This is a genomic window from Streptomyces sp. NPDC090108, from assembly GCF_044747185.1.
Taxonomy (GTDB): domain Bacteria; phylum Actinomycetota; class Actinomycetes; order Streptomycetales; family Streptomycetaceae; genus Streptomyces.
Genome location: NZ_JBIVDQ010000002.1, coordinates 692,060 through 733,376 on the forward strand (window position 1 = coordinate 692,060; position 41,317 = coordinate 733,376).

Annotated in this window: 43 protein-coding genes and 2 pseudogenes (1 of these 45 only partly in view); 25 read left to right on the forward strand and 20 right to left on the reverse strand. The window is 70.1% G+C overall.

From position 1 onward, the window contains the following. The 3 genes in view from ACIPRD_RS08090 to ACIPRD_RS08100 are tightly spaced (each overlapping or abutting the next) and all read left to right on the forward strand, a layout consistent with a single transcriptional unit that may run on beyond the window. Positions 1 to 402, forward strand: the 3' portion of a protein-coding gene (locus ACIPRD_RS08090) for a roadblock/LC7 domain-containing protein (RefSeq protein ID WP_356408290.1). 45 nt of this gene lie to the left of the window's left edge; only the last 402 of its 447 coding nucleotides appear in the window; its start codon lies beyond the left edge, outside the window; its stop codon occupies positions 400 to 402. After that, entirely contained in the window at positions 402 to 767 is a 366-nt protein-coding gene (locus ACIPRD_RS08095; RefSeq protein WP_356408287.1) for a DUF742 domain-containing protein, read from the forward strand. The genes ACIPRD_RS08090 and ACIPRD_RS08095 overlap by 1 nt, the downstream gene beginning before the upstream one ends. Continuing rightward, complete coding sequence (locus tag ACIPRD_RS08100) at positions 748 to 1,377, forward strand: GTP-binding protein (RefSeq protein ID WP_401561089.1); 630 nt, start codon at positions 748 to 750, stop codon at positions 1,375 to 1,377. The genes ACIPRD_RS08095 and ACIPRD_RS08100 overlap by 20 nt, the downstream gene beginning before the upstream one ends. Positions 1,378 to 1,510: 133 nt before the next feature. On the opposite strand, the gene ACIPRD_RS08105 is transcribed toward ACIPRD_RS08100, so the two are convergent. The 7 genes from ACIPRD_RS08105 to ACIPRD_RS08135 form a co-directional block, all read right to left on the reverse strand. Continuing rightward, the gene (locus tag ACIPRD_RS08105; RefSeq protein ID WP_356408284.1) at positions 1,511 to 1,744 is read right to left on the reverse strand and encodes a hypothetical protein; all 234 of its coding nucleotides are present in this window, start codon (positions 1,742 to 1,744) and stop codon (positions 1,511 to 1,513) included. Positions 1,745 to 1,871: 127 nt separating this feature from the next. After that, the gene (locus ACIPRD_RS08110) at positions 1,872 to 2,624 is read right to left on the reverse strand and encodes a class II glutamine amidotransferase (RefSeq protein ID WP_401561091.1); all 753 of its coding nucleotides are present in this window, start codon (positions 2,622 to 2,624) and stop codon (positions 1,872 to 1,874) included. Between the two features lie 107 nt (positions 2,625 to 2,731). Further along, the gene (locus ACIPRD_RS08115; RefSeq protein WP_401561094.1) at positions 2,732 to 3,472 is read right to left on the reverse strand and encodes an amino acid ABC transporter permease; all 741 of its coding nucleotides are present in this window, start codon (positions 3,470 to 3,472) and stop codon (positions 2,732 to 2,734) included. 260 nt (positions 3,473 to 3,732) lie between these two features. Then, the gene (locus ACIPRD_RS08120) at positions 3,733 to 4,380 is read right to left on the reverse strand and encodes an amino acid ABC transporter permease (RefSeq protein ID WP_401561096.1); all 648 of its coding nucleotides are present in this window, start codon (positions 4,378 to 4,380) and stop codon (positions 3,733 to 3,735) included. Positions 4,381 to 4,385: 5 nt separating this feature from the next. After that, positions 4,386 to 5,363, reverse strand: a complete 978-nt coding sequence (locus ACIPRD_RS08125; protein WP_401561099.1) for a glutamate ABC transporter substrate-binding protein — start codon at positions 5,361 to 5,363, stop codon at positions 4,386 to 4,388. A gap of 326 nt (positions 5,364 to 5,689) precedes the next feature. Next, positions 5,690 to 6,646: a LysR family transcriptional regulator gene (locus ACIPRD_RS08130; RefSeq protein ID WP_356408600.1), complete on the reverse strand. Its 957-nt coding sequence runs from the start codon at positions 6,644 to 6,646 to the stop codon at positions 5,690 to 5,692. Positions 6,647 to 6,985: 339 nt separating this feature from the next. After that, a complete protein-coding gene (locus ACIPRD_RS08135) occupies positions 6,986 to 7,945 on the reverse strand; it encodes a GlxA family transcriptional regulator (RefSeq protein ID WP_401561102.1) in 960 nt (319 codons plus the stop codon). A gap of 104 nt (positions 7,946 to 8,049) precedes the next feature. Between ACIPRD_RS08135 and ACIPRD_RS08140 the strand changes: the two genes are divergently transcribed. Continuing rightward, positions 8,050 to 9,555 (forward strand): MFS transporter, encoded by a 1,506-nt coding sequence (locus ACIPRD_RS08140; RefSeq protein WP_401561104.1) that lies wholly within the window; start codon positions 8,050 to 8,052, stop codon positions 9,553 to 9,555. Between the two features lie 264 nt (positions 9,556 to 9,819). Here ACIPRD_RS08140 and ACIPRD_RS08145 read toward each other — a convergent pair whose 3' ends face one another. Continuing rightward, positions 9,820 to 10,425: a hypothetical protein gene (locus ACIPRD_RS08145; RefSeq protein ID WP_401561106.1), complete on the reverse strand. Its 606-nt coding sequence runs from the start codon at positions 10,423 to 10,425 to the stop codon at positions 9,820 to 9,822. A gap of 276 nt (positions 10,426 to 10,701) precedes the next feature. Between ACIPRD_RS08145 and ACIPRD_RS08150 the strand changes: the two genes are divergently transcribed. Together ACIPRD_RS08150 and ACIPRD_RS08155 are read left to right on the forward strand one after the other, a co-directional pair. Beyond that, positions 10,702 to 11,313 (forward strand): helix-turn-helix domain-containing protein, encoded by a 612-nt coding sequence (locus ACIPRD_RS08150; RefSeq protein ID WP_401561109.1) that lies wholly within the window; start codon positions 10,702 to 10,704, stop codon positions 11,311 to 11,313. A gap of 199 nt (positions 11,314 to 11,512) precedes the next feature. Then, positions 11,513 to 12,001, forward strand: coding sequence for a MarR family winged helix-turn-helix transcriptional regulator (locus ACIPRD_RS08155; RefSeq protein WP_401561112.1), 489 nt, complete (start codon positions 11,513 to 11,515; stop codon positions 11,999 to 12,001). Between the two features lie 66 nt (positions 12,002 to 12,067). On the opposite strand, the gene ACIPRD_RS08160 is transcribed toward ACIPRD_RS08155, so the two are convergent. Then, complete coding sequence (locus ACIPRD_RS08160) at positions 12,068 to 12,793, reverse strand: SMI1/KNR4 family protein (RefSeq protein ID WP_401561115.1); 726 nt, start codon at positions 12,791 to 12,793, stop codon at positions 12,068 to 12,070. Positions 12,794 to 13,038: 245 nt separating this feature from the next. Here ACIPRD_RS08160 and ACIPRD_RS08165 point away from each other — a divergent pair, with 245 nt between their 5' ends. Both ACIPRD_RS08165 and ACIPRD_RS08170 read left to right on the forward strand, forming a co-directional pair. Then, positions 13,039 to 14,631, forward strand: coding sequence for an APC family permease (locus ACIPRD_RS08165; protein WP_401561118.1), 1,593 nt, complete (start codon positions 13,039 to 13,041; stop codon positions 14,629 to 14,631). Positions 14,632 to 14,746: 115 nt separating this feature from the next. Further along, a complete protein-coding gene (locus ACIPRD_RS08170) occupies positions 14,747 to 16,096 on the forward strand; it encodes an NAD(P)-binding domain-containing protein (protein ID WP_401561120.1) in 1,350 nt (449 codons plus the stop codon). Positions 16,097 to 16,170: 74 nt separating this feature from the next. On the opposite strand, the gene ACIPRD_RS08175 is transcribed toward ACIPRD_RS08170, so the two are convergent. Beyond that, a complete protein-coding gene (locus ACIPRD_RS08175; protein WP_401561123.1) occupies positions 16,171 to 16,629 on the reverse strand; it encodes an SDR family NAD(P)-dependent oxidoreductase in 459 nt (152 codons plus the stop codon). Between ACIPRD_RS08175 and ACIPRD_RS08180 the strand changes: the two genes are divergently transcribed. Continuing rightward, a complete protein-coding gene (locus tag ACIPRD_RS08180) occupies positions 16,550 to 16,945 on the forward strand; it encodes a helix-turn-helix domain-containing protein (protein ID WP_401561125.1) in 396 nt (131 codons plus the stop codon). The genes ACIPRD_RS08175 and ACIPRD_RS08180 overlap by 80 nt on opposite strands. Positions 16,946 to 17,208: 263 nt before the next feature. Here the strand turns inward: ACIPRD_RS08180 and ACIPRD_RS08185 are convergent, their stop codons facing one another. After that, a complete protein-coding gene (locus tag ACIPRD_RS08185; protein ID WP_401561128.1) occupies positions 17,209 to 17,859 on the reverse strand; it encodes a superoxide dismutase in 651 nt (216 codons plus the stop codon). A 66-nt stretch (positions 17,860 to 17,925) separates the two neighbouring features. On the opposite strand from ACIPRD_RS08185, the gene ACIPRD_RS08190 reads away from it, so the two are divergent. From ACIPRD_RS08190 to ACIPRD_RS08210, 5 genes and pseudogenes are all read left to right on the forward strand, one after another. Continuing rightward, on the forward strand, positions 17,926 to 18,060 hold the full coding sequence (locus tag ACIPRD_RS08190) for a hypothetical protein (RefSeq protein ID WP_401561130.1): 135 nt from the start codon (positions 17,926 to 17,928) through the stop codon (positions 18,058 to 18,060). An 81-nt stretch (positions 18,061 to 18,141) separates the two neighbouring features. Next, positions 18,142 to 18,840, forward strand: coding sequence for a FadR/GntR family transcriptional regulator (locus tag ACIPRD_RS08195; RefSeq protein WP_401561133.1), 699 nt, complete (start codon positions 18,142 to 18,144; stop codon positions 18,838 to 18,840). After that, complete coding sequence (locus ACIPRD_RS08200) at positions 18,837 to 20,351, forward strand: hypothetical protein (RefSeq protein ID WP_401561136.1); 1,515 nt, start codon at positions 18,837 to 18,839, stop codon at positions 20,349 to 20,351. Before ACIPRD_RS08195 ends, ACIPRD_RS08200 begins: the two co-directional genes overlap by 4 nt. Next, positions 20,348 to 22,186: a GMC family oxidoreductase N-terminal domain-containing protein gene (locus tag ACIPRD_RS08205; RefSeq protein WP_401561139.1), complete on the forward strand. Its 1,839-nt coding sequence runs from the start codon at positions 20,348 to 20,350 to the stop codon at positions 22,184 to 22,186. Before ACIPRD_RS08200 ends, ACIPRD_RS08205 begins: the two co-directional genes overlap by 4 nt. Before the next feature lie 105 nt (positions 22,187 to 22,291). Next, a pseudogene (locus tag ACIPRD_RS08210) lies at positions 22,292 to 22,879 on the forward strand (site-specific integrase); the annotation flags it as partial. Between the two features lie 97 nt (positions 22,880 to 22,976). Here the strand turns inward: ACIPRD_RS08210 and ACIPRD_RS08215 are convergent. From ACIPRD_RS08215 to ACIPRD_RS08225, 3 genes are all read right to left on the reverse strand, one after another. Further along, the gene (locus ACIPRD_RS08215) at positions 22,977 to 23,372 is read right to left on the reverse strand and encodes a hypothetical protein (RefSeq protein WP_401561142.1); all 396 of its coding nucleotides are present in this window, start codon (positions 23,370 to 23,372) and stop codon (positions 22,977 to 22,979) included. Position 23,373: 1 nt separating this feature from the next. Further along, entirely contained in the window at positions 23,374 to 25,593 is a 2,220-nt protein-coding gene (locus ACIPRD_RS08220; RefSeq protein ID WP_401561145.1) for an RHS repeat-associated core domain-containing protein, read from the reverse strand. Between the two features lie 62 nt (positions 25,594 to 25,655). Beyond that, positions 25,656 to 26,786: a hypothetical protein gene (locus ACIPRD_RS08225; protein ID WP_401561147.1), complete on the reverse strand. Its 1,131-nt coding sequence runs from the start codon at positions 26,784 to 26,786 to the stop codon at positions 25,656 to 25,658. A gap of 552 nt (positions 26,787 to 27,338) precedes the next feature. On the opposite strand from ACIPRD_RS08225, the gene ACIPRD_RS08230 reads away from it, so the two are divergent. Further along, positions 27,339 to 28,151: a hypothetical protein gene (locus ACIPRD_RS08230; RefSeq protein ID WP_401561149.1), complete on the forward strand. Its 813-nt coding sequence runs from the start codon at positions 27,339 to 27,341 to the stop codon at positions 28,149 to 28,151. 284 nt (positions 28,152 to 28,435) lie between these two features. Continuing rightward, on the forward strand, positions 28,436 to 29,215 hold the full coding sequence (locus ACIPRD_RS08235) for a hypothetical protein (protein ID WP_401561151.1): 780 nt from the start codon (positions 28,436 to 28,438) through the stop codon (positions 29,213 to 29,215). Positions 29,216 to 29,415: 200 nt separating this feature from the next. Here the strand turns inward: ACIPRD_RS08235 and ACIPRD_RS08240 are convergent, their stop codons facing one another. The 3 genes from ACIPRD_RS08240 to ACIPRD_RS08250 all read right to left on the reverse strand — a co-directional run bounded on the left by ACIPRD_RS08240 (position 29,416) and on the right by ACIPRD_RS08250 (position 31,672). Then, a complete protein-coding gene (locus ACIPRD_RS08240; RefSeq protein WP_401561154.1) occupies positions 29,416 to 29,835 on the reverse strand; it encodes a CBS domain-containing protein in 420 nt (139 codons plus the stop codon). 229 nt (positions 29,836 to 30,064) lie between these two features. Then, positions 30,065 to 31,330, reverse strand: coding sequence for an RCC1 domain-containing protein (locus ACIPRD_RS08245; RefSeq protein WP_401561157.1), 1,266 nt, complete (start codon positions 31,328 to 31,330; stop codon positions 30,065 to 30,067). A 102-nt stretch (positions 31,331 to 31,432) separates the two neighbouring features. After that, entirely contained in the window at positions 31,433 to 31,672 is a 240-nt protein-coding gene (locus tag ACIPRD_RS08250; protein WP_401561159.1) for a hypothetical protein, read from the reverse strand. A gap of 26 nt (positions 31,673 to 31,698) precedes the next feature. Between ACIPRD_RS08250 and ACIPRD_RS08255 the strand changes: the two genes are divergently transcribed. The 4 genes from ACIPRD_RS08255 (at position 31,699) to ACIPRD_RS08270 (ending at position 35,142) form a co-directional block, all read left to right on the forward strand. Further along, positions 31,699 to 31,944 carry a DUF2283 domain-containing protein gene (locus ACIPRD_RS08255; protein ID WP_401561161.1) on the forward strand — a complete coding sequence of 82 codons (246 nt, stop codon included), beginning with the start codon at positions 31,699 to 31,701 and terminating at the stop codon, positions 31,942 to 31,944. 184 nt (positions 31,945 to 32,128) lie between these two features. After that, positions 32,129 to 32,914 (forward strand): alpha/beta fold hydrolase, encoded by a 786-nt coding sequence (locus ACIPRD_RS08260; protein WP_401561164.1) that lies wholly within the window; start codon positions 32,129 to 32,131, stop codon positions 32,912 to 32,914. Positions 32,915 to 33,049: 135 nt separating this feature from the next. Continuing rightward, entirely contained in the window at positions 33,050 to 33,502 is a 453-nt protein-coding gene (locus ACIPRD_RS08265) for an ASCH domain-containing protein (protein WP_401561166.1), read from the forward strand. Between the two features lie 575 nt (positions 33,503 to 34,077). Then, positions 34,078 to 35,142 (forward strand): cation diffusion facilitator family transporter, encoded by a 1,065-nt coding sequence (locus ACIPRD_RS08270; RefSeq protein WP_401561169.1) that lies wholly within the window; start codon positions 34,078 to 34,080, stop codon positions 35,140 to 35,142. A gap of 106 nt (positions 35,143 to 35,248) precedes the next feature. On the opposite strand, the gene ACIPRD_RS08275 is transcribed toward ACIPRD_RS08270, so the two are convergent. Further along, a complete protein-coding gene (locus ACIPRD_RS08275) occupies positions 35,249 to 36,793 on the reverse strand; it encodes a helix-turn-helix domain-containing protein (RefSeq protein ID WP_401561172.1) in 1,545 nt (514 codons plus the stop codon). A 6-nt stretch (positions 36,794 to 36,799) separates the two neighbouring features. Beyond that, on the reverse strand, positions 36,800 to 37,021 hold the full coding sequence (locus ACIPRD_RS08280; protein WP_356409185.1) for a hypothetical protein: 222 nt from the start codon (positions 37,019 to 37,021) through the stop codon (positions 36,800 to 36,802). A gap of 1,097 nt (positions 37,022 to 38,118) precedes the next feature. Here ACIPRD_RS08280 and ACIPRD_RS08285 point away from each other — a divergent pair. Beyond that, positions 38,119 to 38,277 (forward strand): hypothetical protein, encoded by a 159-nt coding sequence (locus ACIPRD_RS08285; protein ID WP_401561175.1) that lies wholly within the window; start codon positions 38,119 to 38,121, stop codon positions 38,275 to 38,277. Positions 38,278 to 38,463: 186 nt separating this feature from the next. On the opposite strand, the gene ACIPRD_RS08290 is transcribed toward ACIPRD_RS08285, so the two are convergent. Further along, positions 38,464 to 38,841 (reverse strand): DUF5958 family protein, encoded by a 378-nt coding sequence (locus ACIPRD_RS08290; protein ID WP_356409179.1) that lies wholly within the window; start codon positions 38,839 to 38,841, stop codon positions 38,464 to 38,466. Between the two features lie 87 nt (positions 38,842 to 38,928). Here ACIPRD_RS08290 and ACIPRD_RS08295 point away from each other — a divergent pair, with 87 nt between their 5' ends. From ACIPRD_RS08295 to ACIPRD_RS08310, 4 genes and pseudogenes are all read left to right on the forward strand, one after another. After that, entirely contained in the window at positions 38,929 to 39,093 is a 165-nt protein-coding gene (locus tag ACIPRD_RS08295) for a hypothetical protein (protein ID WP_401561178.1), read from the forward strand. A 201-nt stretch (positions 39,094 to 39,294) separates the two neighbouring features. After that, a pseudogene (locus ACIPRD_RS08300) lies at positions 39,295 to 39,366 on the forward strand (hypothetical protein); the annotation flags it as partial. A 44-nt stretch (positions 39,367 to 39,410) separates the two neighbouring features. Further along, positions 39,411 to 39,788, forward strand: a complete 378-nt coding sequence (locus ACIPRD_RS08305) for a SpoIIE family protein phosphatase (RefSeq protein WP_401561885.1) — start codon at positions 39,411 to 39,413, stop codon at positions 39,786 to 39,788. Between the two features lie 1,266 nt (positions 39,789 to 41,054). After that, positions 41,055 to 41,317: hypothetical protein (locus ACIPRD_RS08310; RefSeq protein ID WP_401561181.1), on the forward strand; the 263-nt coding region annotated here is incomplete at its 3' end.

Genomic DNA, 41,317 nt, shown 5'->3' on the forward strand with positions numbered 1-41,317 from the left:
CTGGGATGGCTCCTGAACGACATGGTCCGGCGGGTGCCGGAGATCGGTCACGCGGTCCTGCTGTCCACGGACGGCCTGTTGATGGGTGCCTCCGAGCGGCTGGAACGTGACGAGGCCGAGCGGCTGTCGGCCGTCGCGTCCGGACTCCACAGTCTGGCCAAGGGGGCCGGGCGGCACTTCGGCGGCGGCGTGGTGCGCCAGACCGTCGTCGAGATGGAGGCGGGTTTCATGTTCGTCGGCGCGGCGGGGAGCAACGCGTGTCTGACCGTGCTCACGCCCGAGCAGGCCGACATCGGCGTGGTGGCCTACGAGATGGCCATGCTCGTCAAGCGCCTCGGGCCGCATCTGTCGGTCGACTCCCGCTACGATCAGCCGCCCTCCGGGGCGCGTCCGATGGTGTGATGTACGAGGAATGGGTGGACGATGCCGCGGGACCCGTCGTGCGCCCCTACGCCATGGTGCGCGGGCGCACGGAGAGCCGGCAGGGGCGATTCGACCTCATCGCCTTCGTGGTCACCCTGGTCGACGCCCTGGACACCTGGATGCAGATGGAGCCGGAACACCACCGCATCCTCCAGTTGTGCCGCCGTCCCAGGACGGTGACGGAGGTGGCGGCCCGTCTGCGGCTGCCCGTCGGGGTCGTCCGGGTCATGCTGGGCGACCTGCTCGACGCGCGGGCGGTGCTGATCCATGAACCCGCCGATCCGGCGGCACGGCCGGGTATCGACGTCATCAGAGAGGTGCTTGATGGACTTCGCGCGCTTTGAGCAGAGCGCCGGCCGGGGCGAGGGAACGGCGGGTCCGGGCGGCGTCGTGCTGCCCGAGGCGGTGAAGATCCTCGTCGCCGGCGGGTTCGGGGCTGGCAAGACGACCCTGGTGGGCGCGGTGAGCGAGATCGTCCCCTTCCACACCGAGGAGAACATGACCCTGCCCGGTGCCGCGGTCGACGACGTCAGGGGGGTGGAGGAGAAGTCCACGACGACCGTCGCCATGGACTTCGGCAGGATCACTCTCAACGACCGCCTGGCGCTGTTCCTGTTCGGGACGCCGGGGCAGGACCGTTTCTGGTTCATGTGGGACGAGTTGGCGGCCGGCGCCCTGTGCGCGGTCGTGATCGCCGACACCCGCCGGCTGGCGGCCTGCTTCCCCGCGGTGGACTACTTCGAACGCCGGCAGCTCCCCTTCGCGGTGGCCGTCAACTGCTTCGACAGTGCCCGCGCCTACCCGGCCGAGACGGTCCGCACGGCTCTCAGCCTGTCCCCGCGGGTGCCCGTCCTGCTGTGCGACGCCCGCCGCGGCGACTCCGCCAGAGACGTGCTCATCACCGCGGTCGAACACGCCCTCGCCGTAGAACTCGAACGTACCGGCGCCCACTGACGGGACAGGGGCGACTGCCTCCGGAACACGGAACGGCCCCCGGGAACCCGGGGGCCGTTCCGTACGAGACGGCCGGCGAGGCCTCGCAACCGATCGTGGAGGCCTCGCCGACTCGTTCAGGCTCCTCGGGGCCTCACCGCTGCCGCCACAGCTCGTAGACGTTCCCGCCGGCGTTGTACCTGCACTGGTGCGGCAGGTCCACGCCGGGCCCGGTAGGACCTCCGACGAGCTGCTGATAGCCCGCCTCGCACGCCGCGGCGGTGGGGTACCAGTACCCCGTGTAGTACCAGCCGGCAGCCGAGGCGGACGTCGCGGTGGTCATGATGAGGGAGACCCCGAGGAGCGCACCGACCACGAACTTTTTCATGATGACTCTTTCCATGTCCGGGGAGCTTGCGGTGTGAGGGTTTCCTCGATCATGGGGCTCCTGGGCGACGCGTGGCCATGTCCAGGATTGCTCGGAGACCGGTCGAGGATTGTGGTCCGCCGAGGTGTCAGCCCTCGTGCACCGTGACGGACAGATCCCCGAGGGAGATCTCCAGTACGGCGCCCTCGGGGAGAGAGGACCAGGCCGGTGCTTTCTGCGGCCAGCCGGCGGAGGCGATGAGGACTTTGTCCGCGTCCTCGCGGTAGTTCAGGGAGAAGTAGCCCGGGCCGCGGCGGCCGATCACTTCGGAGTGCGGATCGTGTGCGACGTGGGCGTACACGGCCTCGGCCGTGAGCAGCATGCAGTTCAGACTGACGAAACCGGCGGCCCGCGCCCGGATGTCGGCCGCGGTGACCGCGATGGCCTTGGGCGGCGCGACCCCGTCGTCGATCCGGCGGCGGACCGCGAGGTAGTACCGCTCGCTGTCCGTACAGCCTTCGGCGCTGTCCAGCAGGGAGGCGCCGATCAGGCCGTCGACACAGCCGGCGGGCGAGAAGTCACCGTTGTGGACGAACGCCATCCGTGCGTCCCCGAACGGATGCGTGTTCTCCGGCACGACGGGGAACTGCCGACTGGCCATGCGCAGGTGCAGCAGGCCCGCGGTGGTGGTCCGGTCATCCAGCTCGGCCGGGAGGCCGGTGCTCCCGTCGGCCCGCTCGGGCCGCTTGACGGACGAGACGACGCCCTGCCGGGTGAGGGACGCGACCCCCCAGCCCTGGTCGTGCTCGCACGCCATCGCGAGGAAGGGGGCCAGATCGTCGGCGAACAGCTCCCGCAGAGGCCGGGGTTGCCGGGCGACGACGCCCATCATTCTGCACATACGCACACTCATCTCTGTGAACCGGGGCCCGTACAAGGGCATGTGGAACCGGCCCGCGACGTGCTCACGTCCGGGGGGCGGGTGGTGGCGCGGTGCCGGTGGACCGGCTACGACGGGGTGCGGGCCGTGCCGATGCGGCGTTCGAGCCGCCCGGCCGCGCCGGCCAGCAGGGAGTTGACGACGACGTAGACCACCGCGACGACCAGATAGCTCTGGACGACGGTGTGGTCGAACTCGCCCAGCACTTTGGCGGAGTTCAGCAGTTCGAGGAAGCTGACGGCGTAACCGAGCGTGCTGTCCTTCAGCAACCGGACCAGTTGCCCGACGAGTGCCGGTGAGACCTGGCGGACGGCCTGGGGCAGCAGCACCAGCCGCATGGCCGGCCAGCGTCCGAGTCCGAGGGCGAGGGCCGCCTCGTGCTGCCCGCGCGGCAGCGCACGGACTCCGGCCCGGAAGATCTCGGCGAACACCGCGGAGTTGGTGATCACGATCGGCCACACGAGCTGCCAGAACAGGGAGAGGTGGACGCCCGCCTCGGGCAGCCCGAGCAGGAACGCGTAGATCAGGAGGAGCAGGGGCACCGCCCGCATGGACTCGACGTAGATTCCCGACAGCCACTTCACCGGGCGGTTGCGGGCGAGCCGCCCCAGGGCCAGCGCGACGCCGAAGGGCAGTGCGAGCGCCCCGCTGACCGAGGTGACCCGGACGGTCGCCCACAACCCGGTGAGCAGGTAGCGCATCACCGCCGGATCGGCGAACAACGTCCACTTCGCGGCGTCGAGTTGGCCGTGGCGGGCGAACTGCCGTACCACCAGCCAGATCCCCGCGCACACCAGCAGCAGCGTCACCGCCGAGGCGACCGCGATCCGGGTCCGGCCCCGGGGGCCGGGCGGGTCGAAGAGCGGACCCTCGCCGTCACCGGGCAGGTCGGCCGGCTGTGCTCGCCACCGGCTCCGTGGCCGCGGCCCCGCGGGGCCGCCGGGAACCGCCGGTCCGCCCGGCGCCCGAGGGCCGCTGCGCCCGCGAGCGCGAGAGGGGGCGCCGGCGGCGGACACGCCCGCAGCCGGCGGCGCGCCCATGGAGGCGGACGACGAGGACGCGGTCCGCTTCATCGCGACACCGCCGACCTGCGCTCCGCGACCGCCGCGAGACGCCCGATCAGCAGGGTGAGGGCGATGTAGCACACCGATGCGGCCGTGAAGGTCACCAGCGGCTGCGCGTACTGCTGGTCCAGCAGCTGGGTCTGTCCGGTCAGCTCCTCGGTGACTCCGACGGACGAGGCCAGAGAGGAATTGAGGGTCACGGCGATGAGAAGCGAGGCCGCCGGCTGGATCATGGAGCGGATCGACTGCGGCAGCACGATCAGCCGCAGCACCTGGGCGCCGGACAGACCCAGCGCGCGGCCCGCCTCGAACTGTCCGACCGGCACCGACAGCACCCCCGACCTGACGACCTCGCAGAAGAACGCGGCCCAGTACAGACCCATCGCCGTCACCGCGGTCCAGAACAGCGGGAAGACCATCCCGATCTCCGGCAGGCCGAAGACGAACAGCGTCAGCAGGACCAGGAGCGGCACCCCGCGCAGGACGGTGACGTACGCCCGTCCCAGGACGCGCAGCGGCACCACGGGGCTGATCCGGAAGCACGCCAGGAGCACACCGAGCGATCCGGCCAGCACGAACGTGCTGCCGCTCAGTTCCAGGGACACCAGCAGACCGTGAACGAACAGACCCCGGTGGGAGATGACGACGGACATGGCTGTCAGTCGATCCGCGGGGGAGCGGGGGCGGCGCCCGGGACCTCGGTCCCGACGGTCGCCCGCCAGACCTTGGCCCAGGTGCCGTCGCTCTCGATCTTCCTCAGCCAGTCGTCGACGAAGTGCTTGAAGCCGGGATCACCGAGGGGAAGCCCGATGCCGTAGGGCTCGTGGCTGAAGGTGCGGCCCGACACCGTGACGTCGGGATTCCTGGCCGCGTTGCCCGCCAGGATGCCCTGGTCGAGAACGTAGGCGTCGGCCCTGCCCTGCTGAAGGGCCTGCAGGCATTCGGTGTTGGTGTCGAAGAGCTGTATCTTCGCGCCGGGGGCGGCCTTCTTCACGGCCGCGGCGGCGGTGGAGCCGGACTGCGTGACCACGGTCCGGCCCGCGAGGTCCTCCGGCGACGACAGGGCCTTCCCGGACTTCCTGACCTCGATGGCCAGGCCGTCCTCGTAGTAGGGGCCGGCGAAGGCGACGACTTCGGCGCGTTCGGGCGTGATGGTGTAGGTGGCGAACACCGTGTCCACCTGATGGCTCCTGAGCAGTGCCTCCCGCGTCGCCGACGTGACGTCGACCAGCTTCGTCGCGGGTCTGCCGATGATGTACTTCGCCAACAGCTGTGACATGGCTGCGTCGAAGCCGTCGACCCGGCCGGTGGTCGGGTCGAGCAAGGAGAAGAGCGCGGCGGTCCGGGTACCGCCGACCACCAGGGTGCCGCGCGACCTGATCTTCGCCGCGGTGGAGCCGCTCGGCATCAGGGCCGCACTCGCCGGCTGTTCCTCGGCGACGAGTCCGTCGACGGCTCCGGCGGCGGCCGTCGAGCGGGAGCCACCCCCGGACCCGGGCGCCCCCGGGACGCCGGTCGAGCTCGCGGAACCGCCGGAGCACCCGCCCAGGAGCAGGGCGGCCGCCGTCATCAGACCGGCGGTGAGACCGGCACCGGCTCGCGTGCCGCGAGAGAACGCTGTTCTACGGACGTTCATTACTCTCCTGCGCGGGGAGGCCGGTGACACGACGACCGAAGCCACCGGACGGACGAGAAGCGGAGCGGAGCGAGAAATCGGGGTGCCGGACAATTCGGCCGATGGTGCGGCCGGTACGGGTACCGGGTGGGCGGATTCGGCGCCCGTTCCGGTGCGTATTCCATTGCATCGGACTTCGGGTGACGGGTCCAATACGGATTCTTTCGGCGATTCATCAACGCGGTTTATCGTTCGCCGCCGCGCGAGTCTCCCTGCCGTGAGGGTCTCAGTGCTGTGAAGCTCTCGCCGCCGCGCGGGTTTCGCCGACGAGCGGTCACCGGTCGCACTCATTCCGGCGTGCGGGTCACCAGGTGCGCTCTTTGCGTGGCCGCGGTCAGCCACCGGTCGGTCCCCGTCGCCGTCAGCCGTTCGTCCACCGCCGCACGCAGGGCTCTGAGCAGAGCGGCGATCGCGGTGACCCGGAGCATGTCCGGCCACAGCAACGCGTAGACGCGTCGCCGGGGCCAGCCGTCGAGAGGGCGTATCGCCACGTTCGGATCGGGCTGCGGGTCCAGGCCGAGGCCGTCCATCATGGCGATCCCCACCCCGTTGGCCACCAGATGGTGGATGGTCGCCTGGTCGTCGGTGGTGGCGGTCACCTTCGGCTCGAAGCCGGCCTCGGCACACCGGGCGAGGAAACGGCTCCGGCCCGTCTCCAGGATCCACCGCTCGCGGGCCAGGTCCTCCAGAGCGAGGGCGGGACGGTCGGCCAGCGGATGACCGGCGGGGAGAAGGATGCACCTCTGATCGGTGAGCAGCGGCAGTCGCAGCAACTGGGCATCCGGTACGACGGTCTGCTGCCCCTCGTCCGGCACGTCGAGGTCGCACATCAGGGCGAGGTCGATCTCGCCCGAACGGAGCAGCCGGTACGACTCCGGGCAGGATGCCTGATGCAGGGTCACCTCGATGTCGGGCTGCTCCCGGCGGAGCCTGGCCATCGCCCCGGGGACCACGGCCACGCAGGCGCTCTGGATGGCCGACAGGCGGACGACCTCCATGCTGTGCGCGGCGAGCCGCTCGAACTCGTTCTCGACGGACCGGAGCGCCGCCAGTACCGAATCCGCGTGGACGGCGAGCTTGCGTCCGGCGGCCGTCAGCTGGACCGTCCGCCCCACCTTGACGGCGAGCGGCACGCCCACCGTGCGCTCGAGGCTGCGCATCTGGTAGCTGACGGCGGGTTGCGTGTAGCCGAGGGACTTGGCGGCGGCGGTGTACGAGCCGGTGCGGGCCACCTCCGCGAGCACACGCAACGGATGAACGTTAAGCATGAATCCCACCACGAGGCTGTCTATCGGATCTCGGCGCACGCTGATCGGGCGCACGGCCGGACAAACGGAAGGTTCATGATCGACCAATTCGCGAACTGTACCCCGCCCGGGTGAACCGGTATCCCGCTCCGTTCCTTTTCCATGGACATAGGGACAGGGCGAGAAGTATTTACGGGTACTGCGGAACGTCTCTTTTCATGGACGTCCGCCCTGTCCCAATTCGCGCAGGACAGTCACCAGGAAGCGGGCTCCAGGGCCGGCCGGTTCCGCCGTGAGGACAGGCCGGTGGGCCGCGGAGCGGGGGCGGTCCGCCGGTCAAGGAGACGGAACGGTCCGTCCGGAGAACGCGGCCCGGTACTCGGAGGGCGACACGTCGAGGATTCTCCTGAAGCGCAGCCGGAGGTTGGACCCGGTTCCCAGCCCGACGCGCTCGGCGATCTGGTCGACCGGGAGCCTCGTGGTCTCCAGGAGCGCACGGGCGGCGTCGACGCGAGCGCGCAGGACCCACTGCAGGGGTGTGTCGCCGGTCTCCTCGGTGAAGCGGCGCATGAAGGTACGCGGCGACATCCGCGCGTGCGCCGCGAACTCGGCCGCCGTGAGCGGTTCATGAAGGCGCGTCAGCGCCCATTCCCGGGTCGCCGCGAGCGTGTCGCCATGTGGCGCCGGGCTGCTCCGGGGCACGTACTGGGCCTGGCCGCCGCTCCGGTGGGGCGCCGTCACCAGACGGCGGGCGATGTCGTTCGCCGCGCTCACCCCGAGGTCGCTCCGGACCATGTGAAGGCACAGGTCGATGCCGGCCGCGACACCGGCCGAGGTCAGGACCGAACCCTCGTCGACGAACAGCACGTTGGGCTCCACCACGATGTCCGGATGACGCAGGGCCAGCAGGTCCGCCGTGTCCCAGTGCGTCGTCGCGCGCCGCCCTGCCAGGAGGCCCGCGTCGGCCAGGGCGAACGCGCCGTAGCAGATCGACGCGATGCGCGCTCCCCTCGCGTGTGCGCTCCGCAGCGCGTCGTGCACCGCGGCCGGGATCGGCCGGCCCGCCGGCGCGTATCCGGGGACGATGACGGTGTCCGCCCTGTCCAGGGCGTCGAGACCGTGCGGCACGGTGTACCCGAAGCCCTCGTCGGACGGCACCGTCCCGGCGGCGACTCCGCACACCGTCAGCTCGTACGGGAGCCCGGCACGCGAGTGGAACACCTGGGTCGGGATGCCGACGTCGAGCGGAAGCGCCCCCTCCAGCACGAGCACCATCACCTGGTGCGTCCCCGTCATCTCTCGTCTCCTCGGCTCGCGGCGGTCGATGCCCGGCTCGGCCCGCGGTGGCCGATCCTCAACGGCAGTATCCTCGTGCATATTGGCATTCCTGCCACTGGAGGGTGTTGTTCCGTCGCTCGACACTGAGTGGACCGTGCAATCGGGTCCGGTCCCATGCCGAGTTGACAGGAGTTCGTTCCATGCCGCGTCCAACGGTTCCGCCGGCCGTCGCCTGGGTCTCGTCGGCAACCGCGTTCATGACGGTGATGGCCGCCGCGGGAGCACCGAGCGCGCTGCTGATCGTCTACCAGCAGCAGTGGCACTTCCCCGACAGCGAGCTGACCATCGCGTTCGCGATCTACGCCCTCGGGCTCCTCCTCGCGCTCCTCGCCGTCGGCTCCCTGTCGGACCGGATCGGCCGCCGTCCGGTGCTCGTCGCGGCCCTCGCGCTGCAGGCGGTCGCGATGGCGGTGTTCCTTGCCGCGCCGGACATCGGCGTCCTCATCGTCGCGAGGGCCCTGCAGGGGTTCGCGACGGGAGCGGCCACGAGCGCGTTCAGCGCCTACATCTCCGAGGTAGCGCCGGCCGCGTGGAAGAAGGCCGCGGCACTGGTCGTGAGCATCGCCTCCTTCGCCGGTCTCGGCATCGGTGTCGTCCTCACCGGACTCGCGGTCCAGTTCGCCGCCGCACCCGCAACGGTCGTGTTCGGAGCGGCACTTGCGATCGTCGTCGTCGCGACCGTCGTCACGGCGGCCTCGCCGGAGACGGTCGACGGGCGCGGAACGATCGGAGGGATCGGAGAGACCGGAGAGACCGGAGAGATCAGTGGGCGTGGAGGGATCAGTGGGCGTGGAGGGATCGGTGGGCGTGGAGGGATCGGTGGGCGTGGAGGGATCGGTGGGCGTGCGGGGAAGGGGGAGCGCGGTGGGATCAGGGAGCGCGGAAGGATCGGCGACGCCCTCGTGCCGCGCGTCGGTGTCCCCTCCGCGGCCCGGGCCGCGTTCGTCCGCACCGCTCCGGGGATGATCGGGATCTGGATGTCGGCCGGGCTGGTCCTCGGCCTCGGGTCGTCGATCGTCCACCAGGCCCTGCACATCACCGGTGGAGCCGCCCTCGGCCTGGTCGTCTCTGCGCAGCCCCTGGCCGCGGCCGTCTCCGCGCTCGTGTTCGGCCCGCTGATGCCGGTCCGGCGCTTCATGCTCGCCGGATACGCGGCCGTCTTCGCCGGTGTGTCGCTGGAGGCGTGCTCGTTCGCGGCGGGCCTCGCCCCGCTCATCGTCTGCGGCGCGCTCGTCACCGGCCTCGGCTTCGGCGCCGTCTTCTCCAGCACGCTGGGGATCCTCGTTCCGCTGACACGCGCGCAGGAGCGGGCGAAGCTGTTCTCCGCCGTCTACGTCGTCGCCTATCTCGCGTACGGCATCCCCACCATCGTGGCCGGCTACCTCAGTGACGCCATCGGTCTGGTGCCCGCGGCGATCGTCTACGCCATCGCGACGGCGGCCATGGCAGCCGCCGGCCTGATCGTCTCGCTCTCGCGTACGGGTTCTGTGCCGACGGACCCCCTGCCCGGCGACACGCGGGAAGCACGGGCGCACGACGTACGGGAGTCCACATCGAGCCCGGTCTAGGGGGGCGTCTCCCCGATCTTCGTGGCTCCGCGACGTCCGGCACGGCACCTCGCCGCACGGCCGAACCGCCCACGTACGCCCAGTACGAGGGCGGTCCGGCCGCACGCCGAGGCACCGCACCGGACGCCGCGGCCTGTTCCACGAAGATCGAAGAGACGCCCCCTAGAGGCGAGTTGACGATCTCGCGAGGATCAGTGGCTGCCGTCGTCCCGGTCGGGGCGACGGCAGCGGCGGACGGCGGATCACTTTCCGGGGCCGCAGGACTCAGACCGCCGTCGCGACGGCGACGGCCCATCCGATGTAGGCAAGGTTGAGAGCCACCTTGGCGATCGCGCCTGCCAGCGGGCGTGTACGACGCGGCCGTTGGGCCACCGTCCGGGCCAGCCCGTCGAGATGCGCGACGACGAAGACCGAGATCATTGCCGCGGCGCCCCAACCGCCCGCCACCCGGCTCCGCGGGGTCAGGAGGAGAACACTGTCGATGATCAGCGCGACGCCGCCCGCGGCGACGAGCAGCCGAGCGCGGCCCAGCCAGGAAGGGACCAGCCGGCGGACACGGTCCGGGTACACGAAGTGCGCGACGCCGTTGACGATCAGGAAGGCCGCCAGGGCGGCGGCAGCAAGAGAATTCATGCCATGACAGTGCCGACGACCGGGGCGTGGACGCTTGAACGAAACGATCGCCGCCTCCACTTCGCGTCCGGCCCGGCGGCGACGATGTTCGCCGAGTCCGGCGCCTTCCGGGTACGTGCCCACCGGCACCCGGCGTGGAAAGTCGTGCTCGCGCTCGGTGGCGGTGTCGAGGTCGGCTACGGCGACGACCTCACGGTCGCGGCGCCCGGCGTGATCGTGCCGCCGCAGCTGGCCCACACCTGCGCCGTCTCGTCGGCCTACGTCGCCCTCTTCCTGGACCCGTGGGAGATGGGGTCCGGTACCGGCTTGAGCGGCCTGAGCGTCCCGACCGGCCGGAGGGACTTGAACGGCCTGGCGGGCTTGAGCGGCCCGGCGGGCTTGAACGGCCTGGCGGGCTTGAGAGGTCCGAGCGGTCCGGTTGGCCTGAACGGCCCGGGTGGCCTGGCGAGCCGGAGTGGCCCTGGCGTCTTGACGGGCTTGACCGCGCCGAACGGCCTGGGCACCCCGACCGGCTTGAACGAGACCGCGACCGGCCGCGTGCTCGCGGCCCTCGACCGGCCCGGCCCCGGCGCCGACCTGGAAGCGGCCCGCGCCGAGCTGGTCGCCCTCGCCGGAACGGGCGCCCCGCTCGACCCCAGGGTCGCCCACGCGATCGGGGAGATCACCCGCCCCGGGTCCACCGCCACGGTCACGGTCGGCGCGATCGCCGCCCAGGTCGGGCTCTCCCGGCCGCGACTGCGCACACTCGTCCGCGACCGTGTGGGTGTCCCGCTCCCGCGGCTTCGCCTGTGGGCCATGCTGCGCACCGCCCTGACCGCACTGCCCGACGATTCCGCGGCCGCCGCGGCCGCCATCGCGGGCTTCGCCGACCAGTCTCATCTCACCCGTACGGCGCGAACGCTCGCCGGCCGCACCCCGTCGGAGATCCTCCGCCCTGGGGGGCGTCTCCCCGATCTTCGTGGGTCCGCGACGTCCGGCACGGCACCTCGCCGCACGGCCGAACCGCCCACGTACGCCCAGTACGAGGGCGGTCCGGCCGCACGCCGAGGCACCGCACCGGACGCCGCGGCCTGGTCCACGAAGATCGAAGAGACGCCCCCTAGGACTTCCGGCACCCCGGCGTAGACCGGTCGCCCCCGGCATTCGCGGCCCCGGCCCTGTACGGGCGTGCACGGTGGCATGCAGAATGCACGGCGGCATGGAGAAAGGCCCAGGTGAACGGGGGCGTCAGCCGCGTATCCCCGAGGAGGCGAGGCCGGACGGGCGACCTGTTTGTTCCGATACGGTGGGAGTGCTCCGCGATGGCCAGGGAAGGAAGACGTGAATGACGGACGCAGGGGACGCCGGCACGGCGCGATATCCGTTGAGTCCCACGATGATCATGATCCTCCAGGGGCGCTCCCTGGAGGGACGGGTGGAGGACTCGCTGAAGGGCATCGGGCTGTCCTTGCGACGCCTGGGCCTCCTGGGGCATCTGCGCCGTGATCCGGGCATCTCGTTCAGCGCGCTGGCGCGGCGGGCGGGCATCAAGGTGCAGAGCCTGCATCCGATCATCGACGCGCTGATCTCCGAGGGTCATGTCGCCACCGTCGGGAGCGGGGGACAGGGCCGCGCAGCCGTGATCGAGCTGACGGACCATGGTGCGGAGGTGCTGGAGCAGGCAACCCGGTTGATCGCGGACCACGATCACGAGGTGTTCGCCGAGGGCGAGTGGAAGGACCTGGGCACGGCGCTGACTCGCCTGGGGGAGGCGTTGCAGCGCGAGCGCACGGCCTCGGCCGGTGAAGCGGCAGCCCCGACGCCGTCGGCCTGAACCGGGCTGGTTCACACCGACGGCCTGGACCGGACTGGATCCCGTGCAAAGACGCCCAAGGCGCGGTCAGCGGAGGTCGTCGAGCCAGTCGCCAGGGATCAGGTCACGAAGACGGTCGAGGTCTTCCGCCGTCCGGCCGCGGGCCAGAAGACCCATGCCGTCGTCGCGCAGCAGGACGTCCTGGCCCAGGAACCACCTGATCGCCGGGTCCTCCTCGCAGCTCGGATACGCGGGGAACGGCAGGCGGACGGCGTTCTCCTCCAGTAGTGCGATGCTGTCGTCGTCGTGGTCGAGGAAGTCGGAGCGCACCTGATCCGCCTGCAGGGACTCGGACAGCACGATCTCGACGAAGCAGAGAGAAAGACGCTCCAGCCAGCCCTCCCACCGCTCGGCGCTCTTGTCGGCGAGGTCGGGCCGTATGAACACCGCGGGGTCGTCATCGTGGAGGCTGCCGAGCAGGATGCCCCAGGACGCCGCTCCCTGGTTCTCGTGACGGAAGACCAGGGCCTCCTCGGCGTCGTCCACATACAACTCGGCAGGGCCGAGCAGTACATCGTGGTTGCTGGTGAGATCTGGACGGCGCCCGAACAGCAGATACGCCTCACGCAACGCCAACGGCAGCCGGACACCCAGCCTTTCCTCGGCGGCGACCAAATCGGCCTCCGCCCACCCGTCACCGGTCTGCAGGGCCCCGGCCCAGTGGCCGGCGAACCCCTGGACGAAGCTCCACGCACCACGACGGCCTTCGAGGCTCCTGGCAAGTGACGCGGCAAGGTCGAACTCTTCTGTCATGCCGGGACGTTATCGGACCCGAGTGAGTGCGCCGCGCCAGGGAGGGCCGAGGTGGGGCATGCCCCCATAAACGCTGTTTATCGGATCCAGGCGAACGCTTATTGGACGCGCGGTCAGGCGAAGGGGAAGCTGATTCCCGTGAGCGCTTCCTCGGATTCTGGCATCTTTCCGCTATGCGTCTCTCTTTGACGCAGCCTCTTTCCACGCGCCCACCCGTCTCGATCGAGTGGAGAGAAGATATCGCTATGACGGATTCTCGCCGTTCCATGGGTTTGCCGGCCCTGTTCATGACCGGGCTGGGCTCGATCATCGGATCCGGCTGGCTCTTCGGAGCGTGGAAGGCAGCGAGGGTGGCCGGCCCAGCCGCGATTGTGGCCTGGCTCATCGGCGCTGTGGTCATCCTGCTGATCGCGTCCTCGTACATGGAACTCGGCGCCATGTTCCCGCAGTCCGGCGGCATGGTGCGATACGCGCAGTACTCCCACGGCTCTCTCGCCGGTTTCATCGGCGGCTGGGCCAACTGGATCGCCATCGTCTCCGTCATCCCCATCGAGGCGCAGGCCTCCGCCCAGTACATGGCCTCGTGGAAGTGGCACTGGGCGCGGCAGATGTACGACGGACACACCCTGCGGCCGACCGGCCTCGCTGTCGCGGCGGTTCTCGTCGTGTTCTACTTCTTCATCAACTACTGGACGGTCAAGGCGTTTTCGCGCGCCAACAGCTTCATCACGGTGTTCAAGTTCGTCATTCCCGCCGTCACCGCGGTGGCCTTGATCTCTTCGGGATTCCACAGCGGCAACTTCCACCAGCACGGCGGATTCGCTCCCCACGGCATTTCCGCGGTACTCACCGCGGTGGCCACGTCCGGCATCGTCTTCGCGTTCAACGGCTTCCAGAGCCCCGTGAACATGGCAGGCGAAGCGCGCGACCCCGGCCGCAACGTGCCTCTCGCCGTCATCGGTTCCGTCCTGGTCGCGGCCGTCGTCTACGTCGGCCTGCAGATCGCCTTCATCGGCGCGGTGCCCGGACACGATCTGCTGGACGGCTGGGAAGGGGTGGACTTCAGTTCGCCCTTCGCGGATCTGGCCCTGGCCGTGAACCTGAACTGGCTCGCTGTGCTGCTCTACGGGGATGCCTTCGTCTCGCCCTCGGGCACCGGCATGACGTACACCGCGACGACGGCACGCATGATCCAGGGCATGAGCGAGCAGGGGCACCTTCCCAAGGTCCTCGGGCAGCTCCACCCCCGCTACGGGGTTCCCCGGCCGGCGATGTGGCTGAACCTGGTGGTCTCGTTCGTGTTCCTGTGCGTGTTCCGCGGTTGGGGCACGCTGTCCGCGGTGATCGGGGTGGCCACCGTCATCTCCTACGTGACCGGCCCGGTGTGCGTGGTGGTGCTCCGCCGTACGGCCCCCGGTCTCGCCCGGCCGCTCCGGCTCAAGGCCCTTCCCGTGCTGGCCCCGGCCGCGTTCGTGCTCGCCTCCGAGGTGCTGTACTGGTCCCGTTGGCCGCTGACCGGCCAGGTGATCCTGATCATGGTGGTGGGGTTGCCGGTCTACTTCTTCTACCAGTCCAAGGGTGGTTTCGCCGATTTCGGCCGCCATCTCCGCTCCGGGATCTGGCTCCCCGCGTACCTGATGTGGGAGGCGCTGCTGTCGGCGGCGGGCAGCGGCGAATTCGGTGGCCATGGCCTGGTGCCGTACGGCTGGGACATGGCACTCGTGGCGGTCAGTTCCCTCGCCTTCTACCGTTGGGGAACCCGGAGCGGCTCCTTCTCCGGGCCCGAGGCGCCGGAGCCCGCGGTCGAAGCCGTCGAGAGCGATCTGGCGACCCGCTGAACGCGTCCGAACCGATCGTCCCCGCTCCCTCCCGGAGAGCATTCCCCGTCCGCCGGCTGCCTGCCCTCACTGCAGTGCCGCCGCCGGTCACCCGTGACGCTCTCCTTCTCCGACCGTGGCGCTCTGGTCCACCTCCCGCCGACCGTCGCTGTCTACGGTTCAAGAGGCAGGGTGTACCAGGGACTTCGTCCGGATCGGGGTGGGGCGGGGAGCGCAGTCCCGTGCCGTGGATCGCCAGGTGGAGGAGGGTGGGTATGTCGACGTGAGCGGAGAACGAGGGGCGTCGCGCTTACCGGTCGTCGGGTTCATCGGGCTCAGCGGTCCGGGTCTGGAGATGGCGCGTGCCATCGGCGAGGCGGGGTTCCCGCTGTGTCTCCTGGCCCGCCGCCGCACCTCGCGGGAGCCTGCTGCGGGGGTGCCCCACGAGGCCCTGGACACGCTGGAGGACTTGGCCGCGGCATGCGATGTCGTCGCGCTGCGCGTGGGAACGGACAGGGGCGTCGTGAAGCTGGTCGAGCGGATGCTGCCCCGCCTGCGCCCGGGAACCGTGGTGGTCGACCACGGTTCCGGCTCGCCGGCCACCGCGATGCTGCTCGGCGACCTGTGCGCAGGCAGCGGCGTGATGGTCGTCGACGCCCCGGTGAGCGGCGCGCCCTCGGCGGCCGGGGAGAGGCGTCTGACCACGATGGTCGGCGGGCCCCGCGACGCCGTGGAACGGTGCCTGCCCGTCTTCCGGTCCTTCTCCGCCTGCATCGCGCATCTCGGCGCCTCAGGCGCCGGGCAGGCCGGGAACATGTTCAAGGACGCGCTCGGCGTACTCATGGACCAGGCAGCGGTCGGAGACTCCTCTCCCGCCGCCGGCCGGAGTCTCGACATCGATCAGCTGGTGGCAGTGCTGAAACTCGAACACGATCCCGGCGGCCCGTTGCACCACCTGCTCGGTACCGCGTTCTCCGCCGACACCACCGAGACCACCGAGAGGCACTCCCGAAGGGCGCCGGACGCGGACGACTTCGACGGCTCCGCGAGGTGTACCGGCGCTGTGGGCGGCGAAGTCGCTTCGCGCACGCCGGCCGGTGCACACGGCGTTCCCGCACTCCTGTCCGGCAGTCCGGGACCGGACGCCTGGGACGACGGGCACGCCGCCGTACGCAAAGCCGTCGCCATCATGCGGGACCGTTTGGCCGAGCCGCTCACCCTGGCCGACATCGCCGCCGAAGTGCACCTGAGCGTCTACCACTTCCTCCGCGTCTTCAGGCTCGCCACGGGCGAGACACCGTATCGCTATCTCACGCACCTCCGCATCGCGCTGGCACAGCGGTTGCTTGCGGATTCCACCCTCACCATCAAGCAGATCGCTGAACGATGTGGCTTCTCCGGACCCGGGCCCCTGTCGGCTGCGTTTCTGCGTCACTCGGGTGTCCGGCCGTCCGTCTACCGGAGAAACTCCGCTTCGCGCAGGTGAGTTCAGAGCGCGTCGGGACGTGCCTGCCGGAGTCGCGACCCGGGACGCCACCGGGTGCCGGCCCCATGCGGACGTCATTCATCACTTCTGTACAGGTCGGTCTGACCGTTGGACGCGGTGAGGCCTCCGTCGACGGGTATGTGCACGCCATTGAGATAACCGGCGTCGGGGCCGGCGAGGAAGGCGATGACGGCCGCCACCTCCTCCGGCTCGGCCGGTCGGCCCATCGGGACGCGCTCGGCGAAGCGCTTCCTCAGTGGCGTCCCTTCCGCCAGTGCGGCGCGGTAGTACGGCTTGGTGAGGGTCACCCCCGGATGAACGGCGTTGACCCTGATCTCATCACCGTGATCGAGCGCCATCGCGCTGGTGAGGTTCCTGACCGCGGCCTTGGTCATGTTGTAGGCGGCCTGCCCCCAGTCACCGCCGAGCGCGGACACGGCCCCCACGTTGACGATGCATCCACGCGTCACGGCCAAGTGGGGCAGTGCCGCTCGCGAGGCGAAGAAGACGCCGTCCACGTTGGTGCGCATCATGGAGGATCTCGCCGATGCCCGCCTCGCGGATCCCGAGCTCTCTCCGGAGACGCTGGCCCGGGAACTCCATGTCTCGGTACGCACGTTGCAGCGAGCCTTCGCGGTGACGGACGAGTCGATCATGTCCTATGTGCGGCGCAAGCGCCTGGAGGAGGCTCGGCTGGCCCTCGCCGGGGCCGCCCGTGGGCTGAGCCTCTCGGAGCTCGCCGCCTACTGGCAGTTCTCCGACAGGAGTCACTTCATCCGGGCCTTCAAGAAGCAGTACGGCCGCACTCCCGCGGAATACGCACGCTCCTCCAGGCCGGATCCCCGTTGAGCCCGTGACCGCGGCCTTCGCCGGCCCGCCCCCGGTCGCGAACTCCCGGAACCCCCGGTACCCCCGGTACCCCCGGACCCCCGGAACCCCTGGCTCTGCTCGTGACGCCCGGCCTCCTCGTGCTGCTCTTCTCGCGCCGGACGAAGCCGCACGTGCCGAAGGGCTCCCGCGCGTGCAGTACGCGCGGGAGCCCTTCTTTTCGCAGCCTGCCGGTGAAGGGTGAGAAGACGATCACAAGCAGGACATCCGTGAGGGGCGTGCGGTCAGCGCCGCGGCAGCAGCATGGCGTCGCCGCGCTCCTTGGCGGCGGCGTAGCGCTCGGCCACGTCCTGCCAGTTGACGACGGCCCACATGGCGTCGATGAAGTCGACCTTCTGGTTCTTGTACTGGAGGTAGAAGGCGTGCTCCCAGGCGTCGAAGACGAGGACCGGGGTGGATCCCTGGCCGACGTTGCCCTGGTGGTCGTAGATCTGCTCGACGATCAGGCGGCCGCTGAGCGGCTCGTACGCGAGCACACCCCAGCCGGAGCCCTGGGTGGTGGCGGCGGCCTTGGTGAGCTGGGCCTTGAAGCCGGCGAAGGAGCCGAAGGACTCGGTGATCGCGTCGGCGAGGTCGCCCACGCCGTCCTGGGCCAGCGGCTCAGCGCCGCCGTCCTTCGGGCTGGTCATGTTCTGCCAGTAGATGCTGTGCAGGACGTGGCCGGAGAGGTTGAAGGCCAGGTTCTTCTCCAGGCCGTTGATGCAGCCCCACTGCTCCTGGTCCCGTGCCTCGGCGAGCTGCTCGACCGCGGTGTTGGCGCCCTTCACGTACGCCGCGTGGTGCTTGTCGTGGTGCAGCTCGATGATCTCGGGGCTGATCACGGGGGCGAGGGCCGAGTAGTCGTACGGCAGCTCAGGGAGCGTGTAAAGCGCCATGTCGAACGTCCTCCGACGTTATTGCGAACAGTGTGCAAGTGCACATTAACAGCAAGAAGAGTGATCGTGCTCGACATCGAGTCGTCGTGTCACCCGGCCGGCGCGGGAATCGTCCGCAGCGGGCGACTCCCCGGCAACGCGCGACTCCCCGGCAACGCGCGGCGTCCCGGCTTCACGGCGGCACTGGAGCGGCGAGCCTGAGCAACAACACGAGAGCCCCGTTCGTGCACGGGCGTTGACTCCACGGGCCGGCGTTGGTTGAGTGGCTCATCCACTGAGCCAATGGAGGACTACGTGGAGGCGCTGCCCCGCGAGACCATCGTCGATGTGCTGGAGAACCGTCTGCGTGAGGAGATTCTCGCCGGACGCCACCCCGCGGGCAGTTACCTGCCGCCCGAGCGCGCGCTCGCCGACGGTTACGGCGTCACCCGGACCACCCTCAAGCACGCGTTCGGACGGCTGATGCAGGCCGGTCTCCTGGAGACCCGGCACGGTGTCGGCACCCGTGTACGGGACTATCTGCGCCTCGGCGGCGCCGACCTGCTCCCGATGCTCGTGCGGCACAGCCCCGACTGGATCGGCGAGGTCTTCGAAGTGCGCCGCAGTATAGGCGCGTTGATCGCCGAACGCGCCGCGGCCCGTGCGTCCGAACGGCAGCGGGCCGAACTGCGCACGCTGCTCGCGGCCGTGGGGGACGCGGCGGACGCCGATGCCGTGCAGCTCGCGGACGTCGAGGTCCACCGCGCCCTGGCCCGCGCCACCGGCAACCGCGTCTACGTCCTGCTGACCAACACGCTCTTCAACGCCTACATGCCGGTACGTGCCGCGCTCAGGGGCCCGTTCGGCGACGCGCGGATGGCCCGCGAGCGCCTGCAGCCTGTCGTCGACGCGGTGACGGCCGGCGACGAGGCCGGTGCCCGGCGCGCCGCCGAGCGGTATCTGACAGCGACCGAGCGGATCATGCTGGAGGGACTTGTATGAGCAACACGCCCAGGACGCCGACCACAGCCACGAGCACCGGCTCGCCCACGCAGCCCGGTTCGCCCACGCGCACCGGGTCGGTTACGAGCACCGGTTCGCCCACGCGCACCGATTCACCGGGCCGCGGCACCGAGTTCCGCGAGACGATGCTCGGCACGGTCCGGCTCGACGGCGAGGACCGCACCCGACGGGTCCGCCTCGACCTCACGGTGTCGGCGGACCGCGTCCTGCGGCTCCTCGGTACGACCGAGGCCCGCGCCACCGGCCGGATACGCATCGCGGGCCTGGCGGACGACCCCAGTGCGGAAGGCGAGTTGGAGATATCGCCGCTCGCGCGACGCCGCATCCGCTATCGCATCGCGTTCACCGCCGACGGCCGTGAAATCGTCCTGGACGGCTGGAAGTCCATCGACTGGCGCAGGCCCCTGACCTCGATGACCGTGCTGCCGTACACCCTCCACGAGGACGGCGTACCGATCGGCACCGGCACCCTTCGCTTCCCGCTGACCACACAACTCCTGCCCTTCCTGGCCGGTTTCCGCTTCCCACGCCGGGAGGAACCGGACGGGTTCCTCGCTCCCCGCTGGCACGGCGAGCCGGGCCGAACCGAGGTCTGGTACACCACCGTCACCGACCCGGCCACCGGCACCGGACTGTGGCTGCACCACGAACTGGTCGCGCCCGAAGACGGATCCGAGCCCTACGCACACGGCTGGGCAGCGGTGTTCCCCAAGAGCGGCCCCGTCCGGCACGCCCGGTTCGGACCAGCCCCGTGGACGCCCGCGGAGTCCGGCTTCAGCGCCGACGGGGCCACAGCGCGGCCCGGACATCTGTCCGGAACGGCCGAAGGTGACGCCCTGCGCTGGAACCTCACCGAACGGCCCACGGACGAGCCGCTGTTCACCTTTCCCCGCTGGTCCTGGCGCCACCCCCTGCTGCCGGCCGCCCAGATGCTCCCCGCCGCCAGGGCCCTGTACGACGGCACCTTCACCCATGACGGGACGACGCTGACGCTCACCGAAGCCCCGGGAGCGTCCGCCCGGATCTACGGCCACGGCAACGCCCGGCGCTGGTCCTGGCTGCACGCCGACCTCGGCGGCGGAGACGTCCTGGAGATCGTCGCCGCCGTCTCGATGCGCCCGGGCCTGCGCAGGCTTCCCCCGCTGGTGTTCCTCCGGCTGCGCCGGCAGGGCCGCGACTGGCCACGCCGCCCCGAACGCCCCGCTTTCGGCTGGGCCGGAGTCGGGCGCTTCCGTGCCTGCATCGCGCTGCCCACCTGGACGGTCACCGGCCGTGCCGGCCTGCGCCGGATACGGGTCGAGGTCACCCAGCCGGAGGACCGCACGCTCGCCCTCGACTACACCGACCCCGACGGCCGGCACGCGACGTGCCACAACAGCGAACGCGCCGACGCGCACGTCCTGCTGGAGCGCTGGTGGTTCGGCGGTTGGCGCACCGAGGCGGAATGGACGCTCCGGGGCACCGCCCACGCGGAGGTGGGTACACGATGAGCCTCACCGGTCTCGTGTCCGCCCTCCTCGCCGACGACGGCACCACCGAGTGGACCCGGCGCGTCCCCGCCAGACTGGAGTCGTTCCTCGCGACGGTGCCCCTTCCCGCCCGGGACGGCCTGCGGGCCGGAGCGCGAGCCGTGGACGCCTACGCCCTGGCCCGCACCGGACGCGCCCTGAGCGCGCTCACCGCGCCCGAGAGGGAGTCCGTACTGGGCGAACTGGCAGCGCGGCCCGCACTGTTGCCCCTCCTGGACGTGCTCAAGGTGCCCGTCCTGCTGGCGGCCGGCACGGAACGGATGCTGGAGGACGGTCCCGCGCCGCGCGGTCCCATGCGCCCCGACCCGCCGCTCGACCTGACACCCGCCGAGCACTGGCCCGCCCGCTCCACCGCCGACGCCGTCGTCATCGGCTCGGGCGCGGGCGGGGCCATGGCCGCGCGGACCCTGGCCCGGGCCGGGCTCGACGTCGTGGTACTCGAAGAGGGCCGGCACCACTCCACCGAGTCCTTCGGCCGGCGCACCCCTCTGGACCGGTTCTCCGAGCTCTACCGGGACGGCGGAGCGACCATCACCGTCGGCGACCCACCGCTGCTGCTGCCGACGGGCCGCGCCGTCGGAGGCACCACGGTCGTCAACTCCGGTACCTGCTACCGCACTCCACGACATGTCCTGGACCGCTGGAGCAAAGACTTCGGATTCGCACCCTCCGACGGTCTCGACCGCCATCTCGACGAGGCCGAGCGCACCCTGCGGGTGGCCACCCAACCGGTCGACGTCCTCGGCGACAACGGCCGCATCGCGCTGAAGGGAGCGCGCCGGCTCGGCTGGCAGGCCGCGCCGTTGCGCCGCAACGCGCCCGGCTGCCAGGGCTCCTGCCAGTGCGTGGTGGGCTGCCCGACGGGCGCCAAACAGAGTGTGCAGCTCTCCGTGCTGCCCGACGCGTGCGCCGCCGGAGCCCGCATCGTCACCGGAGCCCGGGTCGAGCGCATCCTCGTCGACACCGACCGGCCCGGAGGACCGCGCGCGGCGGGGGTGCGCGTACGACGGGAGGGAGGCGGGTCGGAGATCCTCGCACCCCTCGTCGTCGTCGCGGCGGGCGCGCTGCAGTCACCGCCGCTCCTGCGTCGCTCGGGTCTCGGCCGGCATCCTCGCCTCGGCCGCAACCTGAGCGTCCACCCGGCCACGAGCGTCGCCGGACGCTTCGCCGAACCGGTCACGGCATGGAAGGGTGTGCTGCAGAGCGTCGGCGTGGAGGAGCATCACGCGCACGGCGTGCTCATCGAGGCCACCGCGACCCCACCCGGCATGGGCTCCTTCGTCCTCCCCGGCCTGGGTGCCGAACTGCGCCGCGAACTGGAGAACGCGGACCACCTCGCCACGCTCGGCGCGATGATCGCCGACCGTCCTTCCGGCCGTGTCCTGGGCCGAGACCGCACGCTGGTGCGCTACGACCTGGACCGCCGGGACGCGGGCCGACTGGTCCTGGCCGTCCGACGCATGGCCGAGCTGCTGTTCGCCGCGGGAGCCGTCGAGGTGCTCACCGGCATCCCCACCACCCCCCGCGTCCGCAGCCTCACGGAACTGGACGCGGTCCTCGCCGGCACGAGCGCACGACAACTCCATCTGTCTGCCTACCACCCCACCGGCACGGTCGCCGCGGGCGCGGACCCCCAACGCTTCCCGGCCGACCCGCGAGGCCGGCTCCGCGGAGTACACGGAGTCCTGATCGCGGACGCCTCCGTACTCCCCAGCTGCCCCCAGGTGAATCCCCAACTGAGCATCATGGCAGCGGTCTTGGCGCTTGCGGAGGAGGAGGTGTCGGCTCGCGGGTGAGGGACGGAAGGACGTGGAATCCAAGCCAGGCCGCCTGCGTGAAGCCGGGTTCCAGCATCCGCTGGCGCGGAAGCCGGTGGGGTGCGGGAGGCGGCCGGGGAACTGGTCAGGCGGCGCCGCCTCCTCGGCCTCCAGTGGGAAGACATCGACCTCAGTGCTGGCACCGCCAACATCCGGCGCACCCTCCAGCGGACCCAGACCGGCGGGCTGACTGCCCTGCCCACCAAGACCCGCGCATCCGAACGACGCATCGCCCTTCCCAGCGAGTGCGTCCACTCGTTGAAGGAACACCGGGAAGGTCAGGAAGGAGAACGCGAAGCGGCAGAGAAGGGATGGAAGAACAACGGCCTCGTCTTCACCACACAGGCAGGTGGGCCCATCGATCCCGCGAACCTCAATCGCAGCTTCCGTGCCCTCCTCGATCGGGCAGGGCTCCGCCGCATCCGCTTCCACGACCTACGGCACTCCACCGCCACCCTGCTCCTGGAGCAAAGCGTCGAACTCGTCGTGATCAAAGAGCTCCTCGGCCACGCCCACATCGGCGTCACCGCCACCGTCTACGCCCACGTCAGACTCCGCCTCCAGCGCAACGCCATCGACCTACTCAGCCATGCTCTCCAGCTCTCGAACGAGGCCACCTGCCAACGCGACGACCGCGACGGGCCACCGCTCCGTGCAGCCCCCATCCGCTGACGTTGCCGTCAACTACTGCCGTCAAAGGCCCCAACACACACGAGAGGCCCCACCAGAATCAATCTCGGTGGGGCCTCTCACATTTTGCCGCTATTGGTCAGTCCAGTGCCACATTCCAAACGCCGAATATCGCAACAAAATCCGGAGTTCGCATGATCAGATTCGGCGATCCTGACCTGGCAGACAGTAGCTCGTCGACGATGCTGCGCGCCCTGGCCGAACCGAGCCCGCCAGATACCGGCCAAACGTAGCCGCCCTGACCATTCCCTCCGAACTCTTCACACAGGATTGAGCTATTCGAACCCGGAATGGCCCAGAGGGCGAAAAGTCGATCGTCGAGAGTCTCGGTTTCCAGCCGCTCTGCGAACAGTTTGAAGTACCAGCAGGCGTCGCCGCTCTCACGCCTCACGATCCCTTCGATTGGCCCATCACGCCAATCGAAGATGACCAGAACCTGCAGCTGGTCAAGCTGTTCTGTAGAACTCTCGCTCACCCTACCTCCGCCCAAACACTGTATTGAACCCTCTTTGAACTGTCGAGTCTACCGGTTTAGGGATTATCAGGGTGTGATGCATCGGTAGATTTCGAGTGGGGGTGAAGATTAGTGAGAACCCTGCTGCTTCTATTTGCTCCTTGGTTGCTACAGATGCACCCTCAACCGGACCGTCGACCGCTCGCACCGAAAGTCCGTGACCGAATGACTTCGGGTTCTCTTCCGCCTTTTGTGCTTGAGTGGAGAGTCGGCCAGTACTTTCCTTGCTGGTTCCGAGCCTCGCAAAGCTCTGATCGGAACTGCAGGTGCACGGCTGGCCAAACTCCGGGCCGCCCGGACCGCAATTGTGAACGAGGACCGGTGTGGCGCCCGCCAGCACATAGTACGTATGCAGGTTGTTGATGGTCAGGTCGTAGGTGACCTGGTGTTGGTGGGAGTTGTGGACGGTGGTGAGGGTGACCGTGCCGGTGGGGGTGCGGAGATGGGTGCCGGGGGTGAGGTCGTGAGCCTCGGTCCAGCGGTGGTGGTCGGCGTCGCAGAAGGGGTGGTGCCAGGTGGTGGTGAGGGTGGCGGTGTGCGGCGGCCCGCGGGTGGGGGCCGTCTGCAGGGTGAGGGTGGTGAACTCCTTGTCCGTCCGGGTGACGATGACCCGCTTGACCTTCTCCGGCATCGTGACGCCGGTCTGCGGGTCCGTCGCCAGGACGGTGTCGCCGGCCTTCAGCTTGCTGATCGCACGTGAGGTGCCGTTGGCCAGGCGGACCGGGGTGCCGGCGGTGAAGCTGTGGGCTGCCGATGCCAGGCAGCTGCCTTCCTCGGCACCGGCGCTCTCCGCGGCGGCGGCCGCGCGCTCCGCCTCCAGCGCGCCGTCAGCGAGTTTCGCGGCCTCCTCGGCATCCTTGACAGCCGCGTAGGCGCGGTCCAGTTCCCGCCAGACCTTGAACGCCTCTATACCGACCTTCACCGCCTTGAACACCTTGCCCCAGGGGACGAAGGTCAGGGCTGTGTTGATGCAGCCCATCACGTCGCCCTTGGTGAAGCAGTTGTAGGCGTCGGTGAGCCCGATGACGTCCGCGACCAGGCTCAGCAGGCGGTGCGTGAGGCCGGACGCCTGCTTCTTCGCCGCTGCCGCCGCCGCGTTCGCGGTGGACTTGGCTCGCTGCAGGGCCTTCGCCTCGGCCTGCGGGTCGTATGTCTTCTTGCTGATGTTGCCCCCGCCGGCACCCTTGCCCCCGCCGAGCGCGTGTCCGTCCGTGCACTGGCCGCTGTGGCAGTACGTGCGGTTCGGGCCGCCGGGGTCGACTGGGCCGGTGGTGACGTAGCGCTTGGGGTTGTTCGGGCCGGTTCCGGTGCCGCCGATGGGGTAGCCGACGCCGCACTGGTCGGCCATGCACAGGCCGGACGGGTCGGACTCGGTGACCGGGGTGTCGTCCGAGTAGTCGTAGGCGTTCCAGGACTGCGGGTCGCCGGTGTCCAGCAGCGGGTCGGGGGAGAGGAAGCGGCCGATGCCGGGGTCGTACTCGCGGGCGCCGAGGTTGGTCAGGCCCGTGTTGTCGTCCTCGGTGCCGCCGACGTAGCCGCGCTGCCCCGCGGTCCAGGTGCCGGTCTGGTCGCGCGACTCGCCGAAGGGCTTGAACTGGCGCCGGGTGACCGCCTGTGTCTGGGAGTCGACGGCCAGCGTGCCGGTGCCCTGCCGGTCGGGGATCAGATAGGTGAACTTGCCGTCGGAGGAGTGCGTGGCCACCGTCTGGCCGCCGAGGGAGATGTAGCGCACCCCGTCGCAGCCGGTCGCGTTCTTCTTGAGGGTGATCTCCTCGTCACCGGTGTAGAGGGTGGTGGCGCCGGGGCCACGGTGGAGCAGGAGGTTGCCGTCGGCGTCGTAGAGGTATGTGGTGTCGCCGGCCGTGCCCGTGGAGGACAGCTCCGTCAGGTCGCCCTCGTCGTCGTATGTGAGGGTGTCGGTGCCCGCCCGGGTGGTGCGGCTCGTGGCGTTGCCGTCGGCGTCGTAGGTGTAGCTGTCGGTGGTGTTCGAGGCCGAGTCGCCCGGTACCACCGTGTCCACGTGGTCCACGGCGTGGGCAGGGCCCTTTCCGGCCGCGACCGGGGTGTAGGTGGACGTCGCGTCGTGCGAGGTGTTGCCCGACGGGTCGTGGTCGACCTGGATGCTGCGTGCACCGGTGCTGTCGTAGGACCACGACTGCCAGTACGCGGACGGGCCGCCCACCGTGGAGGAGGACCCCGGCGCGGGGGTGGCCGCGCAGCCGTCCGTGGCGGTCCAGGCCGCCTTCAGCCGCTGGGCCCAGTCGTAGTCGAAGCACTGGGTGTCGGTCTGGCCGGTCTCCAGCTTGTCGGTGATCTTCGTGACGTTGCCGGACGGCTGGTAGGAGTAGGCGGTCTGGTCCGCGATCGCGGACCAGACCGGATGGTGGTCGTGGAGCCGTTCAGCCGGTGGGTCTGGTCGTCGTAGGACAGCGTCTGCTGGGCGAAGTTGCCGGACGTGCCGTACGTGAACTGCTGGGGCTCGTCGAACTCGCTGTAGGAGAGCTTGTTGACGTAGGACCAGCCGTTGGTGTCGCCGGCGACGGCGGTCGGCCGGTCGTAGGCGTCGTAGGTGTAACCGACCGTCTCCTCCGGCAGTTTGACCGTGGTCGGGTCCTGGTCCGTGTAACTGTGCAGAGTGCCCGTGAGGTTGTATGTGTTCTGGTGGATGTAGTTGCCCGCCAGCGCACCCTCGGCCGCGGGGACGACCAGTTCGCTCGCCTGCGCCCAGCCGTGACTGTCGTAGCCGAGGACCTTGCTGGTGTAGGCGGTGCCGCCGGTTCCTCCGACGTATCGGGTGGAGGAGGTCGGCAGCCCCTTCTTGAGGGTGTCGTACGTCCAGGCGCCCAGTTCGTCCGCAGTGGTCTGGGAGGCACCGCCGGTCGTGTCGAACGCGGCCTTCTTGCGGCCCATCTCGTCGTACTGGTAGCTGATGGTCTTGCCGCGCTGGTCGGTCGTGGGCAGCAGCTGACCGGCGTTGTCGTACGCGGAGGAGGACGTACCCGTGTCCGGGTCGGTCTGCGAGGTGCGGCGGCCCAGCAGGTCGTAGTGGCTGGACCAGGTGTGTCCCTGGCCGTCGTCCTGACCGGTCTGGTTGCCCGTCGCGTCGTAGGAGTAGGTGACCGTGTCCGCGGTGCCGGAGGGCGAACTGCCGTGATAGCGGAGCAGCTTGACCGTGTGACCCAGGGCGTCGGTGTACGTCGTGGTCGGGGTGGCGCCCGCGGGCGGCGTGACGTCCACGCGGTCCGAGCCCGGGTAGGCGGTCGTGGTGCGCCAGGTCTCGGAGGCGAAGTGGTAGGCGATGGCGGCGGTGACCCGGCCGGCGCCGTCGTAGACCGTGCCGGTCTGCGACGGGGTCTGATTGTCGGGGGCATCCACCAGGGCGCCGGAGGGCGCACCGCTGTTGTAGTAGGCGTCGGAGGAGCTGACCGCCCAGCCGTGGCTGTCGTAGACGCTGTCGGTGATGTCCCGTCCGCCGTCGCCGTCTGCGTCTCGCGCGGGCGCAGCATCGCGTCGTAGATCGAGATGCTGGTGCGATAGGTGTTGTTGTCCAGCAGGGTCTGGGTGGTGACCGTCGACGGGGCGCCCGGTTCGAGGTCGTAGCTGAACTTCGTGTTGGGGTTGTTGTCGGTCGGGAAGCCCGGGCTCCATACCGCGGTGAGGCGGCCGAGCGGGTCGTAGCCGCTGGTGGTGGAGTAGCCGGCCGGGTCGGTGGTCTTCAGGTCGAGGCCGCGGGCCGGGTCCAGCGTGGTCGTGGTGGCGAACCCGGCGGTCTGGCCGGTGACCTTCGGGCGGGTGACCTTGATGCTGGTCGGAGAAGGGCCGGTGGCAGGGGTGTAGGCCGTGGTCGTGACCCGGTTGTCGGCGTCGGTCTCGGTGAGTTCGCGGCCGTAGGAGTCGTAGGTGTGCTTCAGGACCGTGATGTAGTGGATGGTGCCGTCGTCGGCGACCGAGTCGGCCTTCTGCACCATCGTCACGTCCCCCTTGGTGGGGACGGCCGTGTTGTCGGTGGAGTTGTCGAAGAACGACATCGTCACCGACGTCGACGTCCTCACCGGTGCCGACCGGCCCACCGTGGCCGTCCTCGGTGACCATCTGGTCGATCCCTTCGCCGACGCCACCTCGGCGGGTCTCTCCACCCCGCGACTCGCCGACGACCTCGGCGCCGCGCTGCGCGCCAACACCCTGGGCGTGCCCGACTACGGTGTCGTCGCCTCGGGTATCGAGAACAACCGGATGGCCACCGAACAGGACCGGGGCGGACCCGCCGTCCTCACCCGCCTCGACCGTGACGTCCTCGACCTTCCCGGCATCACCACAGTGGTCGTCGACACCGGGCTGGAGGACATCGTGGCGGGCACCGACGACACCACCCTGGAGAACTCCTACGGGCTGCTCCGCGACCAGTTGCGGGCCTGGGGCATCAAGGTAGTCTTCACCACCCTCACGCCCTGCGACGGCTACGTCCCGTGCACCGCCGCCGTCGACGCGAACAGGACCGACACCAACACCTGGATCACCGACCAGTCCGACTTCACCACACCCACCGTCGGCTATGTCGATGCGGAGGAGGCCGTAGCCGTACCCGACCCCGCGAGCACCGCGGATCCGCCCGTGCTGATGCTGAACGCCGCCGCCGCGCCCGCAGACCTCGACGTCGGCGACCATGTCAACCTGAGCCGCGACGGCTACCAGGGGATCAGTGACGCGTTCGACCTGACCACCCTCGGCCCCGACGCATAACGCGCAGCACAGCACCACAGCACCACAGCACCACAGCCCCACGGCGCCCCGTTGTCACGGGCGGGGCGCCTGGGGGTCGTTGTGGGACAACCTGTGTGGCGCGGATGAGGGACCACCGGCGGTACCTTCCCCGCGGGACCCGCTGCCGTCGCCGATCGTCGGGATGTGCCCGTCAAGCCCTCGACCGGGTGGCGCTTCTGCGGAGAACCCGGGGGAAGAGAGGGGGGCCCGCGTGGTGAAGTGTGGGTCTTCGATGACTCCGACAGCAGGGAGCGTTACTTCCGATGACCGCACAGCACCCACGCCCGCGGCGCGGCGGCCCCAGGACCGTCTCGGCCGTGGACGACGCACCGTTCAGGCCTTCTCTCGTCAGAGCGGTGTTCAGGGACGTGACCACGATGCACGTCTCCCGGTCGGCCGCGTGGGCCGCCGCCTCGGTGACGCGGACAGTGCTGACGGAGATCATCGACGGCGCGAGGAGCGCGGCCGCTGAGGACAATCGGAAGAAGCTGATTCCCAGGGACCTCGTCTCGGCGATCGACCGGAACGTCGAACTCGAGGTGGGGGACAAGTGGTACCGCCACAGCCCGACGTTCCGAGGCCTGACCGGTGTCGTGTACGACGCCCAGGGTGTCGTCGTCAGCCCTCCCAAGCGCAGCCGGTCGCGCAGACCGAGTGCTGTGGTCGGCGCCCACAGGTTCGAGGCCGGGGTCAGGAAACTGCTGCGGAGCCAGGGGGTGACGGCCGTCCCGGCGATGGTCCGTGACCTGGACGGAATCGCGAGCGTGTTCCTGACCGACCTCGCCCGGGACGCGGCCATGGCGGTCCGCGAGGCCGGGGTCAGACGTTACGGTGCAGTCACCGCGGTGATATCGGACGAACCGGTGCCGCCTCCGCCCCTCGAGGATCCCCTCCGGGCCCGATCCACCCGCGGTGGCGGCCGGCGGACCATAGGCAGGACGGACGTCCTGACCGCTACGACGATCCAGTTGTTCGGCGGCCAGATCAGGCAGCTGGCCCTCACCGAGGCACGCGAGGCGATCCGGAACATTTCGGCCGGCTGAGCGGATGCGACTGACCCCGCTGCTTGCAGAGGCGAGTTGACGGTCACCCCCGACGCGTACGGGGCTGCCGCGGACATCGTCGGGCACCGACTCGTGCCCGGTGTCCAGGGTGGCCTTCCAGGGGCTGGGTCAGTTCCGATCATGTGGCTTATTCGGCTTATTCGACGCCCTCCGGCGGGGTCGGTATCGCTGTACGCATGTCAGTCGACGTTCGCCTGGTCCTGCCCCGCCGGTGGCGTCGGCGCGATCAGGGGTGACGAGGATGCGTCGGCTCCGGGGTCGTCGATGCAGACGAGGCCGATCAGTTCGCCGTCCTCGATCACCGCGGCGTGCCGTGCCGCATGCTCACGCATCGTCGTCGTGGCCTCGTCCATGTCCTCATCGGCACCTACGGTGATCAGATCGCCGCGCACCGCGAGGGCCACGGTGGTCTGCTGGGGGTCGGCCCCGTCGGCCAGGGCACCGATCACGAGGTCGCGGTCGCTGACCAGCCCCACCAGACCACCGTCGTCCGTCACCGGGACGATGTGGATGTCCTGATCGCGCATCGCGCGGGCCACGGATGCCACCGACGTCCGAGCGTCCACAGCCGTCGGCGCCGCCGTCATGATGTCGCGCACGTTCCCAGTCATCTCGGTCTCCTCTCACACCCGGGTCGAGCACGGTGGACCGCGCCCGTCTGCCGGGTACCCCTCGTCGCAGGCCTCACCGCGACTCCGCCGGGTCCGGCACGGGAAGCTCCTGGCGGCCGTACAGTCGGCGCGCGGAGGGGCTCGACCTCGGTCGATGGTGCCGAGGCCGAGTCGTGCCGTCAGCCGGTCACGATGTCGGCCGGCCGACTGACGATTCTCAGTTGGCGAGGCTGAAGTCGCCGCCGACCGGCGCGGCGATCTTGTCGGCTCCGGTCAGGGCGGTCAGTGTGGTCACGGGGGTGCTGCTTTCGGTGGTGGTTCCGTTGCCCAGCTGGCCCGAGCCGTTGGCGCCCCAGGACCGGACCGTGTTGTCGCCGAGCAGGACGACGGTGTGCTCCCGGCCGCCGGCCACCAGCTGGACGCCCTTCAGACCCGGGACCGGGACGGGAGTGATCCGGTAGTCGGTGGTGCCGTCCCCGAGCTGTCCGGACGTGTTCTGCCCCCACGTCCTGAGCTTGTTGTCGCTGTCGGTCACGGCCAGGCTGTGGTTGCAGCCGGCAGCGATCTGCGCGACCCCGCCGAGCCGGACGTCCTGGGTGTCGACCGGGACATAGCGGTTGACGGTGCTGTTGTCGCCGAGCTGGCCGGTGGCGTTGTAGCCCCATGCCTTGACCACGTTGCCGCTGGTGGGCTTGGTGCCGCCGCTCGGAGGGCCGACCAGCGCGAGGTTGTGGTTGCAGCCGGCCGCGATCTTGGTGACCCCGGTCAGGCCGCTCACCGGGGCGGGGATGTTCCGGCTGGCTGACGTGCCGTCGCCGAGCTGGCCGTTGATGTTGTAGCCCCAGGCCCACACGGTGCCGTCCTCGCGCAGGGCGAGGCTGTGGTTGAGGCCTGCGGCGATGGCGACCACTTTGTCGAGGCCCTCGACCCTGACCGGGACGCTGCTGTCGGAATTGGTGCCGTTGCCGAGCTGGCCGTAGTTGTTGCGGCCCCAGGCGACCACGGTCTGGTCGTCGAGCAGGGCCAGGCTGTGCCAGCCGCCCGCCGCGATGTCCCGGGCAGTGGAGAGGTTGACGACCTGGCCCGGGGCGTTGTGGGAGAACACGGAGCCGTCGCCGAGCTGGCCAGAGCCGTTCGCACCCCAGGACTGCACGGTGCGGTCGGTGAGGAGCGCCAGCCCGTGACCGGTGGTCGGTCCGCCTCCACCCGCGGCGATTTTCACCACCTCGGCGCTGGTCAGCCCGAGCACGGTAGTTGCCGTGGTCCGGAAATCGGTCCAGGTGCCGTCGCCGAGCTGGCCGGAGCGGTTGTTGCCCCAGGATTTCAGCCGCTTCTCCTGGGCAAGTTCCTTGCCGGCCGACGCCGTCGCGGGCCGCGGCGCAGTCGTGGCCAGGGCGGACGCGTGAGCGGCGACCGGCGCGAGCAGGGCGGCGAGTGAGCAGAACGCGGCAGCGAGCCGATGACCTGTGCGAGTGGGACGCACCGAAGGTTCCTTTCGAAGATCGAGCAAGACGTGATCTTCGTAGCGCTCCCGACTGCCCCGTGACCGCAACCCACCCCCGCGTTCACCCGCACGCCGAAGTAGTCACACGATCAAGAGCAATTCCACTGACAGCCCAAGGGAACGGGTCCCTAACTCCGTTGCAGCACGCCCCGCATCACCGGCATCGTCAAGGCCGTCCTGCCCTTGCACCTTGCCACGGCAGGCTGATGTCGTCGTGGCCAGTGCCAGTGCCAGTGCCAGTGCCAGTGCCAGTGCCAGTGCCAGTGCCATGGCCAGTGCCAGTGCCAGTGCCAGTGCCATGGCCAAGGACAGCGGCAGCATCAACGAGAGCAAGGGAGACGCTCACTGTGACAGACGTCCGAGTCACCTACGACAGGACCGTGAACGCAGCGTACGTGTACCTCACCGAACCGCAGGCGCACGTGAAGTCCGCGCGCACGTATCCCTGCGATCCAGTGGACGTCGACGGAATGATCAATCTCGACTTCGACGAGCAGGGCCGCCTCATCGGCATCGAGGTGTTGGCGGCCAGTTCAAAACTGCCCAAGTATTTGCTCGATTCGGCGGAGCGACTGGACACCGACGGCGCGTGATCGGTCGAGCACCACGCTCGCGGCGAGCGGGCCGGAAAAGCTCACGGCATTGAGCAGGTGCTTCCAGGACTCGTGCTCTGGCACAGCTTTCCTGAGGTCGGACGTGCCGGCTTCAGGCTCCCGCGTAAGCGGGTGCCGCTCGTTTCGTGACCTTGGGCCATCAGATCCCCGCATACTGACGACCATGACGTCAACGATCCCGCCCGAGCCGAAGCGCGCGTCCTTGACGGTGGCCGGGCGTCGCCTGTCCTTCCTCGACTTCGGCGGTCCGGGTCGTCCTCTGCTCGCCCTGCACGGGCACTTCGGGGAAGGCCGCACCTTCGCCCAACTGGCCCGGAATCTGGAGAACTCCTGGCGGATCATCGCCCTCGACCAGCGTGGACACGGCTTTTCCGACAGGTCTTCCGATTTCTCCCGCACCGGCTACGTCGAGGACGCAGCGAGGGTGCTGCAACATCTGGGGATCCACCAGGCGGCCGTACTCGGCCACTCTCTGGGCGGCGTCAACGCCTACCAGCTCGCGTCCCGGTTCCCTGGACTTGTGGACGCACTGATCGTCGAGGACATCGGCGCCGTGGTCGATGACGACTTGTCCTTCAGCCTGGACTGGCCGTACCGGGCATCGACCCGGGCCGAACTGGTGGAAGGACTCGGCACCTCGGCGAGCTATCTCACAGACGCCGTCCGTGAGTATCCCGATGGATGGGGCCTTGCCTTCGACCCGAAGGACATGAATGCCTCGCAGCAGGAGCTCAACGGGGACCACTGGAACGACTGGATCTCCAGCGACTGCCCAGCCTTGCTTGTCCGCGGCAGCCGGAGCACAGTGCTCAGCGCGGCGCACGCGAAGGACATGGCGACGCGGCGCCCCCATGCCCAGCTCAGGGAACTTCCTGCCGGACACACCGTCCACGAGACCGTCCCAGACGAGTTCGCCGCGGCTGTGGGCGAGTTCCTCGGTTCGCTGTGAACCTACCCGAACGAGACCTTCAGCTGTAATCCACCGTAACGGACCACAAAACCTGGGCCGGAGCCGAAACCCATGAACAGCACCATGCGGTCTCATCCCGCTGACCCGCGTGGCATGGCTGATTACTGTGGCCGCATGACGACTGATGCCGCTTCGCCGGACTTCGCTTCGTTGCCCAGGGTCGAGTTCGCCTTTCCCGGCCCCTTGCGGGACCAGCTCGTCGCAGCGATCCTCATCGGTTCCAAGACCTCCACGACCGGGCTCGTCGTCGACTACGAGCACGAGGGGGAGTCCTTGCCGGAGGTCGGCAGTCGTTCGGTGGTCGTCGACTCGGACGACCGCCCCGTCGCGGTCATCGAGGTGACCGACGTACGCGTCGTCCTACTGGCCAAGGTGGATCTCGCTCATGTGGTGGACGAGGGAGAGGGACACACCAGCGTGGCTGAATGGCGGGCGGCCCACGAGCGGTTCTGGCACAGCGAGGAGATGCGTGCGGCGTTGGACGACCCCGAGTTCACGGTGGACGACGCGACGCAGGCGGTTCTGGAACGCTTCCGTCTCATCGCCGACCTTCGTCCCGGCCGTTGACGATCCGCCTTTCGTGAACCCGCCGTACGGGCACGAACCTACGGAACTGGTCGCACAGGTCCGCATGGCAGCCCCCTGACTTCGACTGCCTGCTGACCTGGGACGGTCGGGGGCGGTCGGGCCCGTCATCGCCGTCGGTGGGGATTCACCCGTGCCGCGCGCTGTGGCAGGCAGGGTCAGTCCGTACTGTCCGGCAGTCTTGGGGAGTGAGGCGGTTCGGCGGGGCGGGCTGCTCGGCCGCTCGCGGCTACAGAGCTCCGGCTGAGGCTGTCGGCGGCTGCGCGTACCCGGTTCCGACTCCCCGGCGCCCCGGTTCCGACTGCCCGGCGCCCGCGCGAGGGCGTAGATCCGCAGACCGCGTGCCGGAGGAGCACGCCCGGCCGGTGGAACGCGCATGCCCCGGGCGGCGCGGGGAATCCGGCCGGTTGGGTCGCGGACCCGCCGAGGAACGGGCGTACACGGAGATCCGGGTCCGCACGTGGAACGACCCCGAAGGCGGAAGTCCACGGCTGCTGCCGCGAGGCCCAAGACCTCGGGGCCGTGAAACACATTGCGCTGAAGGCGGGAGGACTGCGGTGACGAGGGACGACGGACGGCGCGGGGACCAGGACACCCGCGACGGTTCGGAGGGCCGTGACGGACGTACGAAGGTGACCGTTCTGGCGGCGCTCGGAGCGAACCTGCTGATCGCCGCCGCCAAGGCGGTCGCCGGACTGCTGGCCGGCTCGCCCGCGTTGCTCTCGGAGGCCGCGCACTCGGTCGCGGACAGCCTGAACGAGGTGTTCCTGCTCGTCGCGGTACGGCGCAGCAGGCGCCCCCCGGACGACCGGCACCCCTTCGGCTACGGCAAGGAACGCTTCTTCTGGGCACTGCTCGCGGCGGTGGGCATCTTCGTCATGGGCGGCTGCTTCTCCGTGTACCAGGGCGTCCAGGCCCTGCGCGCGGACGAGCGGGAGTCGACGACCGGGTATGTCGCGGGGCTGGTGGTGCTCGGTGTGGCGCTGGTGGCCGAGGGCGCCTCGCTGGTCCGCGCGCTGTACCAGGCGCGCAGGCACAAGGACGGGACGAGCGACCCGGCACTGCGCACGGTGATCGCGGAGGACTCCACCGCGGTGGCCGGTGTGATCCTGGCGGGAGCCGGCATCGCACTGCACATGGTGACCGGGCAGGTGGCCTGGGAGGCCGGCGCGTCCATCGGCATCGGTCTGCTGCTGGTGGGCGTCGCCTACCGGCTCGCCAGGGAGGCGCGGGACCAGTTGATCGGCGAGGCCGTCGACACGGAACTGCGCGACGGAATCGGCGGCTTCCTCGCCGCCCAGCCGGAGATCGACACCGTCGCGGCCCTGCTGACGATGCGCCTGGGCATGGACTCCGTCCTGGTCGCCGCCCGCGTCGACCTGGCCCCCGGGCTGGACAGCGAGGAGGTCGAGCTGGTCTGCGTGCGGCTGAAGCGGACGATCGGCACCGAATGGCCGCAGGCCGACCACGTGTTCCTCGACATCACCGAGGCACCCGACGGCCACGAGCGGGGCGACGACCCCGCCACCGCTCCACGAGCAGCCGGTCGGCCCTCACGACGAGACGGACGAGAAGGACGAGAGGGACGAGAAGGACGAGAGGGCGGCGCGGCAGTCGGCTGAGCGGACGCGGAAGCCGGACATGTGGGCATGGCAGGCGTGCGGGAGACAGAGTCCGGTCCGCCCGTGAGGCGGTCGTTACCGGTGACGGTACGGGACGACGGCTTGCTCACCAGTCTTCCCGACCGCGCGACGCGGACGGTCGAGCGTCCCGTTGCGTGTCGGCCGGGCCCGGCGCTGGAGCCGGAGCCGGGGTGCGCGGGGGCGTACGGGGCTCGGTCCGGGCGGTGGCCGGCGCGCTGTGACGGCGTACGACCACGCGAGGGATCGGCCGGAAGCCCACGGGCGTGACGGCCCGGGAGCCGGGGACGTTGATGCGGATGCGGGTCGTCAGCGGTCGGGCTGCCGGGCCTGGACCGCCTGGGGACGATTCCGCGGTGGCCGCATGCTCACCGTGGTCGGGGCAGTCGTCGCCCAGTGGACATCTCACCGCGGCAGGGGCAGGGGCAGGAGCTGGGATGAGGAAGGACCTCGCGGGCACAGGCATGACGCGGGGGGAGAAGAAGTCCGCCGAGCCGGGGGTTTCGTCGAGGGTGGTGATCGTCGCGGCGTTCAGGGCCGGCGTGGGATGGGGCGCGGACGCCTGGGGCCATGTTCGTGTGGTCTGCCGTCGGGGCAGAGGGGGCCGGACGTCGGTCACCCGCAGGGACAGGGTGGGGGTGTCCGACGCGTGATCCGGTGACGGACCGGGCCCGGGCAGCCGTAGTACGAGCGTGGGAGCGTCGGCAGGGGGAGCGGACGCGCCGGCCTCCGAGGGCGTGGCGGCAGCGCAGTCGGAGCACAGCTGTGATGTCCAGCCGCGCTCGCTGCTGAAACCGAAGGAGGGACGGCGACAGCGTGGACACGCGAGCTCTCCGCGACGCTGCGCCTGGTCGATGAGGAGTTCCCGGCTCATCCGCGCGACGGCGTCCGCGTCGGCTGAGGCCGGGTCGGGCACATGAACGGTGAGCTTGAGGGCGGGGGCCCTGCGGGAGGTCGACTCCATCTCGCTCATCAGCAGTTGGAGGTCCCGCGGGGTGACGCGGTCGTGGAACACGAGACGTTGGGCGGTGTCGGGCCTGCGGGAGCGCAGACGGCTGCTGCGCCGGTCGGCGTCGGCACGGTCCCAGGCCTTCGTCCACTCGGGCAGCTCGCTCCTGCGGACGTTGCAGGCCTCGGCGAAGGCCGCGACGAACATACGGCTCGGCGTGGAACGGCCTTTGAGGACGCGCCCGACGGTGCTGTGCGGCAGCCGCCCGATGCCACCCGCACGGGCATCGAGGGAGCGCAGTGGTGGGCGGCCGTCGTCGTGATGCAGGTCGACGAGCGCGGAGTGCAGATCTGCGAAGTCCTTCACGACGCTGATGTGCACTCCGCTGCGGTGCCCGTCGACCACGCCCTGGGCACGGGCCTCGTCGCGCCTGGCGTGCTTCCACAGCCGCTCGGCTTCCCTCGTGCTGCGCTCGCAGGCCGCGGCGTAGGCAAGGACCACCGCCGGGTTCTGGGGCACGCTGCGCCCCGAGGCGGCGCGCGCGAGAGTGTCCGCGCTGAACTCCGTACGAGCGGCGAGCTGTTCGTAGGTCAGTGCGGCGGCGTCCCTGCCCTCGCGCAGCCAGGTCGCCAGGGAACGCAGCGAACGACTGCACGGGGGAATGGCGTTCTCGCGGCGCGCCATCGCGGATCAGGCCTGAACGGGCCGCGCCGTGACCGTGCGGCCGCGGCGCAGTTGCATCAGGAGGCGGTAGCCGAGGGAGAGTGCCTTGAGCGTGACGACGATCATGCTGACGGCCGGCCAGCCGGCTGCGGCCAGGGCACCGGCGACGATGATGATCACGATGAGGACGGCGGCCTCGGTCCCCGTCAGGGGGCGGGAGGTCCCGCACTTGGTGTGGTTCAACTTCATGACCTAACTGTTTGTTCTGGGCTCAACTACTGTCACTGCGGGCGTACTTGCCGATGGTGTGGATGGTGCTGGCTGCCGGGGCGGTTGCCGCCGCCCGCGGTGGTTAGCGATGTTGCAGCATCCCGGGCGCCAGCACTAACTGCCGGGCGGGCAATCCGCAGTTGTGTCCCTTTGAAGGTCTGGACCCGGCGCGGACATCGGTCCGGCATCGCGCCTGCTCGTGGGCGGTGGCGCAGGTTCCTTTCCGCAGTTGCGTCCCACCTTTCGACGGCCGCGATTGTCACTGAGTGTGACAATCCGCAAGGGTGTCCCGCGATCCACTACGGCTTCGTGGCATGCCGCGACCCATGTCGTCGCAGCTCGGGACGGCAATGCCCCTCCTCGTTCCCGCAGCCTCGTCCCGGCCTTGACCTTCGTGCCGACATGCCTGATCTTTGTTCGTGCCCGACTGTGCGCCTCACGGCCGTCATTGGGCTCTCCGAAGTACTGCGGGCAACACAGCCACCTAGGAGACCGAGCGGAACCGTTGCCGCGGGACACGCTCGACTGTTCTGGCGCCGCCATCGCGGCGCCAGACCTTTCTGCGGGCCTGGGGCCCGCGAACGTGTGGACCTCCGGATGTGTGGCCTCCGGTGACCGCCGGATGTGTGGCCTCCGGACTCCCGGACCTCGGAACTCGGGGATCTGTGAACTCGCGGATCTGTGAACTTGCGGATCCGCGAACCTCCGGCCCTGTCGCGCGCCGGTCCGGCTCACCGAAGCCGCTTCCGAGCCCCGGGCCACGGCTACGCACACGCCCACCGCCGCCTGGCCGGAAACCGCCGGACGTGCCGCACCCTGCCACCGAGCCGCGCAAGCGCGCCGATCGCCCCGTGGGAATCGGCCTCCGGAGTCGTGAGCAGGTTCGAATCCTGCCGGGGTACTTCGCAGGAAGTGCCCGAAGACCCCTTCACCAGCGGAGATGCTGCTTGAGGCATCACGCCAGGTGAGCCCCGCAAAGTCACGGCAACAGAGGTGGCTGGCGGACTGGTCTCAACAGCATGCTCTGCGACCGCCGCAACGAAGTGAACGGCTCAGAGGTCTGTCGCATCCGGGTAGTGCCGACGAAGTTCGCTGAGCAGGCGCTCGTCGACGGCCCTGACGTCCCACCACGAGCTGTCTGCTTCGGTCAGGACGACCACGAGCTCGTCCCCGGCGAACCCGCGCGCTTCGGCGTCGATGAGCTGAAGGTTTTCCGTACCAGGCAGGGAACCTGATCCCCTTCATCCTTGCCTCTGCTTCAGCCGTATCGCGCGACAAGCGGCCCCCTTCGTTGAGCACGGGGTGCAGACGGCAGAGCGGGGCGACCAACTACGACCACTAGGCGCCCAAGCCCACCGCCCCTGAGCAGCAGAAACCCAGCTCACCAAGCCCCCCGACATGACCCCGGGCTAGAAGTCACCTCAGGTGGTATCCCGCAGGGGAGCAGGCAGGTTGTGCCACGCGTGAGTACATCCCCCGGCGCAGTACAGCGATCGCCGGCGGGTATCCGCGATGGTGAAGAGGGCGACGAGCAGGCGGAATGACTTGGTGAGTTCGTAGGCCGGAAGGTTCTCCATGCCGAAGCGCCACTTCGTGAGCATCACCGCCGGGGTATGAGTCGCGCGAATGCCGGAACGCGCGATGCTCTCCGGCACGTCGCCCGAGCGAGCGCGAGCCTGCCCGCAGAACAGCACCAGTGCGTGCAGAACCTTCCGCTGGTCGTCCTCGACAAGGCCCTCGAACCACTCGACACCCTCAGTCGTCGGCCTAAGGCCTTGTGCAAGTTCGTTCAGGATCACCTCGTGTGCGTACAGCACAGGCTTCCACCCCCACGGTTGTGGGCTGACGTTACGCTTTAGAGCTCTCGCGAGCACCCCGCTTATTGGGTGACCCGATGGCAGCACCCTGCCGTTGCCCGGTACGTCGCCCACCTCATCGCCCAGCACCTCAACGCCTGCACGAAGTTCGAACACGCCGTCACCATGTGGTTCCTGGACATGGACACGAACCTCTCCTCCCCGCTGTACCTGAACAGGGACGAGGGTGAGTGAGTCACTTGGGCCGGGGACCAGGTGCATCCCTGAGGTCAACAAGCGATCGTCAACCGCGCTGCCGGGACTGTAGCGATCGTTGTGCGCGTACGTGGTGCATACGGGCAGGCCACTGGTGGTCACGGACGCCCGCCTCGACGCGCGCACCCGGAGCGGCCCGGTGGTCATGGTCCCTACTTGAAGGCGGCCGGATACGCCGGCATGCCGCTCGTCGTCGACCCCGAGGGCCTGGTCCTGGGCCTCCTGTGCGCACTCGACACCCGGCCCCAACGGTGGAGCGAGCAGGAAATGGACGCGCTGGCGGACCTGGCCGCCGCATGCAGTGCGGAACTGCGGCTGAGGATCGTGTCCCGGCAGGCCGAGGAGGCCCGCGCCGAGGCCGCCGCCCTGCCGGCACGCTCCGAACGGGTGCTGCGCGCATCGGAGGAGCTCAACGACACCTGCGTCTGCCCGTCGGCGCCACCCTCCTGCTCTACACCGACGGACTCGTCGAACGGCGCCCCGGCAACGACATCGACAGCGGCACGCGGTGCGCCGCCGCCACCCTGCTCGACGAAGGTGCCGGCACACCGCTGCACGACCTCCTGACCAAGATCGCCGACCGGGTCGCGGGCGCCGCGCCGGACGACGACGTCGCCCTGCTCGCCCTGCGGGTCACGCGCGGATCCCCGCGGGCGCCAAACAGCGCCGGCTGATGAACCCCACCCCGCCCGCCGGCTGCCGCACTGTCCCCGGCTCCCGGGTCGGCAGGGGAGGGGGCCGCCTTTTCCGGGTGGCGCGGAGACCGGTCCTCTCACGGCCGCCCCCCCCGAGCGGCGGGGTGCCCAGAAGGAGGCGGCGAGGAGCCTCCGGCATCAACTCGTCGAACGTGAGCCGGCCGCGGTGTGGGAGGAGCCGAGGACCCGTCCCGCTCGCGCCGCGCAGCACGCCCACCGCCCCCTCGCTCGCCGCTGCGGGCCCGCACCGGTCCCTGTCGAAGCATCGACGGTCCGGAGCCGAGGATCCTGCGCCACGGTTGCGCCCGGGATCATCGGCCGCGGCCGTGCCGTCGACGTGCCCGCCTGTGGCGGTGAAGGTCCCATCCCCAGCGGGCGGCACAGCCCACGATCGCGGGGCCGGTAGGCGGCCTGAGCATCCTGCGCCGGTGACGCGGCGGCACTCCGACCGGAGGTGCCGTGCAGGCTCCCCAGGCCAGAGCGGCGGCCGTGACGTCCTCCAGGGCGGCGGCAAGGCCGTCACCGGGGAGCACGGACCCGCCGACGCGGCGCCACGCCACTCCGGCGGCGGCCGCACCGAACGCGGCGGCGCTTCCCATGGCCGCCGCCACGACGAGGCCGGCCCCTCCCGGACGACGACGCTGTGTGACGAGAGCCCCTGTCGTGGCGCCGAGCGCGAGCCGCGGAACCAGGCCCGGCCCGGACAGGCGACTGGGCACGAGCGTCGACTTGTCAGCGACGAACTCCGCCGCGGCTGCCGCCACCGCCGCACCGCTCACCCACGGGCCGCACAGAAAACGCCGGACCGGGGACGAACCATCCGGCGCGGAGGAGGTCAGAGCGAGTGCCGCCAGCCCCCACTGGCTGCGCAGCCCCGTTGCCGCGCCGATGAGTACCGGACGGGCCGAGGCCCGCAGGGTCGGGGTCATGAGTGGCTCTCCCTTCCGGCCACGACTCGGTGACGCTCCGAGGGGACGACAGCTCCGGAACGGCCGTGGCCGGTCGCCGGCCACCCGCGACGGGACGGCCCGCTTCCGCAGCGGCCACTTCCTCTGCCGATCATGTTCTGCCGAGTTCCCGGCCCTCCCTCTCCCAACCGCGTCACGCGCGGCGTCCTCGTCACAGGCGCGCCGGGTGGGCCGTCCGGTTCGGCATCCGGACGCGGCTGAGGGGGTCCGCAGCTCGCCGCCCGCAGGAGCAGCCCCCACCCCTCCCACCGGCCGACCGGTGCGTGAGGAGCGTCGGATGCGCGAGCCCCACGAGGTTCCGGCGCCCCCGGACCCCGCTGAGCGGCGCGTCCCGCACGCCGTCGACAACCGCCCGGCCACCCCGGTCGCCCTGGCCGAGGCCGGACGTGTCCGCGAGGTCGCGGGTGACAACCCGCAGGCGGGCCACGGGGGGCCGAACCGCGACGAAGGACTCTGGAGGTGCCGTCGAACCGCGGCGAAGGACTCTGGAGGTGCCGTCGAACCGCGGCGAAGGACTCTGGAGGTGCCGTCGAACCGCGG

Coding starts and splice junctions, on each gene's coding strand:
- ACIPRD_RS08095 (WP_356408287.1), top strand. CDS start 402: ATGTACGAGGAATGGGTGGACGATGCCGCGGGACCCGTCGTGCGCCCC.
- ACIPRD_RS08100 (WP_401561089.1), top strand. CDS start 748: ATGGACTTCGCGCGCTTTGAGCAGAGCGCCGGCCGGGGCGAGGGAACG.
- ACIPRD_RS08105 (WP_356408284.1), bottom strand. CDS start 1,744: ATGAAAAAGTTCGTGGTCGGTGCGCTCCTCGGGGTCTCCCTCATCATG.
- ACIPRD_RS08110 (WP_401561091.1), bottom strand. CDS start 2,624: ATGTGCAGAATGATGGGCGTCGTCGCCCGGCAACCCCGGCCTCTGCGG.
- ACIPRD_RS08120 (WP_401561096.1), bottom strand. CDS start 4,380: ATGTCCGTCGTCATCTCCCACCGGGGTCTGTTCGTTCACGGTCTGCTG.
- ACIPRD_RS08125 (WP_401561099.1), bottom strand. CDS start 5,363: ATGAACGTCCGTAGAACAGCGTTCTCTCGCGGCACGCGAGCCGGTGCC.
- ACIPRD_RS08135 (WP_401561102.1), bottom strand. CDS start 7,945: ATGACGGGGACGCACCAGGTGATGGTGCTCGTGCTGGAGGGGGCGCTT.
- ACIPRD_RS08155 (WP_401561112.1), top strand. CDS start 11,513: ATGACGGACGCAGGGGACGCCGGCACGGCGCGATATCCGTTGAGTCCC.
- ACIPRD_RS08160 (WP_401561115.1), bottom strand. CDS start 12,793: ATGACAGAAGAGTTCGACCTTGCCGCGTCACTTGCCAGGAGCCTCGAA.
- ACIPRD_RS08165 (WP_401561118.1), top strand. CDS start 13,039: ATGACGGATTCTCGCCGTTCCATGGGTTTGCCGGCCCTGTTCATGACC.
- ACIPRD_RS08180 (WP_401561125.1), top strand. CDS start 16,550: ATGCATCCACGCGTCACGGCCAAGTGGGGCAGTGCCGCTCGCGAGGCG.
- ACIPRD_RS08175 (WP_401561123.1), bottom strand. CDS start 16,629: ATGATGCGCACCAACGTGGACGGCGTCTTCTTCGCCTCGCGAGCGGCA.
- ACIPRD_RS08185 (WP_401561128.1), bottom strand. CDS start 17,859: ATGGCGCTTTACACGCTCCCTGAGCTGCCGTACGACTACTCGGCCCTC.
- ACIPRD_RS08195 (WP_401561133.1), top strand. CDS start 18,142: ATGGAGGACTACGTGGAGGCGCTGCCCCGCGAGACCATCGTCGATGTG.
- ACIPRD_RS08200 (WP_401561136.1), top strand. CDS start 18,837: ATGAGCAACACGCCCAGGACGCCGACCACAGCCACGAGCACCGGCTCG.
- ACIPRD_RS08205 (WP_401561139.1), top strand. CDS start 20,348: ATGAGCCTCACCGGTCTCGTGTCCGCCCTCCTCGCCGACGACGGCACC.
- ACIPRD_RS08230 (WP_401561149.1), top strand. CDS start 27,339: ATGGTGCCGTCGTCGGCGACCGAGTCGGCCTTCTGCACCATCGTCACG.
- ACIPRD_RS08235 (WP_401561151.1), top strand. CDS start 28,436: ATGACCGCACAGCACCCACGCCCGCGGCGCGGCGGCCCCAGGACCGTC.
- ACIPRD_RS08250 (WP_401561159.1), bottom strand. CDS start 31,672: ATGCTGCCGCTGTCCTTGGCCATGGCACTGGCACTGGCACTGGCACTG.
- ACIPRD_RS08260 (WP_401561164.1), top strand. CDS start 32,129: ATGACGTCAACGATCCCGCCCGAGCCGAAGCGCGCGTCCTTGACGGTG.
- ACIPRD_RS08265 (WP_401561166.1), top strand. CDS start 33,050: ATGACGACTGATGCCGCTTCGCCGGACTTCGCTTCGTTGCCCAGGGTC.
- ACIPRD_RS08275 (WP_401561172.1), bottom strand. CDS start 36,793: ATGGCGCGCCGCGAGAACGCCATTCCCCCGTGCAGTCGTTCGCTGCGT.
- ACIPRD_RS08280 (WP_356409185.1), bottom strand. CDS start 37,021: ATGAAGTTGAACCACACCAAGTGCGGGACCTCCCGCCCCCTGACGGGG.
- ACIPRD_RS08305 (WP_401561885.1), top strand. CDS start 39,411: ATGCAGTGCGGAACTGCGGCTGAGGATCGTGTCCCGGCAGGCCGAGGA.